The following is a 45,922-nucleotide window of genomic DNA, read 5'->3' as shown; positions in this document are numbered from 1 at the left end:
GCAAGAGCCACCCCGGGGTTGGGCAGGGGGGCGCGGTGTTTGCGTTGGGGGGGGAACACGGCCCCGCCGGGGGGCGGCCCCGCCCCGGGGGGGGCCCCCCCCCGCGGACGCTAGGACGGCCCTGCGGCGGGACCGGCCGCGTCGTCCACAGCCGGCCGCCCGTCCACAGGCCGCCGCGGGCCTCCGCCCGGCCGGGCGGGCGGAGGCTCGCGGGGTGGTCTCAGGACGCGGACGTGGTCAGCGTGCCGGCCGGCTCCCCGGCGGTGCCGCCGACGACGACCGAGCGGCGCTTGGAGACCACGACGGCGGCGATGACCACCAGCGCCGCGGCGCCGGCGATGAGCAGCCGCACCGTGGTGTTGGCGCCCTCCCCCACGTGCAGGCTGACGACCGCCGGCGCGATGAGCAGCGCCACCAGGTTCATCACCTTGATCAGCGGGTTGATCGCCGGCCCCGCGGTGTCCTTGAACGGGTCGCCCACGGTGTCCCCGATGACGGTGGCCGCGTGCGCCTCGCTGCCCTTCCCGCCGTACGCGCCGTCCTCGACCATCTTCTTGGCGTTGTCCCAGGCCCCGCCGGAGTTGGCGAGGAAGACCGCCATGAGCGTGCCCGCGGCGATCGCGCCGACCAGGTAGGCGGCCAGCGGGCCGAAGCCGAGGCCGAACCCGACCGCGACCGGCGCCAGCACGGCCAGCAGCCCGGGGGTGGCCAGCTCGCGCAGCGAGTCCTTGGTGCAGATGTCGACGACGGCGGAGTAGTCCGGCCGCTCGGAGAAGTCCATGATCCCGGGGCGGGTGCGGAACTGCTCGCGGACCTCGAACACCACCCGACCGGCGGCCCGGGACACCGCGTTGATCGCCAGCCCGGAGAACAGGAACACCACCGCCGCGCCGATGACCGCGCCGACGACGTTGTCCGGCTCGACGAGGCTGAACGCCTGCCCCAGGTCGGCGCCGTCGAGCGCGGCGCGGACCTGCTCGTTGTAGGAGCCGAACAGCGCGGTGGCGGCCAGCACGGCGGTCGCGATCGCGATGCCCTTGGTGATCGCCTTGGTGGTGTTGCCGACGGCGTCGAGGTCGGTGAGGACGCGCGCGCCGTCCTCGTCGATGTCGCCGGACATCTCGGCGATGCCCTGCGCGTTGTCGCTGACCGGGCCGAAGGTGTCCATCGACACGATCACGCCGGCGGTGGTGAGCAGCCCGCACCCGGCCAGGGCGACGGCGTACAGCGCCGCGCCGCCGCCGATGAGGAAGGCGCCGTAGACGGCGGCGCCGATGAGCAGGGCGGCGTAGACGGCCGACTCCAGGCCCAGGGAGATGCCGGAGAGCACCACGGTCGCGGGGCCGGTGAGCGAGCTGCGGCCGACGTCGCGGACGGGCTTGCGGCTGGTCTCGGTGAAGTAGCCGGTGAGCTGCTGGATGGCGGCGGCGAGCACGATCCCGACCAGGACGGACACGAAGCCGAGCACCTGCGGGTTGACCACCGAGTCGGGGACGTCGGCGACGCTCGGCAGCACGGTGAAGGCCGCGGCGGCGACGAGGACGAGGGAGACGACCGCGGAGGTGAAGAAGCCGCGGTTGATCGGGGCCAGGCCGCTGGCGTCGCCCTTGCCCGGGTTGCTGGCGAGGATGCCGACGACGGAGGCGAGCACGCCGATCGCGGCGACGACGAGCGGGAAGACCATGCCGACCGCCCCGAAGAAGACCTGCCCGAGGATCAGCGCGGCCACGAGGGTCACCGCGTAGGACTCGAAGAGGTCGGCAGCCATGCCGGCGCAGTCGCCGACGTTGTCGCCCACGTTGTCCGCGATGGTGGCGGCATTGCGCGGGTCGTCCTCGGGGATGCCGGCCTCGACCTTGCCGACGAGGTCGGCGCCGACGTCGGCGGCCTTGGTGAAGATGCCGCCGCCGACGCGCATGAACATCGCCAGCAGCGCGCCGCCGAAGCCGAAGCCCTCGAGGACGACGGGGGCGGTCTCGTCGAACAGCAGCAGCGCCAGCGACGCGCCGAACAGGCCCAGGCCGACGGTGATCATCCCGCAGACCCCGCCGGTGCGGTACGCGATGCGGAAGGCGGGCCGGTAGCCGCCGGTGCGGGCGGCGGCCGCGACCCGGACGTTGCCGCGCGTGGCCAGCGTCATGCCGATGAAGCCGACCGTCGCGGAGAACAGCGCGCCGACGAGGAAGAACACCGCGCGGCCGACGCGGGTGCCCCAGCCGCCGTCGTGGACCGGCAGGACGAGCAGGAGCAGGAAGACGATCACGGCGAAGACGCCGAGCGTGCGGAACTGCCGCCGCAGGTAGGCCCCGGCGCCCTCCTGCACGGCCCGGGCGATGTCCCGCATGCGGGTGGTGCCCTGCTCGGCTGCCAGGACGGCGCGCACGAGGGACCACGCGAACACCAGTGCAGCCAGCGAGACGACGAGGGCTGCCGTCACGAGGACGACGTCCCCGCCGGAGAGATCATTGTCCGGCATCGGTACCTCCCAGCGGTCGGCTGCCGACGGGCGGCTGGCGTCCCCGGTCGGCGGAGAGCACGTCGGCGGGCGGGACCGCCCGGAGACGAGGCGCGAGTGTAAGCGGAATCACACTCCGCGGTCTGCCCCCTCCCCGGAACCGATGTGGGGGCAGCGCGTGACCGCAGGTGGGCGGAGGGTCGCTCCTCTCCCCGGGACGAGGGGCGGCTTGCCCCCGGGTGTGACAGTGGAGGGGTGACCACGCTCCACCCGGTCCGGTCGGTTGCTCCCCCACCCGGCCGCGGAGGGTCCTCGGGGGGCGAGGCGCCGGGCACCGCCGGAGAGGGCACCGCCATGGAGGGCGCGCCGGTCCACGGTTCGGCCGCCGCGCACGGGTCCACCGCCCCCGGGAGCGCCGGGGCCCCGGACGCCGTGCCGCCGGGCGCCGAGCTGCTCGGGGACCTGCTGGCCGGCACCCCGGAGGAGGAGTCCCCGGTCACCCACGTGCACCGGCTGGCAGTGCGGGAGAGCCGGACCCTTCCCTGGCCGGAGTGGGTCGAGCCGGGCCTGCGGGAGCGGCTGCAGCAGCAGGGCGTCCGCGAGCCGTGGCGGCACCAGGTGGAGGCCGCCCAGCTCGCCCACGACGGCACCTCGGTGGTCGTGGCCACCGGCACCGCGTCGGGCAAGTCGCTGGCCTACCAGCTGCCCGCGCTGACCCGCCTGGCCGAGGACCCGCGCGCCTGCGTCCTCTACCTCGCGCCGACCAAGGCGCTGGCCCGCGACCAGCTGGCCTCGGTCGCCGCGCTGGCCGACCCGTCGGTGCGGCCGGCCGCCTACGACGGTGACACCCCCGCCGAGGAGCGCGACTGGGTGCGCCGGCACTCGCGGTGGATCGTCACCAACCCGGACATGCTGCACCGCGGCGTGCTGCCGGCCCACCAGCGCTGGTCCTCGACGCTGCGCCGGCTGGCCTACGTCGTCATCGACGAGTGCCACGCCTACCGCGGGGTCTTCGGCTCGCACGTCGGGCACGTGCTGCGCCGGCTGCGCCGCATCTGCCGCCGCTACGGCGCCGACCCGGTGTTCGTGCTGGCCTCGGCGACCGTGGCCGAGCCGGCCGCGGCGGCCAGCCGGCTGGTCGGGGCGCCGGTCGTGGCCGTGACCGACGACGGCTCCCCGCGCCCGGGCGCGACCTTCGCGCTGTGGGAACCCCCGCTCACCGAGCAGACCGGCGAGCACGGGGCGCCGCTGCGCCGGTCGGCGGCCGCGGACACCGCCGGGCTGCTGGCCGACCTGGTCGAGCGCGGCGCGCGGACGCTGGCGTTCGTCCGGTCCCGGCGCAGCGCCGAGTCGGTGGCCGAGCAGGCCCGCCGGCTGCTGGCCGACCGGGGCCGCAGCGACCTGGTGCGGCGGGTGGACTCCTACCGCGGCGGCTACCTGCCCGAGGAGCGGCGGGAGCTGGAGCGGGCGCTGTCGGCGGGCGAGCTGCTCGGTGTGGCCACCACCAACGCCCTCGAGCTGGGCATCGACATCGCCGGTCTCGACGCCGTGGTGCTCGCCGGCTACCCCGGCACGCTGGCCTCCCTCTGGCAGCAGGCCGGCCGCGCCGGGCGGGCGCAGCGCGAGTCGCTGGTCGTGTTCGTCGCCCGCGACGACCCGCTGGACCACTACCTGGCCCACCACCCCCGCGCGGTCTTCGGCCGGCCGGTCGAGGCCACCGTCACCGACCCCGCCAACCCCTACGTGCTGGGGCCGCAGCTGTGCTCCGCGGCGGCCGAGCTGCCGCTGACCCCCGAGGACCTGCCCGACTTCGGCGGCCCGGTGGCCGAGGCGCGGCTGGAGGAGCTCGTCGCCGCCGGGGACCTGCGGCGGCGCCCGGCCGGCTGGTACTGGGCCGGGCGGGGGCGCCCCGAGGTCGACATCCGGGGCAGCGGCGGCGAGCCGGTGGCGATCATCGAGGGCGACACCGGCCGGCTGCTGGGCACCGTGGACGGCGGGGCGGCGCACTCCACCGTGCACACCGGCGCGCTGTACGTGCACCGCGGCGAGACCTTCGTCGTCGACGAGTTCGACCCCGAGGACGCCTGCGCCGTCGTGCACCCCGAGAGCCCGGAGTGGACCACCGTGGCCCGCGACGTCACCGACCTGTCCGTCGTGGACGTCGAGCGCACCCGCCGGCTGGGCACGGTCACCGCGCACACCGGCGTCGTCGACGTGACCAACCAGGTCGTGGCCTACCAGCGCCGGCGGGCCGGCACCGGTGAGGTGCTCGCCGAGTTCCCGCTGGACCTGCCGCCGCGCCAGCTGCGCACCCGGGCGGTGTGGCTGACCCTCGACGCCGACGCGGTCGCCCGTGCCGAGGTCGACGACCTGGCGCTGCCCGGGTCGCTGCACGCGGCCGAGCACGCGGCGATCGGCATCCTGCCGCTGCTGGCCACCTGCGACCGCTGGGACCTCGGCGGGCTGTCCACCGCACTGCACCCGGACACCGGGACCGCGACGGTGTTCGTCTACGACGGGCACCCCGGCGGCGCGGGCTTCGCCGAGCGCGGCTTCGCGGCGCTGCGGCGCTGGCTGCGGGCCACCCGTGCCACGGTCGCCAGCTGCGAGTGCGACAGCGGCTGCCCCTCCTGCGTGCAGTCGCCCAAGTGCGGCAACGGCAACGACCCGCTGGACAAGGCCGGCGCGGTGCGCGTGCTCGACGTCGTGCTCGACGAGCTGGCCGCGGCCGAGGCCACCGCGGACGCCGACGACGTCGAGGAGTCCGACGTCGAGGGCACCGCGCACGTGATGCCGACCGGCCCGGTCCGGGGGCTGCTGCGGCGGCCGGGCACCGGGCGGTCCGCTCCCCGGCCCGAGCCCGCCCTCGAGCCCGGCGCCGAGGAGCCCGCGGAGCCCGCCGCGGACGCCGGCGCCGGCCACGTCGAGGACGGCCTGGTCTTCTGAGCCCGCAGGCGGCGCCGGCCCGGCGCGGGCGACCGCCTCGGCGCGGCGGGCGCCCAGCGGCCCGAGCGGGACGGTGACCGCCACCCGGACGTCGACGACCGCACCGTCCCCGACCGTGCAGGCGGCCAGGTCCGCACCGTTGTCCCGCGCCACCTCGGTGGCGGCCACGCACGGGGCGGGGTCCCCGGTGACCGCCCGCGCCGCGGCGGCGAGCGCGGCGAGGTCGGCCGCGGACCCGGCGCGGTGGCGGGCCACCGCCGCCGCCCCGACGAGGACCGCGGCCAGCCCGACGAGTGCGAGCACGCCGGCCAGGGCCACCGTCCACACCGTCGCCGAGCCCCGCTCGCGCCCGCTCACCCGCCGGCCACCCCGGGCTCCAGCCGGGCGACCGCGCTCGCCCCGACCCCGACGGCCGGGCCGACGCCCAGCGGCGCCACCGACGCGCCGACGGTGACCCGGACCTCCTCCCCCGCGACGACCACCGCGGTCACCGCCCCGTCCGGCGCCACCCGGGCGGCGAGCGCGCGGACCTGCGCCGCGTCCTCCCCGCGGGCGGCGGCCCGGGCGCCCTCCCGCGCGGCGTCCACGCAGCGCAGGTGCGCGCCGACCACCACGACGGCGGAGACGACGGCCGCCAGCACGAGCACCAGCACGGGCAGCACGACGGCGGTCTCGGCGGTGACCATCCCGGCCTCCCGCCGGCCCGGGGGGACCGCGCGGCGGCGCACGGTCAGGAGAGGGCGCCGAGCGCGGACTCGACCAGGTCGCCGAGCGCGCTGACGACCGAGCCCCCGGTCACCACGCGGTAGAGGACCGCGGCGAAGGCGCAGGCCGCGACCGTGCCGACGGCGTACTCGGCGGTGCTCATGCCCACCTCGGCGGTCGCGCGGACCCGGGCCCAGCGGGCGGCGAGCCCGCGCCGGCGGGGTCCCGCGGGAGTCGGCTCGGCCGGGTCCTCGGCGGGCGGGTGGTCGGTGGTCACGGCTCCTCCTCGGGTCGGGTGGCCCCGATGGCGGGGCGCGTCCCGACCCTCGCCGCGGCGGGCGTCCCCGCCGGCGCCCGCCCGCAGGCTGTGGACGGCGGGCCGCCTGTGGACGGCGGACAGCGGGGTGTCGGTGCTTCCGCTTCAGGTGGTCCCGGCAGATGCCGAATCACGAGGAGGTGGCGCGCACGCGCCACCGGCAGGCCGGGAGGAGGACCCGTGGCACACGGCACCGACCGCCCCGAGGGCCGCCCCCTCGTCCTGGCCGGCTACGTCGTCGCCCTCGCCGCCGCCGCGGCCGCGTTCGGGCTGGACCCGACCCTCGGCGTGGTCGCCGGCGCGCTCAACGTGGTGTTCGGCGTCTACTTCTGCCGGCACCTGGCCTTCGCCGTCGCGGCCGCCCGCTGGGCCGAGCGCGACCTGCTCGCCGCCGACGTCGGCCTGGACACCTACACCCCGCCGGTCGCGGTGCTCGTCGGCTGCAAGAACGAGGAGCTCGTCGTCGACGGGATGGTGTCCGCGCTTCTCGCCCTGGACTACCCGGCCGACCGGCTCACCCTGGTCGTCGTCGACGACGGTTCCGACGACGCGACCGGCGCGAAGCTCGACGCCTGGGCGGCGCGGGAGCCGCGGCTGCGCGTGCTGCACCGCCCGCCCGGCGCCGGCGGCGGCAAGTCCGGCGCGCTCAACGAGGCCCTCGACCTCGTCGACGCCGAGGTCGTGCTGGTCTTCGACGCCGACCACGAGCCCGAGCCCACGGCGCTGCGCCGGCTGGTCCGGCACTTCCGCGACCCGGTGGTCGGCGCGGTCATGGGCCGCTGCGTGATCCGCAACGGCAAGGACTCGTCCATGGCCGGCGTCGTCTTCGTCGACTACCTCTCCGGCTACCTGGTCAACGAGTACGGCCGCCAGGCGCTGTTCGAGCTGCCCGCCTACGGCGGCGCCAACTGCGCGGTCCGGATGAGCACGCTCCGGGCGCTGGGCGGCTGGAACCCGGAGACCGTCACCGAGGACACCGACCTGACGCTGCGCATCCTCATGGCCGGCCAGCGGGTGCGCTACGACGTCTCGGCCATCGACTTCGAGGAGGCGGTGGTCAGCGCCCAGCGGTTCTGGAAGCAGCGCTACCGCTGGGCCCGCGGCCACCAGAAGTGCCTGCGCGACTACTGGCGGCCGCTCATGCGAACGCCGCACCTCTCCCCGCTGGAGAAGGTCGAGACGTCGCTGTTCCTCGCCGTCTACCACGTTCCGATGCTGTCCGGCCTGGGCCTGCTGCTCACCGTCCTGCGCGCGTTCGGGATCGGGGACCTGCCGGTCGTCGGGCTGCTGCCGCTGTCGATGCTGCTGTTCATCGGCCCGCTCGCCGAGCTGTGCGTCGGACTGCTGGTCGGCCGGGTCGAGCGGCGGTCGGCCTGGCGGCTGCTGGGCTTCCTCCCGGCGTTCGCGCTGTCGATCTGGATCACCTCCCGCGCCTACGTCGACGGGATGCTCGGGCGGCCCTACAGCTGGGTGAAGACCAGCCGGTCGGGCGCCACCTCGACCGTGCTGCCGGCAGCCGTCCCGGCGCCCGCCGTGGAGGAGAGCGCCGCCGAGCCCGCCGGCCGGCCGCGGTCGTTCGCCGTTCCCGCCGGGGAGGAGCGGTGAGCGCCGCCGGTCTCACGGCCCCGTCCGTCCGCCGCAGGGCGTGGCGCGGGACGAACCGCCGGCTGGTTCCGGTGCTGGCCGACCTCGCGCTCGCCGCCGCGATCTGCGTGCTGGGCTTCCGCTACCTGTCCGGCCCGCTGCAGGTGGTCGAGGCGGCCGGGGTGGCGACGGTGCTCGGCTGGATCGCGCCAGGCCAGGCGTCGGGGGTGCTGCCGCGGCACGTGCTGCTCTTCCCCGACGACGGCGGGATCATCGACGCGGTCGTGACGGCGTCGTGCTCGTCGGTGCTGTCGGTGCTGGGGCTCACCGCGCTGACCGCCGTCGTGCTGCGCAGCCGCAGGCTGCACGCCGTCGGAGGCCTGCTGGTCGCCGTCGCGGCGCTGCTGCTGCTCAACCACGGCCGGCTGCTGCTGTCCGCAGGCGCGGGCCTGCTGTGGGGCGAGGGCGCGCTGGTCCTGTTCCACGACTGGGTCGGCACGGTGTGGAACCTCGTCGCCACCCTCGGCGGCTTCCTGCTCATGGTGTGGATCACCCTGCCGACCCTCGAGCGGGCCGAGCAGGACGTGTCGGGCCGGCACACCGCCCGCCGTCCCGACAGCTGGGCGCGTCCCGGCCTCGGCTACCGCGACCCGGGTGGTGACGAGCGGCGCGCCCGGAAGCGGCGCACCACGGTCACCGGACTGCTGCACCGCCACGTCTACCCGCGCCGGCTGTCGGCCTGGCTGGCCGCCCGCCGGGAGTCCGGGCGCGTGGACTACCGGCTCGGCCACCTCCCTCCGGACCGCCGGGCCGAGCGCGTCCGCGAGCTGGCCGCCGACGGCCTGGGCGCGCACGGCGCCTCGCTCGTGGCCGTGGCCACCTACGAGACCGACCTGGCCGTCCTGGACCGCCTCGCCGAGTGCGTCGCCGGGCGGCAGTGGGAGCCGGTCACCGACAACCGGGTGGTCGCGCTGCGGTTGTGGGCGCGGGGCTGGCTGCTCGCCCGGCCGGCCGTCGACGACGGGCTGGCGGCCCGGCCGGTCCACGCGCCGCAGCCGACGGTCCCGGTCGTGCGGATCGCGGTGCCGCCCGCCGGTCACCCGGCCGCGTCGCCGCCCGCCGTCCCGCCGCCGGGGTCCGGTCCCGCCGCCCCGCACCCCGCCAGCTTCGCCCGCCCGCACGACTCGGAGACGCCCCGGTGACCTCGACCCTGCACCCCGCGCCCACGCCCCCGTCCGGCGGCCGGCACGCCGGCCCGGACGCGCCCCGCCCCGCCGTCCTCGTCACCGGCGCGGGCGGCCCGGCCGGCGTCGCGGTCGTCCGCCGCCTGGTCGCACTCGGGCACCGGGTGGTCGGAGTGGACGCCGACGGGACGGCCGCCGGCGCGGCGCTGGCCACCGTCGGCGCGGTCGTCCCGCGGGCGGACCACCTGCGCTTCGTCGACGCCCTCGTGTCCCTCGCGAGGACGCACGGCGTGGACGCGCTGATCGGCACTGTCGCCGAGGAGCTGCCCGCCCTCATCGCCGGTGCGGAGCAGCTGGCCGCGGCCGGGGTGGCGACCTGGCTGCCGTCGGCGGACAGCGTGGAGCTGTGCTGCGACAAGGCCGCGTTCGCCCGCACGCTGCGCGACGCCGGGGTCCCCCACCCCGCGACCACCGACACCGCCGCCGGGCTGGTGCGGGTCCCGGGCCCGTGGGTGGTCAAGCCGCGCGCCGGGCGCGGCAGCCGCGGCGTGCGCCTGCTCGACGCCCGCTCCGCGGTGGCCGAGGCCCTGTCCGAGGACGCCTCGCTGATCGCGCAGACGCGGCTCGAGGGACGCGAGTTCACCGCCGACGCCCTCGTCGGCCGCGACGGCGGGCTGCTCACCGTGGTGCCGCGCTGGCGCGACGACACCCGGGCGGGCATCTCGGTCAAGGGCACCACCTTCGACTCCCCCGCCGTGACCGACGTGGTCGCCGCCGCGCTGGAGGCGGTGCGGCTGACCGGCCCGGCGAACGTGCAGGGCTTCATCGCCGACGACGGCCGGGCCGCCGTGGTCGAGATCAACCCGCGCTTCTCGGGCGGTCTGCCGCTGACGCTCGCCGCCGGGGCCGACGTCGTGAGCGCCCACCTCACCGGCATCCGCGACCCGCAGGCCCGCCTGCCGCACCTGTGGTTCACCCCGGGCGTGCGGATGAGCCGCTACTTCGCCGAGACCTACACCGCCGAGGACGGCGCCCCGGTGACCGACCCGTGCGCCGTGCGGGCGGTGTCCGCGTGAGCCGCCGCCGGCACGTGCTCGTGCCCTTCGGCACCCGCCCCGAGGTGGTCAAGCTCGCTCCGGTGGTGGCGGCCCTGACCGCCGCGGGCCACCGGGTCGACGTCGTCGACACCGGCCAGCACACCGACCCCGCGCTCTCCACCCGGCTGCAGGAGACCCTCGGCCTCGCGCCGACCTGCCGGTTCGCGCTGCCCACCGACGACCCCGCCGCCCGGTACGGCGCACTGCACGCCGACGCGGCCCGCGCGGTGGCCCGGTTCCGGCCCGACGTCGTCCTGGCGCTGGGCGACACGAACACCGTGCCCGCCTACGCGCTGGCCGCCCGCGGTGCCGGCGTGCCGTTCGCGCACCTCGAGGCCGGGCTGCGCAGCCTGAACCCGCGCAGCGTCGAGGAGGTCAACCGGCGGGTGGCTGCGGCGGTGGCCGCCCTGCACCTGGCCCCGACCCGGCGGGCCGCGGCGTTCCTCGCGGCCGAGGGCGTGCCCGCGGAGCGGGTGTTCGTGGTCGGCAACCCGGTCGTGGACACGCTCGTCGCCCGCGGTGTCCGCCCGGTGCCGGTGGCGCAGCGGTCCGGCGTGCTGGTGACCGCGCACCGGCCCACCAACGTCGACGACCCGGTGCGGCTCAAGCGGCTGGTCGGGGTCGTCCGCGCGCTGGCCGATCAGGTCGGGCCGGTGACCTTCCCGGTGCACCCGCGGACCGCGGCCCGCCTGGCGGCCGCCGGCCTGGACGCCGAGCTCGACCACCCGGCCATCACCCGCAGCGGCCCGGTCGACTACGACACGCTGCTGGCCGCGCTGGCCTCGGCCCGGCTGGCGGTCACCGACTCCGGCGGCGTCCAGGAGGAGGCCGCCTACCTCGGCGTCCCGGTGGTCGTGCTGCGCGGCTCGACGCCGCGGTGGGAGGGCGTCGAGGCCGGCACCACCACGCTGGCTGGCCTGGCCGACGACTCCGCCGCCGACGCCGTCCTGGCCGCGGCCGCCGCGCACACCAGCCCGGCGGGCCAGGCCCGCGCCGCCGGCCTGCCCTGCCCCTACGGCGACGGCACGACCGGGCCGCAGGTGGCCGCCGTCCTCGCCGACGAGGCCACCGACGCGCTGCTGGCGCTGGACGAGCCCGACTTCACCGACGGCCGGCTGCCGTGGTGAGCACCGCGCCGGGCTGGGACGGCCCGCCGCCGCTGGCCGTCGTCGTCGACCTCGACGACACCCTCTACCCGCAGGCCGCCTACCTGGCCGCGGCGGCGGTGGACGTCGGGGCCGCCGCCGGCGCCGCCGGGCTGGACGGCGATGCCGTGCACGCCGCGCTCGTCGCGGAGCTGACGGCCGGGTCCGACACCGGCGGGACGATCGACCGCGCGCTGCTCGCCGCCGGGGTGCCCGCCGGCGACCTGGCCCGGCACGTGCCACCGCTGGTCGGCGCGTTCACCGCCTGCGCGCCGGCGCGGCTCGACCCCTACCCCGGGGCCCGGGAGGCCCTCGCGGCGCTGTCCGGTGCCGTGCCGGTCGGCTGCCTCACCGACGGCAACCCGGCCATCCAGGCGGCCAAGCTCGCCGCGACCGGGCTCGGGCCGCTGCTGACCGAGGTGCTGGTCACCGACACCCTCGGCGGCCGGGCCGCGCGCAAGCCCGCCCCGCAGGGGCTGCTCGTGCTCGCCGCGCGCCTCGGCGTCCCCGCCGACCGGGTCCTGGTGATCGGCGACCGCCCCGGCAAGGACGTCGCCGTCGCCGCGGCCGTGGGCGCACGGGCGATCCGCGTCCGGCAGGGCGAGTACGCGTCGGCGCCGGACGTCCCCGCCCCGTGGGCGGGGACCGGCACCTTCCCCGAGGCCGCGGAGTTCGCCCTGGCGGTGGTCGCCCGGGTCGTCGCGGTCTGAGTCCGGCCGGTCCCTCCTCGCGATGAGCCGGCCCGCGGCCGCCTGCACGCGGCACCCCGGCCGCCCGATGGCCCTCCGCTGGGGCCGAGTGCGCCCCGGTCCGGAAGGGGGCCACATGGCAGGCAGGACGCGGCGGCGCGGGGCGCCGCTCGGAGCGCGGCTGGCGGTGATCACCTGTGTCACGCCGGTGCAGAACGGCTACTGGAACGCGGTCCTCGGCTACACCAACACGACCTCGACGACGGCGACGGTGCAGCGGGGCCCGTACAACGACATGAGCCCCGACCGGTTCGACGGCGCGCAGCCCACGCAGTTCACCCCGGGTGCGCACCCCGGCGCGTTCTCCGTGCCGGTGCCCGCCTCCGTGGGCACCGTGCGGTGGCAGGTCCTCGGCATGACCGCCACGGCCGGCCGGGACTCCAGCACCCGGTGCCCCGCGTCGACGCCGCTGCCGGCCGACGGCAACGGCATGGGCATCGTCCTCACCCTCGCCGCCGCCGACGCGGTGGGCGGCGCCTCGGTGGTCGTCTCCCGGCGGCGCCGCGACCGCGGGACGCCCGCACCCGCCGCGGGCTGACGGGTTGCGCACGACCGGATCTCCCCCCGAGGGGGGAGGTCCGGTCGCCGCGCTGGAGGCCACCGCCGGCGGCGCCGATGCACAGGTGTCGGGCGGGGAGGCCGCCCCTGACGAGCAGAGGACGGCGGCCGTGGACGGCACGACGACGAGGGGCCCGGGGCGCAGCGTCCTGGCCATCGGCGCCCACCCCGACGACATCGAGCTCGGCTGCGGCGGCGCGCTGATGGCGCACGTGACGGCCGGGGACACGGTGACCATGCTCGTGATGACCGGGGGCGAGAACGGCCCCGGCGACGACGACCAGGTCGCCGGCCGGCGCGCCGAGCAGCAGCGCGCGGCCGAGCTGGTCGGCGCGCGGCTGGCCTGGGGCGGGCTGCGCGACTGTGAGGTCGTGGCCGACGCGGGCACGATCCGCCGCATCGAGCAGGTGCTGCAGGAGACCGCCGCCGACCTCGTCTACGTGCACGCCCCCGACGACAGCCACCAGGACCACCGCGCCATCGCCGCCGCCACACTGGGTGCCGCCCGGCGCCTGCCGCGGGTCCTGCACTACCAGAGCCCCTCGACGCTGGCCTTCGCGCCGACCGTGTACGTCGACGTCACCGCGCACCTGGCCGGCAAGCTCGACGCCCTCGCCGCGCACGCCTCCCAGGTGGAGCGCTCGGCGATGGTCGAGCCGGACGCCGTCGTGGCCTCCGCCCGCCACTGGGGCGCCCAGGCCCGCATCGGCTACGCCGAGGCCTTCCAGCCCACGCGGATGGTGCTCGACCTCGCCCCGGCCGCACCGGCGGTCCCCGCGTCGGTCCCCGCCGCCTGGGCGCTGGTGCCGGCGCACACCTCAGCGATGGCCGCCGGCCGCCGCTGACGGCCCTCCTCCGGGGGCTCACCCGAACACCTGGCCCGCGATGCCGATGACCATCGGCGCGATGCCCAGGCACACGAACGCCGGCAGGAAGCACAGCCCGAGCGGCGCGAGCACCCACACCCCGGCCCGGCGCACGCCCGCCTCGGCCCGACTGCGCGCCGCCGCCCGCGCCTCCGCCGCCAGCACGCGCAGGGCCGGCACCGCCGCCGCGCCCGACTCCCCCGCGCGGACCAGGACCCGGCCCAGCCCGGCCAGCTCCGGCGGCGCGTCGTGCCACGCCGTCCGCGGCGCGGCCCCGAGGCGCAGCCGGCCGCCGACGTCGGCCAGCGCGGGACCCAGCGGCCCCGGCACCACGGCCGCCACCGCGCCGAGCGCGGCGCCGACCGGCAGGCCGGCGCCCAGGCAGACACCCAGCAGGTCGCAGGCCACCGGCAGGTCGGCGGTCACCGGCGCGGGCGCCGACCCGCGGGCCGGCGCCCGCCGCAGCCACCGGTCGGCGAGGACCGCCCCGACCGCGCCCAGCGCCACCCCGGCGGCACCGCCGACGAGCAGGGCCGTGGCGGCACCGGCCAGGACGGGGAGCGCCGGCCGCCGGACCGGACCGGGGGCCGACCCCGCCGGTCGCTCCGGGGCGGCGGGCGCGCCGAGGGCCCGCAGCCGGGCCGTGCGGCGCACCGCCGGCGTCGGCCACGCGGCCAGCGCGCCGGCGACCGCCAGCAGCGCCAGCGCCTGGGCTCCCGCGGCGCTCACCGCAGCGCCCGCCGGACCAGCCGCGCCGACCAGGCCAGCCCTGCCGCCTCCAGCCCCACCCCGGCGACGAGCAGTGCCTGCCCGGGCACCGTCGTGGTGAGCACCGCCCACGGGTCCGCGCCGATGCCGCTGCCCATGGCGAGCGCCAGCAGCGGCAGCCCGGCCAGCAGCGCGGCGCTGGCCCGCGGTCCGGCGGTCACCGAGCGCAGCTCCTCCCGCTGACGCCGGCGGGCCCGCAGGTCGTCCTCGACCGCCCCGGCGACGGCGGCCAGCGAGCACCCCGTCCGGGCGCTGAGCTCGACCGCCGCCGCGAGCCGCCCGTGCGCCCGGCCGAGCTCCGACGCCGCCTCCGCCGGCACGGCCCCCGGCGCGCGGAGGGCGCGGGCGAGCGCCCGGGCGGCGTCCGCGTCGGGGACCACCGCCACCGCCGCCGCGGTCGCCGCGTCGAGCGGCCGGCCGCTGCGCAGCTCCGCGGCGAGGGCGGCCAGGGCGTCGGCGAGGACGTCGAGGTCCTGCTCGTCCCGGCGCAGCGCGCGCTGCCGGACGCCCGCCCGGGCGGCCCCGGCGGCGGCCGCACCGGCCAGGACGGCCACCAGCGGGGGGCCGGCCAGCGCCCCGGCGGCGGCGCCCGCGGCAGCGGCGAGGACCGGCCAGGACCGCGGCGCCGCGGCCAGCGGTCCCCGCACCGGGCGGCCCGCCCCGGTGAGCCGGTGCAGCCGCGCCCGCCGCCGGGCCGCCCCGCCGGGCCACAGCAGCAGCGCCAGTGCGCCCGCCGCCAGCGCCGCGGTCACGCCGTCCCGCCGTCGAGGAGGGCGGCCAGCCGGTCCGCACCCGGGCACGGGCCGCCGTCGGCCCGCCAGCCGGCGTCGACGGTCACGAGGTCGCCGTCGCGGCGCACCACCCCGACCTCGGCCACCCGGCGGCCCGCCGGGGTGCGCCGCAGGTGCACCACCACCGCGAGTGCAGCGGCGGCCTGGCTGTGCACCGCCCGCCGGTCCAGGCCGGCCGCCACGCCCAGCGCCTCGAGCCGGGCGGGCACCTCCCCGGGCCGGTTGGCGTGCAGGGTGCCGCAGCCGCCGTCGTGCCCGGTGTTGAGCGCGGCCAGCAGGTCGGTGACCTCCGCGCCGCGGACCTCGCCGACCACCAGCCGGTCGGGCCGCATGCGCAGCGCCTGGCGCACGAGGTCGCGCAGGGTCACCTGCCCGGCGCCCTCCACGTTCGGCGGGCGCGTGAGCAGCCGGACGACGTGCGGGTGCGCCGGGGTGAGCTCGGGGGCGTCCTCGCAGAGCAGCACGCGCTCGTCCGGCGGCACCTCGCCGAGCAGCGCCGACAGCAGCGTGGTCTTGCCCGAGCCGGTGCCGCCGGTGACGAGGAAGGCCAGCCGCCGCCGGACCACCGCCCGCAACAGCGCCTCCGACGGCCCGGGCAGCGTGCCGCGCGCGGCGAGGTCGGTGAGACCGAGGGAGCACCGCCGGAGCACCCGCAGCGACAGGCAGGTGCCCGCGGCCGAGACCGGCGGCAGCACGGCGTGCAGCCGGGTGCCGTCGGGCAGGCCCGCGTCGACCCACGGCGCGGCGTCGTCGAGGCGGCGCCCGGCGCTGGCGGCCAGCCGGACCGCGAGCCGGCGGACGGCGTCCTCGTCGGGGAACCGCACGTCCGCGGGCTCCAGGCCGCTCCCCCGGTCCACCCACACCTCGGCGGGCCCGTTGACCAGCACGTCGGTGACGCCGGGCGCCCGCAGCAGCGGCTCCAGCGGCCCGGCGCCGGCCAGCTCGGCGACCGCGTCGCGCACCGCGGCGAGGACGTCGGTCTCGCCGAGCAGGCCGGCCTCCTCCCGCACCAGCGCCGCCACCGCGGCCCGGCTCGGCGGCCCCGGCTCCAGCGCCAGCCGGGCCCGCACCCGCTCCACCAGCGGCAGGCCGCTCACGCCGCCCGCCCCGGCCGGGACAGCTCCTCGAGCAGCCGGCGGACCAGTGCACCCAGCGGGCTGCGCGGCGCCACCGACGGCGGCTCGCCGCGCTCGCCCCGGGGCAGCGCGCCGCGGTCGTGCCCCAGCTCGGCGAGCACCGGCCGCCCGGCCACGGCGACCACCTCCGCGGCGGACAGGCCGCCCGGGACGGTGCGGACCACCAGCCGGGCGGCCGACCAGGGCGCCCCGGCCACCAGCGCCCGGGCGGCCGAGGCGGCGCGCAGCCGCGCGGGCACGACCAGCAGCGCCAGGTCGGCCTCGGCCAGCACCGCCTCCGCCGCCGGGTCGGGCGCGGCCGCGCGCGGCAGGTCCACCACCACCGGGAGCCCCCGGTCCCGCGCGGCGTCGACCACGGCGGTGAGCGCCTCGGCCGGCACCGGCGCCGGGTCGTCGCGGGCCGCGGCGAGGACGTGCACCCCCGCGGCCGCGGGCAGCGCAGCGAGCAGCGCGTCCCCGGCCACCCGGCCGCGCACCCCGGTCAGCTCAGGCCAGCGCAGCCCCTCGGCGTCCTCGGCGCCGAGCAGCAGGTCCAGCCCGCCGCCCCACGGGTCGGCGTCGACCAGCAGGACGCCCCCGCCCCGGCCGGCGGCGGCCACGGCGAGCGCGGTGGCCAGCGTGCTGGCGCCCGCCCCGCCGCAGCTGCCGCCGACGACGGTCAGCCAGCCGCGCGCCACCGGCGACCGCCCCGCCTCCCCCGCCCGGGCGGCCAGCCACGCCTCGTCGTCGGGCAGCACGGCGACGCGCTCGGCGCCGCGCTCCACCGCGGCCGCCCAGGCCGGCGCCGGCAGGGCGTCGGGCGCGACGACGACCACGCCCGGGCGGCGGGGCAGGGCGCGCACCGCCGGGCTGTCGAGGACGTCGGCGCCGAGCAGCACCAGCGCGGCGTCGCGGTGGGCGCGGCGCAACGCCGTCCCGCCGGTGGCCACCTCGGGCTCGGTGCCGGCGGCGGCGAGGACCCGCAGGACCTCGTCGAGGAGGTCCTCGTCGGCGCAGACGACCAGCGGGCGGGACGGCGGGGGGACCGGAGGCGGGGGCACGCGCCGGAGCCCATCGTGGACAGCCGGTGCGCGCGTGCCGGAGCGGGCAACTGTGGACGACCCGAGAGGGTGTGGACGGAGTTGCGAGACCCGTCACACCCAGGGCGTCCGCTTACAGTCGTGAACCGTGACGCACGCCGCGGCGTTCTTCGACCTGGACAAGACGGTCATCGCCAAGTCCAGCACCCTGGCCTTCGGCCGCCCCTTCTTCGCGGGCGGGCTGATCAACCGCCGCGCCGTGCTCAAGGGCGCCTACGCGCAGTTCGTCTTCTCCCTCTCCGGCGCCGACGCCCAGCAGATGGAGCGGATGCGGGCGCAGATCACCGACATGGCGACCGGCTGGGACGTCGCGACGGTGCACGAGATCGTCCGCGAGACGCTGCACGAGGTCGTGGACCCGCTGGTCTACGCCGAGACGGCCGACCTCATCGAGTCCCACCGGGCGGCGGGCCGGGAGATCGTCATCGTCTCCAGCAGCGGCGCGGAGATGGTGGAGCCGATCGGCGAGATGCTCGGCGCCGACCGGGTGGTGGCCACCCGGATGGTGACCGTCGACGGCCGCTACACCGGCGAGATCGAGTTCTACGCGTACGGGGAGAACAAGGCCGAGGCGATGCGGCAGGTGGCCGCCGAGAACGGCTACGACCTGGCCGACTGCCACGCCTACAGCGACTCGGTCACCGACCTGCCGATGCTCGCCGCGGTCGGGCACCCGACGGCGGTCAACCCCGACCGGGCGCTGCGCAGGGTGGCCGCCGAGCGCGGCTGGCCGGTGCTGGAGTTCACCCGGCCGGTGTCGATGCGCTCGCGGTTCGCGGTCCCGCCGGCCCCGGTGGTCACCGGCGCCGCGATGGGCGTGGGCGCGGCGGTCGCCGGGCTGGCCTGGTACGCGCGGCGGCGGGCGCTGCGCGCCGTGCCCGCCGTGGCGGCCGCGGCGACGGCGGCGACGGCGGCGGTCCCGGCCGCCGGCCGGTGGCGGCGCCGGGGCGCCTGAGCGCCCCGCGCCCGCGTCCCGTCCGCTCAGACGCCCAGCCGCCCGCGGAGCCCGTCCACCCGCTCCCGGACGCCGTCCGCCAGCGTGCGCACTGCCGACACCGGCGCGAACGCCCGCGCCGCCGCGGTGAGCGCCGCCTGCTCGTCGGGCCGCAGGTCGACGTCGCCGGCCGCGGCGTTGGCCTCCACCTGCTCCATGCTCGAGGCGCCGGGGATGACCACCACCTGCGGCAGCGAGACCAGCCAGGCCAGCGCGATCGTCCCGGGCCGGACCCCGTGCGCGTCGGCGACCTCGCGCAGGACGTCGAGCAGCGGCTCCGCGCGCCGCAGGTTCTCCGTGCCGAACAGCGGGTTGGCCGCGCGCACCCCGCCGGGCCGGTTCTCCACGCCGTACCGGCCGCCGAGCAGGCCCTGCGCCAGCGGGCTGTAGGCGATGACGACCCGCCCCTCGCGCTCGGCGAAGGGCACCACGTCCTCGAGCGCCCCGGGCCGGGCGAGGGAGAACTGCACCTGGTTGGTGAGGACCGGCCGGCCCAGCGCCGCGTCGGCCGCCCGCCAGCGGGCCAACGAGTAGTTGGAGACGCCGGCGGCGCCGATGCGGTCCTCGTCGAGCAGCTGCCGCAGGCCCGGCATGATCACGCTGTCGGGGACGACCGGGTTGGGCTGGTGCACCTGGTACAGCGGGATCCGCGTCAGGCCCAGCCGCCGGGCGCTGCCCTCGAACCGGGACCGGACCACCGGCGGGAACGGCGCCACGGGGAAGACCTTCGAGGCGACGACGACCTCGCCGCGCTCCTCCCCCAGCGCCTCGCCGAGGATGCGCTCGCTGTGGCCGAAGCCGTAGACCTCCGCGGTGTCGAACAGCGTGACGCCGAGCTCGCGCGCCCGGCGGACGATGTCGCGGGCCGCGCCCTCGGCGTAGCCCTCGCCGTAGCCCCACTCGCGGGACCCGAACTGCCAGGTGCCCAGCCCGATCCTGCTGACCCGGCCGAGCCCGTCGACGTCGAGGTGGCGCATCCCCCCACTCTGCGCCGCGTCCGCACCGGGCGCAGGGCGGGCCGGTCAGCCGCGCAGGATCGCCTCGGCGATGGCCAGCCCCTCGCGGGCGCCGAGCTCGGTGGCGCGGCAGCAGTGCACCAGCCAGGCGGCGACGCCGTCGGGACCGCCCCCGGCGTAGCCGGCCAGCCGCTCACGGTAGGCGTCGGCGCCGAGCTCGACGAAGCCGACCTCCGGCACCGACACCGCCTTGGGGTCCAGGCCGCGGCCGATGGTGGTGAGCCGGGCCGCCGCCCGGGCGACCACGCCGTCGGCGGTGCCGAACGGCGCCAGGGCCGCGAGCTCGCCGTGCACCAGCCCGGCCACCAGCACCGCGGGCACGGTCGAGGTGCCGGTCACCACCTGGAACAGGCCGGACAGCCGCGGGCCGGCGTGCGGGCCGGGGCGGCCGAGGCCGGCCCGGTCGGTGAGGTCGGCGGCGGCCAGCACGTGCAGCCGGGCGAGCACCTGGCCGGGGGCCTTCGCCCACGTGTCGACCAGCGAGCCGAGCCCCACCGACACCCGCAGCGAGCCCTGCACGACCGGGTCGTCGACCGAGCCTGCGCGCAGGTCGGCCAGCGGGACGTCGACGCCGTCCAGGGCCGCCGACGCGCGGGCCCCGCGCAGCGCCGACTCGGTGCTGACCTCGGCCGACCGGTTGCGCATGAGCCGGTGGGCCAGCAGCCGGTCGATGCCGGCGCGGGCGGCGTCGGCGGCGTCCCGGACCCCGGGGAGGTCGAGCAGCGGGGCCAGCGGGTCGGGGCCGGTCGGCGCGGCGGCGGGCCGGCCGGCGCCGGGACGGACGGGGATGGTCACGTCCCGACGGTACGAGCACCGGCCCCGGGCCCCGCGCCCGCCTGCCCTACGCTCGGCGACCACCATGGCCCGCCCGCTCACCCTCCTCCTCGTCCGGCACGGGCAGAGCACCTGGAACGCCGCCGGGCGCATGCAGGGCCAGACGGCGCACGTCCCGCTCACCGAGCAGGGGCACGACCAGGCCCGGGCCGCCGCCCGCGAGCTCGCGGCGCTCGGGCCGGGCGCGATGCTGTCCAGCGACCTGCTGCGGGCGGTGCAGACCGCCGAGCACTGCGCCGCCGCGACGGGGCTGGCGTTCACCACCACGCCGGCGCTGCGCGAGCAGGGCTACGGCGTGCTCGAGGGGCGGCCGTCGCGGGAGCTGTGGGACGTCGTCGACTGGACCGACCCGCACTGGGCGGCCGAGGGCGGCGAGAGCCTGGCCGGCCTGCACGCCCGGGTCGCGGCCCTCCTCGACCGGCTGCGGGCGGACCCGCCGGCCGACGTCGTCGCGCTGGTCACCCACGGCGACACCATCCGCGCCGCGCAGGCGGTGGCCGCCGGGCTGGGCCCCGCGGAGATGCCGGCGGTGACGCCGCACAACGGCACGGTCACCCGGCTGGAGCTCGCGGCGGCGGTCGCCTGATGGCGCGGGTGCTGGTGCTGGGCGGGTCGCGGTCGGGGAAGTCGGCGCACGCCGAGGCGCTGGTGGCCGACCGGCCGGACGTCGTCTACCTGGCCACCTCCGCGCCGGCGCCGGACGACGCCGAGTGGACCCGCCGGGTCGCCGCGCACCGCGCCCGCCGGCCCGCCGGCTGGACGACGCTGGAGACGACGGCGCCCAGCGACCTGCTGCGCGGCGGGACGGTGCTGGTCGACAGCGTGACCACGTGGGTCGCGGCGCTCATGGACGAGACCGGCGTGTGGACCGACGAGCCCGGCGCCCTCGACCGGCTGGCCGGGCGGGTGGACGCGCTGGTCAACGCCTGGGCGATGACCCCGGCGCACGTGGTGGCGGTCAGCGACGAGGTGGGCCTGGGCGTGGTGCCGGAGTCCCGCGCGGGCCGGCTGTTCCGCGACACCCTCGGTGAGGTCAACCAGCGGCTGGCCGGCACCGCCGACGAGGTGTGGTTCGTCGTCGCCGGGCTGCCGCAGCGGCTGCGGTGACGCACCGGCCGAGATGGGCCGGCCCGCTGGAGTCGGTCGGGCTGCTCACCGTGGTCCGGGTGCCCGCCGCCGGGACGACGTCCACCCGCGGGGTGCTGCCGTGGGCTCCGCTGGTCGGGCTGGGGCTGGGCGGCGCCGCGGCCGGGGCCGGCGTGCTGGGCGCGCACCTGGTGTCCCCGCTGACCGGGGCGGTGGCGGCGCTGGCCGTGCTCGCCTGGCTGACCCGGGCGCTGCACCTGGACGGGCTGGCCGACACCGCCGACGGCCTCGGTCCGCTGCGCGGCCGGGAGCGGGCGCTGCAGGTGATGCACCAGGGCGACGTCGGCCCGTTCGGCGTGGTGACGCTGGTCCTCGTGCTGCTGCTGCAGGCGGCGGCGGGCGCGGCGCTGCTGGCGGCCGACGGCGGCTGGCTCGCGCTGTGGACGGCGGTGGTCGTGGCCCGGCTGGCGATGGCCCGCACCGGGCTGCCCGGCACGCAGACCGCCGAGGGCTCGTCGCTCGGGCGGGCGGTGGCCGGGACCGTGTCGGCGCCCTGGCTCGCGGGCTGGGGGCTGCTGGTGGTCGGCGGTGCGGCCGCGGCGGGGTGGGCGGCCGGCGGCCCCGGCACCGGGGTGGCGCTGGCGGCGGCCGCGGGAGCCGGCCTGCTCGCGGCCGAGCTCGTCCGCGCCCGCGCGACGGCCCGCCTCGGCGGCGTCACCGGGGACGTCATGGGGGCGATGGGCGAGGCGGCGGCGACCGCCGTGCTGCTGGTCGCCGCCGCCCCGCTGACCTAGGAGGTCCGCCCGCGGCTCAGCGGCGGCCGGTCAGCGAGCCGAGCAGGCGGCTCAGCCCGCCGGAGGCGGCGGTCGTCGGCTTGCCGCGGCCGAAGCGCCGGGTCGGCGTCGGGGTCGCCATCTTGGAGCGACCCATGCCCCGGCCGGACGACACGCGGCGGCCGGTGGCGGCGCGACCGGCCGTCCCGCGCCCGGTGGTCCGGCCGGCGGCGGCGCGGCCCCCGGCGGCTCCGCGACGAGCCGTGGTCTCAGCAGTGCCCAGGAGTCGGTTCAGGATGCCCATGGAGATCGACTACCCGGCCACACGGGGGGCCGAACCGTTTCCGGATCGGTACCGCGCGTCGTCACGAGTCGTGATCACCCCTGCTCAGGCCTGCGCCCCCGACTGCGCCGGCGTCTCGCCGCCCTCGAGGTCGCCCTCGGTGTCGAGGTAGGCCTGCCGCAGCCCGGCCAGCAGGTCCGGGTCCGGCTCGGCCCACATCCCCCGGTCGACCGCCTCCAGCAGCCGCTCGGCGATGCCGTGCAGCGCCCACGGGTTGGACCGCTCCATGAACTCGCGGTTCTCCGGGTCGAGCACGTAGGTCTCGGTGAGCTTCTCGTACATCCAGTCGGCCACCACGCCGGTCGTGGCGTCGTAGCCGAACAGGTAGTCGACGGTCGCGGCCAGCTCGAAGGCGCCCTTGTAGCCGTGCCGGCGCATCGCCGAGAGCCACTTCGGGTTGACCACCCGGGCGCGGAACACCCGCGAGGTCTCCTCGGTCAGCGAGCGGGTGCGCACCTGCTCGGGCCGGGTCGAGTCGCCGATGTAGGCGTGCGGCGCGGAGCCGGTCAGCGCCCGGACCGTCGCCACCATCCCGCCGTGGTACTGGAAGTAGTCGTCGGAGTCGGCGATGTCGTGCTCGCGGGTGTCGACGTTCTTCGCCGCCACCGCGATCCGCCGGTACGCCGCCTCCATGTCCGGCCGGGCCTGCACGCCGTCGAGGTCGCGGCCGTAGGCGTAGCCGCCCCACACCGCGTACACCTCGGCCAGGTCGGCGTCGCCGCGCCAGTCGCGGGAGTCGATGAGCGACAGCAGCCCCGCCCCGTAGGCGCCGGGCTTGGAGCCGAACACCCGCGTGGTGGCCCGCCGCCGGTCCCCGTGCTCCGTGACGTCGGCGTCCACGTGGGCGCGCACGAAGTTCTGCCCGGGGGTCTCGTCGAGAGCGGCGACCAGCGTCACCGCGTCGTCGAGCATGGTCACCACGTGCGGGAAGGCGTCCCGGAAGAAGCCCGAGATGCGCACGGTGACGTCGATCCGCGGACGGCCCAGCTCCTCCAGCGGCACCGCCTCCAGCGACGTGACCCGTCGCGAGGCGTCGTCCCACACCGGGCGGACGCCGAGCAGCGCGAGCACCTCGGCGACGTCGTCGCCGGAGGTGCGCATCGCCGAGGTCCCCCACACCGACAGCCCGACCGAGCGCGGCCACTCCCCCGTGTCGGCGCGGTAGCGCTCCAGCAGCGAGTCGGCCATCGCCTGGCCGGTCTCCCACGCCAGCCGCGAGGGCACCGCGCGCGGGTCGACCGAGTAGAAGTTCCGCCCGGTCGGCAGCACGTTGACCAGCCCGCGCAGCGGCGAGCCCGACGGTCCGGCCGGCACGTACCCGCCGTCGAGGGCGTGCAGCGTGGCGTCGAGCTCGTCGGTGGTCCGCTCCAGCCGCGGCACCACCTCCTCGACGGCGAACCGCAGCACGTCCGCGACGGCGGAGTCCTCCCGCCCCAGCACCTCGCGCACGACCGGCCCGACGGCGCCGATCGTCCAGCCGGCGTCCTCCATGCCCGAGACCAGCGCGTGCGCCTGCGACTCGACGAGATCGGTGGCCGCGCGCCCGGCGGTGCCGTCCTCGGTCAGCCCCAGCGCCTCGCGCAGCCCGGGCAGCGCGACCGCACCGCCCCAGATCTGCCGCGCCCGCAGCATCGCCAGCACCAGGTCCACCCGGTCCTGGCCCGAGGGCGGGACGCCGAGCACGTGCAGGCCGTCGCGGATCTGCGAGTCCTTGATCTCGCAGAGCCAGCCGTCGACGTGGAGGATCATCTCGTCGAAGTGGTCGTCCTCCGGCCGCTCGGCGAGCCCGAGGTCGTGGTCGAGCTTCGCGGCCTGCAGCAGCGTCCAGATCTGCGCCCGGACGGCGGGCAGCTTCGCCGGGTCCATCGCGGCCACGTTGGCGTGCTCGTCGAGCAGCTGCTCGAGCCGGGCGATGTCGCCGTAGGAGTCCGCGCGCGCCATCGGCGGCACCATGTGGTCGACCAGCGTGGCGTGCGCGCGGCGCTTGGCCTGCGAGCCCTCCCCCGGGTCGTTGACGAGGAACGGGTAGACCAGCGGCAGGTCGCCGATCGCGGCGTCGGGCCCGCACGAGGCCGACAGCCCCACCGTCTTGCCCGGCAGCCACTCCAGGTTGCCGTGCTTGCCGACGTGCACCAGCGCGTGCGCGCCGAACACCGACCGCAGCCACCAGTAGGCGGCCAGGTAGTGGTGCGAGGGCGGCAGGTCGGGGTCGTGGTAGATCGCGATGGGGTTCTCGCCGAAGCCGCGCGGCGGCTGCACCATCACGACGACGTTGCCCGCGCGCAGCGCCGCGAAGACGATGGCGGGGCCGTCGGGTCCGGAGTCGTCGACGAACAGCGAGCCCGGCGCCTCGCCCCAGTGCGACACCATCGCCTCGCGCAGGTCGGCGGGCAGCGTGTCGAAGAACCGCCGGTACTCCGCGGCCGGGATGCGCACCGGGTTGCCCGACAGCTGCTCCTCGGTCAGCCAGTCGGCGTCCTGCCCGCCGGCGGCGATCAGCGCGTGGAACAGCGCGTCGCCGTCGAGGTCGGCCACGCCGGGCAGCGCGTCGGGCCCGTCGAACGGGCCGATGTCGTAGCCCTGCCCCTGCATGGCGGCCAGCAGCCGCACCACCGACGCCGGGGTGTCCAGGCCGACCGCGTTGCCGATCCGCGCGTGCTTGGTGGGGTAGGCCGACAGCATCAGCACGATCCGGCGCTCGGCGGGCGGGGTGTGCCGCAGCCGGGCGTGCGCCACCGCGGTGCCGGCCACCCGCGCCGCGCGCTCGGGGTCGGCGACGTAGGAGGTCAGGCCGTCCTCGTCGGTCTCCTTGAAGGAGAACGGCACGCTGATCAGCCGGCCGTCGAACTCGGGGATGGCCACCTGGTTGCCGACGTCGAGCGGCGAGAGGCCGTCGTCGTCGGCCAGCCACTCCGCGCGCGAGCGGGTCAGGCACAGGCCCTGGACGAGCGGCACGTCGAGTGCGGCGAGCTGCCCGACGTCCCAGGCGCCGTCGTCGCCACCGGCGGACGCCGTCGCCGGCCGGGAGCCGCCCGCGGCAAGCACCGTCACGACGAGCGCGTCGGCGGTGCGCAGCACGTCGAGCAGGTCGGCGGGGACGCTGCGCAGCGAGCTCACGAACACCGGGAGCGCCTGCCCGCCGGCGTCCTCGACCGCGGAGCACAGGGCGTCCACGAACGCCGTGTTCCCGGCCAGGTGGTGCGCCCGGTAGTAGAGGACGGCGATCCGCGGGCCGCTCCCCCGGCCCGCCCGCTCCACGACGCCCCAGTCCGGCGCCACCGATGGCGGCTCGAAGCCCTCGCCGGTGAGCAGCACGGTGTCGGACAGGAAGCGGTGCAGCTGCACGAGGTTGTCCGGCCCGCCCTGGGCCAGGTAGCCGTGCGCCTCGGTGGCCACGCCCATCGGGACGGTGGACAGCTCCATCAGCTCGGCGTCGGGCACCTGCTCCCCGCCGAGGACGACGACCGGCGCCGGCCCGGCCAGCAGCGGCGCGAGCATCTCCTCGTACTGCCGCCGCACGCCGAGGATCCGGACGACGACGAGCTGCGCGCCCTCGGTCAGCGCCGCGATGCCGCCGGCGCCGAGGCGGACCGGGTTGCCCAGCCGCCAGTCGGCGCCGCTGGCGCGGGCGGAGAGCAGGTCGGTGTCACTGGTGGAGAGCAGGGCGAACACGCAGCGTCCTCACTCGGGGTCCGCGCCCCGGGCCGTCGGGCACGGCAGCCGGAGTGTCTGGCTCCCCCGGTCGCCCGGGGTCACAGTGGCGGGACCGCGCCGGGCTCGCACCGGCTTCCTGCGCGCACTGCCGTGATGGGGAGACGGTACCGCCCGGGCCGGCCCGCCCCGGCCGCGTGGCCGGGGCGGAGCGGGACCTCAGCCGAGGACCGGCACAGTGGTGGACGGGTCGCCGTCCGCGGCGGCGGCCAGGGACGGCACCACCTCGTCCAGCAGGTAGGGCAGCGAGAGCGGGCTGCCGAAGCCGAGCGCGGCGGACACGTCACCGGAGTAGCCGCCGAGCAGGACCGTGCGGCCCTGGGTCACCACGTCGAGGGCGGAGAACAGCGCGTCCCCGTCGGCGGCGGCCTGGTCGTAGCCGTTCACCGCCAGCACGTCCGCCTCCAGCAGGTCCAGCCGCTCCTGGCTGACGTCGGTGCTGGTCTCCGGGACGGTGAAGCCGAGATCGGTGAAGAACTGGGTGCGCAGGTCGTCAGCGCCGAGCAGGTAGTGGCCCGAGCCGACGCCCGTGAGGTCCACGGCGAGCGAGCTGCCGGCGAAGTCCGGGTTCTCCTCGATCGCCTGCTGGAACCGGCCCTCGACGTCGTCGACGAGCTGCTGCGCCTCGTCCTCGCGGCCGAGCGCCCGACCGATGAGGAGGGTCTGCTCCTGCCACGGGGTGGCGCCGTCGGCGTACTCGTCGGTCTGCGCGAGCGTCGGTGCGATGCCCGACAGCTGCTCGTAGTCCGCCTCGTCCATGAAGGAGTACACGCCGACGATCAGGTCGGGCTCGAGCGCGGCGACGGCCTCGAGGTCGATCTCCTCGCCGCCCACGGTCGGGATCTCCTCGTCCGGCAGCTGCTCCTGCGCCCAGGGACGGGTCACGGCGTCGTAGTCGCCCAGGAGCTCGCGCTCGCCGACCGGGGTGACGCCCAGGGCCAGCACGAAGTCCTGGTCGTTGAAGCCGACGGTGACCACGCGCTGCGGCTCGGCGGGGATCTCGGTGGTGCCGAACCTGTTCTCGATGGTGACCGGCCAGGCGCCGTCGCTGCCGTCGGCGGCCGAGGCCGCGGGCTCGTCGTCGGCGCTCCCGCCGCAGGCGGCGAGCCCGGTGACGAGGAGGGCGGCGGCCGCGGTCAGCGTCACACGCCGCACGCGGTTCCGGAGGGGGTGGTGCGGCACGGTCGGCTCCTGACCTCGGCGATCAACTAGTGGTCAGGTTAGCCTGCCCTTACCCGATCCCCGGAGCCCGGTTCCCGTCCGGTCGCGTCCGGTGCCGGTCGGGGTGCTGCTGGTCGCCGGTCGTCCGATCGAGGGCGTCGAGCACCGCCGTGCGCAGCCGGAGGTACTGCGCGCGGTTGTAGCCGGGCAGCCCGGGCGGGCGGACGACGACCCGCGGCTCCCCCACGACCTCGTGCGGGGCGAACTGCTCGCGGGTGAGGTCGACCTCGCGGCCGCCGGGCAGCCGGTTCCACCAGTGCACGCCCTGCCGGGAGCCGTCGGTCCGGCGCACCTCGGCCAGCAGCAGCTCGCCGCCGAGCAGGTCGTGCACGGTGAGCGCGGTGGCGCCGCACTGGCCGCGCGCGGGGTTGCCCGGCGTCCAGTCGGCGAGGTCGCTGTCGTCGCAGGTCTCCCGGCACCAGGCCGCGCGCACGGCGGCGGTCACCTCGTCGAGCGTGGGCACGGGCGGCACCCTGCCAGGGGGAACCGACACCGTCAGCGCAGCAGCAGCCGCTCGACCGCGCCGGGCAGCCAGTCGGCGTAGCGCTCCGGCGGCCAGCCGCAGCCGCGGACCAGCCGGGACTGCGTCTGCGGGGAGAACACCGACCAGACGACGTCGACAGCGGCCTCGACGTCGAGGTCGGCGCGCAGGTCGCCGGCGAACGCCCGGACCAGCGCGGTCGTGTCGGTGCGCCGCCGCCGCTCGTAGTCGGCGTACGCCGCCCCGACCTCCGGGTCGACCGCGGCCGCGGCGGCGAAGACGTCCTGCATGGGCAGCGTGGCGGCGGTCGTCTCCAGCGCCAGCCGGTGCAGCGCCGCCAGCCGGCCGGCCCGGTCGGGCGCGGCGAGCAGCTCGGCGAAGGGGCCCAGCTCCCGGACGGTGCGCTCGTCGGAGCCGACGAGCGCCGGGTCGACGCACGCGAGCAGCACCGCCGCCTTCCCGCCCTGCGCGAACACGGTCGGCACCGAGACCCCGGCGGCCGCCGCGACGTCGCGCATCGTCGTCGCCGCGTAGCCGCGCTCCACGAAGCAGCGGGTCGCGGCCTCCAGCACCTGCACCCGGGTGCGCTGCGCCTGCTCGGCGCGCAGCGCGGAGCGGTAGACCCCGCCGGATCGCGCTGGTGCGCCTCGCACCGGCCGGCTGGCCCTCAGGCGGCCAGCGGCCGGCCGAACTGGGTGCGGTACAGCTCGGCGTAGCGGCCGCCGAGGGCGAGCAGGTCCTCGTGCCGGCCGCGCTCGACGACCCGGCCGCCCTCCAGCACGAGGATGCAGTCGGCCGCGCGCACGGTGGACAGCCGGTGCGCGATGACGATCGCCGTCCGCCCCTCGAGCGCCCCGTCGAGGGCCGCCTGCACTGCGGCCTCCGACGTGGCGTCGAGGTGGGCGGTCGCCTCGTCCAGCAGCACCACGCGCGGGCGGGCCAGCAGCAGCCGGGCGATGGTCAGCCGCTGCCGCTCGCCGCCGGAGAAGCGGTAGCCGCGCTCGCCGACCACGGTGTCCAGGCCGTCGGGCAGCGCGCGGACCAGGTCGGCCAGCCGGGCGCGGGCGAGGGCGTCCCACAGGTCGTCGTCGGTGGCGTCCGGCGCGGCGAGCAGCAGGTTGTCCCGCAGCGACTCGTGGAACAGGTGCCCGTCCTGGGTCACCACGCCGACCGTGCGCCGGATCGAGGCAGCGGTCAGGTCGCGGACGTCGACGCCGCCCAGCCGGACGGCGCCGGCGTCGACGTCGTACAGGCGCGGCACCAGGGAGGCGATCGTCGACTTGCCCGCGCCCGAGGACCCGACCAGCGCGACCACCTGGCCCGGCCGCACGGTGAACGACACGTCGTGCAGCACGTCGACGCCGCCGCGGCCGTCGAGCCGGGCGACGTCCTCCAGCGAGGCCAGCGACACCCGGTCGGCCGCCGGGTAGGCGAAGGTGACGCCGTCCAGCTCCACCTCCACCGGCCCGTCGGGGACGTCGACGGCGCCGGCGTGCTCGCGGACCAGCGGCACCAGGTCGAGCACCTCGAAGACCCGCTCGAAGCTGACCAGCGCCGAGGAGACGTCGACCCGGGCGCTCGCCAGAGCGGTCAGCGGCGCGTAGAGCCGGGTGAGCAGCAGCGCCAGCGCCACCACCGCGCCCGGGTCGAGCGCGCCGGCCAGCGCGTACGCCCCGCCCAGGCCGTAGACCAGGGCGAGCGCCAGCGCCGAGACCAGCGTGAGCGCGCTGATGAACGCCCACTGCACCATCGCCGTCCGCACCCCGACGTCGCGGACCGCCCGCGCCCGGCCGGCGAACCGGGCCGACTCGCGGCCGGGGTCGCCGAGCAGCTTGACCAGCGTCGCGCCCGGGGCGGAGAACCGCTCGGTCGTCTGGCCGGTCATCGCCGCGTTGGCGACGGCGGCGGTGCGGCTCAGCGCGGCCAGGCGGCGGCCGATCCGCCGGGCGGGGAGCAGGAACACCGGCAGGAGGAGCAGCGCCAGCACGGTCACCTGCCAGGACAGGGTCAGCATCGCCACGAGCGCGAGGACCAGCGTGACGGTGTTGCTGACGATCCCCGACAGGGTGTCGCTGAAGGCCCGCTGGGCGCCGAGGACGTCGTTGTCCAGGCGGGACACGAGCGCGCCGGTGCGGGTGCGCGTGAAGAAGGCGACCGGCATCCGCTGCACGTGGTCGAACACGGCGGTGCGCAGGTCGAGGATCAGCCCCTCGCCGAGGCTCGCCGACAGGTACCGGCCGACCAGCCCGAGCGCGGTGGCGAGGACGGCGAGCACGGCGATGGTGACCGCGAGGCCGACGACGACGGAGGTGGCGGCGCCGTCGACGATCGCGTCGACGACCCGGCCGGCCAGCAGCGGCGAGGCCACCGTGAGCACCGCCTCGACGATGCCGACGGCGACGTAGCCGGTGATGCGCGCCCGGTGCGGGCGGGCGAAGGCGAGCACCCGGCGCAGGGTCGCGCGGGTGACGGCGCGGCGGTCGGGGCGGGCGTGCGTCGCGCGGGACAGCGCCGACCACGCCGTCATCTCCATGCTCACGCGGCGGACGCTAGGACCTCCAGTCGACTCGAGGTCAAGCGTCCGCCGGCGGTCGAGCAGGAACGGTCAGGCGGCGCCGAGGGCGTCGGCGACGCGGTGGTGGGCGACGGCCTCGTCGCGGCGGCTCTGCCGCTCCAGCGTGCGGGCCAGCGCGCGGCGGGCCCACCCGTTGGCCGGCGCGAGGTCGACCAGCCGGCGCAGCGCCGACTCCGCGCGCTGCAGCTGGGCCGAGCCGAAGTAGCTGCGGGCGAGCAGCTCGAGGGCGGCCTCGTTGCCCGGCTCGGCCTCGACGAGCGGCTCGAGCAGGCGGGCGGCCTCGATGGGCTGCCCCATGGAGAGGAAGAGGTCGGCGCGGAGGAACTCCGAGTGCAGGTCGGGAGAGAACGGCTGGGTCACGCCGGCGGAACGACGGCGCGGCGCCCGCTCTTCCCGAGATCACGACACGCCCGGCGTGCGCGGAGGACGAGAAGGTCCGGAACGAACTGCATCCGGACACGACCGGATCGGGAACAACCGGTGTCAGCACCACCGACCCGAGGAGCACGACCATGGCCCTGTCGCTGCACCGCCACCGGACGGCCGACCGCGCACGGACCGGCACCGCCGCCCCCGCCCCGTCCGCTGACACCCCCGCCGGGACCGCCCCCGCCGCGCCCGGCAACCGCGTCTACGCCGTCCAGCGCACCGGCGCGTTCGTCGTCGCCGGGATCATCGCCGTCTTCGGCGTCCTGGGCCTGGCCAACGGCCTGGCCTTCTTCTCCACCGAGGGCCAGCGCATCCTCGGCATGTCGTCCAACGGCCTGCTGTCGGTGATCTCGCTGGTCACGGCGGTCGTGCTGGTCGTCGCCGCCTTCCGCAGCCCCCGCACCGCGTCGACGGTCATGATCGTCATCGGCGTGCTGTTCCTGGTGTCGGCGCTGGCCAACCTCGCGGTGCTCAACACCGGGCTGAACCTCCTGGCGTTCCGGCTGAGCAACGTCGGCTTCTCCGTCGCCGCGGGCCTGGTGCTGCTGCTGCTCGGCGCCTACGGCCGGGTCAGCGGCAACCTGCCGCCGGACAGCCCGTACGCCCGCGAGCGGGACGAGGTGCCGCCGGTCCCGGCCGACGAGTACCCGTCGACGCCGGCCGAGTTCGCCGCCGAGCGGGCGATGCGCGACGCCGAGGTCGCCGTCGTCCAGCACGTGGCCTCCTTCGACCAGCGCCGCCGGGTCGCCGCCATGGCGCAGGTGACCAGCCGCAAGGAGCGCCGCGAGGTGTGGATGTCCTTCGACCGGGCCCGCCGCGACGCCTGACCCCGGCACGATGCGGGGGTGACCGTCCGCCTGGCGCACTGGCCCACCCCGCTCGACCCGGCACCGCGGCTCGCCGCCGCCCTCGGCCTGCGGCCCGGGGACCTGGCGGTGAAGCGGGACGACCTGACCGACCTCGGCGGCGGCAACAAGGTGCGCAAGCTCGAGCACCTCGTCGCCGAGGCGACCGGGGACGGCGCGACCGTCCTGGTCACCAGCGGCGGCGTGCAGAGCAACCACGCGCGGATGACCGCCGCGGCCGCCGCGCGGCTGGGGCTGGGTGCCGTGCTGGTGCTGCACGGCACGCCGTCGGCGCAGCGGCCCGGGAACCTGGCGCTGGAGGGCGCGCTCGGGGCCCGCGTGGTCGTGGTCGCCGGCCCGGACGACGTCGACGCCCGGGTGGCCGAGGTGGCCGCCGAGCTGCGGGCGGCCGGCGAGGTGCCCGCGGTGCTGCCGCTGGGCGGCTCGTCGCCCACCGGCGCGCGGGGCTACCTGGCCTGCGCGGACGAGCTGCGGGAGCAGGCGCCCGGCGCCCGGCACGTCGTCGTCGCGGTCGGCTCCGGCGGCACGATGGCCGGCCTGGTGGCCGGGCTCGGCGCCGAGCGGGTGCTCGGCGTCGACACCGGGGCGGTGCCCGACCCGGCGGAGCGGGTGGCGGCGCTGGTGACGGCGCTCGGCGGCTCGGCGGCAGGGCTGCGGCTGCGCCGCGACCAGGTGGGCGACGGCTACGGCGCGCGCACCGACGCCGCCGTCGCGGCGCTGCGGACGGCGGCCGGCACCGAGGGGCTGCTGCTCGACCCCGTCTACACGGCCAAGGCGCTGGCCGGGCTGGCCGCCGCGGTGGCCGACGGCTCGGTCCGGCCCGGCGAGCGGACGGTGTTCGTGCACACCGGCGGGCTGCCCGGCCTGTTCGGGCACCCGGTGGCCGCCGAGCTCGCCGCCGGGGTGGTGGGGGCGTCGTAGCCTCGCGGGCGCGATGACGACGCCCCGACCTCGCGCCGACGCCTGCCCCGGCGCGCTGCAGACGCACTCCGCCGCCGACGGCGAGCTCGCCCGCGTGCGGGTGCCCGGCGGCCTGCTCGGCGCCGCCCAGCTGCGGGTGCTCGCCGCCGCCGCGCGCGACCTCGGCGACGGCGCCCTCGAGATGACCAGCCGGGGCAACCTGCAGCTGCGCGGGCTGGCCGCCGGCGCCGCGCGGGAGCTGGGCGACCGGCTCGCCGGCGGGGGCCTGCTGCCCAGCGAGACGCACGAGCGGGTGCGCAACGTGCTGGCCAGCGCGCTGACCGGCCGCGCCGGCGGGCTGCTCGACGCCCGGCCGTGGGTGGCCGCGCTCGACGCCGGCCTGTGCGCCGACCCCGCCCTCGCCGCGCTGCCGGGCCGCTACCTGGCGACGCTGGACGACGGCCGCGGCGACGTGTCCGGGCTCGGCGGCGACGTCGGCCTGCTGGCGCTGTCGCCGTCCTCGGTGGCGCTGCTGCTCGGCGGGGCGGACAGCGGGCTGCGCGCGGACGCCGACGGCGCCGTCGGCCTGCTGCTCGCCGCCACCCGCGCCTTCCTCGCCGAGCGCGCCGCGCAGGGCGGCACCGCCTGGCGGCTGGCCGAGCTCGACGACGGCCCGGCCCGCGTGGCCGCGCGGCTGGGCGGCACCCCGGTCGCGCCGGTCGCCGTCCCCGCCGCACCGGAGACGGGCCCGGTCGGCGCGGAGACGCAGGCCGACGGGCGGACCGCGCTGGTCGGCATCGTCCCCCTCGGCCGGCTCTCCGCCGACCAGGCCGACCTGCTCGCGTCGCTGACCGACGGGGTGCAGCTGACCCCGTGGCGCAGCGTCGTCGTGCCCGACCTGGCCGAGGACCGCGTGGACGACGCCGCGGTCGACCTGTACCGCACCGGCGTGGTGTTCGACGCCGAGAGCCCGTGGGCGCAGGTCACCGCGTGCGCCGGCCGGCCCGGCTGCGCGAAGTCGCGGGCCGACGTCCGGGCCGACGCCGCGGCGGCGGTCGCGTCCGGCACCGTCCCGGAGGGCGTCCGCCTGCACTGGGCCGGCTGCGAGCGCCGCTGCGGCCGCCCGCGCGGGGAGGTCCTCGACGTCGTCGCGACCCTCGACGGCTACCGCGTGGGCTAGTCGTCGTCCGGGTCCGGGTACCGGGCCCCGGCCGGGACCTCCGTGCCCTCGGGGACGGACACCGCGCGGCCGACCAGCGTGACGTCGCCGTCGCCGCCGATGGTGGCGCCGCGGCCGACGTCGACGCGGTCGTCGACCACCGCGCGGGTCACGGTCGCGCCGGAGCGCACCCGCACCCCCGGCAGCAGGACCGAGTCGACGACGGTCGCCCCGGCCTCGACCACCACGCCGGGCGAGAGCACCGACCCGCGGACGTTCCCGGACACCCGGGTGCCGCCCGACAGCAGGCTGTTCTCGATCTGGCCGTCGTCGAGGACCCGGGCGGCGCTGTGCCGGCCGCCGCGGGTGTGGATCGGCCAGCCGGGGGCGTCGAGGTCGATCGGCGGCTCGTCCGACAGGAACTCCTGGTGCGCCTCCCAGTACGCGGGGACCGTGCCGACGTCCCGCCAGTAGCCCTTCAGCGGGTGGGCCCGGGCGCCGCCGTCGCGGGTCTGCGCCGGGAGCAGGTGGGTGCCGAGGTCCTCGAGCCCCTCCTCGCCGACCTCCGACCGCAGCTGCTCCAGCCGGTCCAGCGTGGGCCCCGGGTCGAAGACGAACACCTCGTTGGTGGCGGTGGTCGTGGCCGGCTCGTCGGGCTTGTAGGCGTAGCCGGTCACCCGGTCGCCGTCGACCTCGACGATGCCGTAGCGCGCGGCGTCGTCGGCGGCGACCTCGGTGGTCACCATCGTCACCTCGGCGCCCGACTGCAGGTGCGCCTCGGCGACCTCGCGGTAGTCGAGCTCGTAGACGGCGTCCGCGCTGACCACGACCAGCGCCTCCAGGCCGAACTGGCGGATCAGCTCGGCCTGCCGCCACAGCGAGTTCGCCGTCCCGGTGTTCCAGCCGCCGCGCTCGGTGCCCTGGAACGGCGGCAGCGTCATCAGCCCGCCGGTCGTGCGGTCGAGGTCCCACGGCCGGCCGTTGGCCAGGTGGTCGGCCAGCGACGCCGGGTGCTGCTGGATCGACACCCACACGTCGGGGATGCCCGAGTGCTGGCAGTTGCTCAGCGGGAAGTCGATCAGCCGGTACACCCCGGCGAACGGGACGGCGGGCTTGGCGCGGTGCTCGGTGAGCAGCTGCAGGCGCCCACCGGCGCCACCGGCGAGGACGAGGACGAGCAGGCGGGGAAGGGCCATGCCCTCGGCTACCCGCTCCGTGCGCGACGTAGCCTCCTGCCCGATGTACGAGTACGAGAAGGACGGCGCCGAGATCTACCGGCAGTCGTTCGCGACGATCCGCGCCGAGGCGGACCTCGCCGGCCTGCCCGAGGACCTCGCGCGGGTGGTCGTCCGGATGATCCACGCCTGTGGTCAGGTGGACCTGGTCGCCGACGTCGCCGCGAGCCCCGACGTCGTCCGGCTCGCCCGCGAGGCCCTCGACGCCGGCGCGCCCGTCCTGTGCGACGCGCAGATGGTCGCCTCCGGCGTCACGCGCCGCCGGCTGCCGAAGGACAACGACGTCGTCTGCACCCTGGGCGACCCGCGCGTCCCGGCGCTGGCCGCCGCGCTCGGCACCACCCGCACCGCCGCCGCGCTGGAGCTGTGGCGCGACCGGCTCGACGGCGCCGTCGTGGCCGTCGGCAACGCGCCCACCGCGCTGTTCCACCTGCTCGAGATCGTCGCCGCGGGCGGGCCCCGCCCGGCCGCCGTCCTCGGCATCCCGGTCGGCTTCATCGGCGCGGCCGAGTCCAAGGAGGCGCTGGCGGCCTCCGACCTGCCGTTCCTCGTGGTCCGCGGCCGGCGGGGCGGCAGCGCCATGGCCGCGGCCGCGGTCAACGCGATCGCGAGCGACGTCGAGTGACCGCGGGGATGTCGGAGATGGCCATTCCTGCCGCCGGGAGCGCCCGGTGAGCGGCCGCCTCTACGGCGTCGGGCTGGGCCCCGGCGACCCCGAGCTCGTCACCGTCAAGGCCGCCCGCCTGATCGCCGCCGCCGACGTCGTCGCCTTCCACGCCGCGCAGCACGGCCGCTCGGTCGCGCGCGCGCTGGCCGCCCCGTACCTGCGGGAGGGGCAGGTCGAGGAGCTGCTGGTCTACCCGGTGACCACCGAGGGCACCGACCACCCCGGCGGCTACCAGGGCGCGATCGACGAGTTCTACGAGGCCGCCGCCGCCCGGCTGGCCGCGCACCTCGACGCCGGCCGCGACGTCGTCGTGCTCGCGGAGGGCGACCCGTTCTTCTACGGGTCCTACATGCACATGCACAAGCGGCTCGCGCACCGGTACCCGACCGAGGTGGTGCCCGGCGTGACCAGCGTCAGCGGCGCCGCCGCCGTCGTCGGCCGGCCGCTGGTGGAGCGGGACGAGGTGCTCACCGTGCTGCCCGGCACGCTGCCCGCCGACGAGCTCGCCGAGTGGCTGGCCACCACCGACTCGGCCGCGGTGGTGAAGCTCGGCCGGACGTTCCCGCAGGTCCGCGAGGCGTTCGAGGCCGCCGGCGTGCTGGACCGCGCGCTCTACGTCGAGCGGGCCACCACCGACCGCCAGCGCACGATGCCGCTGGCCGACGTCGACCCCGCGACCGTGCCCTACTTCTCCCTGGCGCTGCTGCCCTCGCCGCTCACCGGCCCGGGGAACGCGCCGGGTCGCCCGGACGACGCGTCGCGCACCGGCGAGGTGGTCGTCGTCGGCCTCGGCCCCGGCGCCCGCGGCTGGACGACGCCCGAGGTGGCCGACGCGCTCGCCGCCGCCGACGACCTGGTCGGCTACGGCCCCTACCTGGACCGGGTGCCGGCCAACCCGCGGCAGACCCGCCACCCCAGCGACAACCGGGTGGAGGCCGAGCGGGCCGCGCACGCGCTGGAGCTGGCCCGGTCCGGACGGCGGGTCGCGGTCGTCTCCAGCGGCGACCCGGGCGTGTTCGCGATGGCCGCCGCGGTGCTCGAGGTGGCCGCCCGCCCCGAGCACGCCGGCGTCCCCGTGCGGGTGCTGCCCGGGCTGACCGCCGCGCAGGCGGTGGCGTCCCGGGTCGGCGCGCCGCTGGGCCACGACTTCGCCGTCATCAGCCTCTCCGACGTGCTCAAGCCGCTCGACGTCGTCCTCGACCGGCTGCGCTCCGCGGCGGCCGCCGACCTGGTGCTGGCGCTGTACAACCCGCGGTCGAGGGCCCGCCCGCACCAGCTGGCCAAGGCGCTCGACGCGCTGCGCGAGGTGCGCGAGCCGGAGACGGTGGTCGTCGTCGGCCGGGACGTCGGCGGGCCCGAGGAGGAGGTCCGGGTGACGACGCTGCGCGACCTGGACCCGGAGACGGTGGACATGCGCTGCCTGCTGCTGGTCGGGTCCTCGCAGACGCGGGTGACGCCGGCCGGGCAGGTCTACACGCCGCGCCGCTACCCGTCCTGACGGGAATGCCGGCCGGATCGGTGGCCTTGGCAACTGTCGTGCCCCGCCTCCCCCGCCCGGTCGCGTTCTGGTCGGTGGCCGGACTCCTCGTGCTGGTGCTGGCCGCCTCCGGTGTGCCGTCCCCGCTGTACCGCGTGTACCAGGAGCAGTTCGGCTTCGGCGCCGGCGTCCTGACGCTGGTGTTCGGCATCTACGCCTTCGCGCTGCTCGCCGCGCTGCTGGTGGTCGGCAGCCTGTCCGACCACGTGGGCCGGCGGCCGGTGCTCGCTGCCGGTCTGCTGCTGCAGGCGTTCGCGATGGCGGTCTTCCTCGCCGCCGACGGCGTGGGCTGGCTGCTGGCCGCGCGCACGCTGCAGGGGCTGTCGACCGGCGCGCTGACCGGGTCGCTCGGCGCGGCGCTGCTGGACCTGCAGCGCCCCTCGGGGCGCCCGCTGGGTGCGCTGCTGAACAGCGTCTCGCCGGGCCTCGGGCTGTCGCTGGGCGCGGTGGGCGCGGGCCTGGCGATCGAGGGGGTCGCGGAGCCGACGCCGTGGGTGTTCGGCGTGCTGACCGTGGCCTTCGTGCTGGGCGCGGGGCTGGCCCTGCTGCTGCCCGAGACCTCCCCGCGGGTGCCCGGGGCGCTGGCCTCGCTGCGCCCGCGGGTGGAGGTGCCGCGGCCGCAGCGGCGCGCGTTCGCCGTCGGGGTGCCCTGCCTGGTCGCGCTCTGGGCGATGGGCGGGCTGGTGCTGTCGCTCGGGCCGTCGCTGACCGCCGGGGTGTTCGGCGTGGCGGACCACCTCGTCGGCAGCCTGCTCATCCTCTGCATGCAGGGCGCGGCCGCCGTCGGCGGCGTGCTGGCCCGGGACGTGCCGCCGCGCCGGGCGATGGGCGGCGGCTGCGTCGTGTTCGCGGTCGCCGTCGCCGGCCTGCTGGTCGCGCTGGTCACCGGGACGCTGTGGCTGTTCTTCGTGGCCTCCGGGCTGGCCGGCCTGGGCTTCGGCGCGGCCTTCCTCGGCACCGTGGCCACCGTGACGTCGGGTGTCGCGCCCGGCCACCGCGCGGGGCTGCTGTCGAGCGTCTTCGTCGTCGGCTACCTGGCCTTCAGCATCCCGGCGATCGCCGCGGGCGTCGCCTCGGGCGCGGTCGGGCTGCGGCTGACCGCGGAGGTCTACGGCGCCGTGGTGATCCTGCTGGCCCTGGGCGCGGCGGCCGGCCTGCGCCTGTCGACCCGGCGCGCGCCCGCTCCCCTGCCCGCCGACGAGCCGTCGGAGCCGCTGGCCGCCTGAGGTCCGGCTGCCCGGCGACGGTGGGCGCCCACGCGGGGTCCTGACGCAGCGAACCCCGCGCAGGCGCACAACGTCGGGCCCGGCGTCAGCGGCCCGGGTAGGGGTTCCCCTCGAGCACGCGTGCCAGGTGGGCGGCGTTCTCGGCCAGCGTCCTCGTCGTCGACGCGACCGCCTCGGGGGTCTCCTCGAGGTCCTGGTAGTCCCGGCCGCCCATCGCCTCGTCGTTCCAGTAGACGGCGCCCTGGGCGGGGATGGTGAAGCCGATGTCGTCGAGGCCCTGGAACAGGTCCGCGGTGATCTCGTGGGCGCCGTCCTCGTTGCCGACCACGCACACCACCGCGACCTTGCCGGTCACCCGCGGCCGCCCGGAGCCGTCGGTCTCGGACAGCTCGCCGTCGAGCCGCTCCAGCACCCGCTGGGCGACGCTGCTCATGTGCCCGACCCAGGTCGGCGTCGAGACCACCAGGACGTCGGCCGCCATCAGCTGCTCGCGGATCGCCGGCCACGCGTCGCCCTCGCCCATGTCCATCTCCACGCCCGGCTTCACGTCGTGGTCGACGACGCGGACCACCTCGGAGGTGGAGCCGTGCTCCCCGAGCGCGTCGAGGACCTGGCGGGCCATGAGCTCGGACGACGACGGCGCGAGCGAGGGCTCGAGGCTGCAGACGAGGGCGAGGGCACGGGGGGACACGGTCTCGGTCATGCCGTGACCTGCCCCCACGGGGCCAGGTGCCACACATCAGGATCGTGCGCGACCGATCGCGGCGCAGAACCGGTCGTGGTCGGCGCGCGCCGCCGCCAGCGGCGCCAGCACCTCCTCGTCGGCCACCTCGGCCACCCGCGCGGTGAGCCGGCGCCGCGCCGTCCGCGCCCGGCGTCTCGCCCCCGCGGCCACCAGCGGCCGGCACAGCAGCGCCAGCAGCAGCCCGGCGAGCAGCCCGCCGGCCAGCAGCAGGGTGGGCAGCGGGATGCCCTGCACCCGCGGCAGCGGCAGGACGTCGTCGAGCTGCAGCAGCCCCAGCCCCGCCAGCGCGAGCAGCCACAGCGCGCCGACCAGCGCGGTGAGCGCCAGCAGCCACTGCAGGCCCCCGGCCGCGCGCTGCCACAGCGGCGTCCGGTCGGGGCCGAGGTCGGTGCCGGCGACGGCGCGGTCGAGCCGGTCGGGCAACCGCTCCTCCGTGTCCTCCGACGTCCGGCGCAGCTCGTCGCGCCAGGCCGGCGGCAGCCCGCGGCCGGCGTCGTCGCGGGCCCGGCGCAGCGCGGCGTCCATCCCGGCCCGCTGCACCGCGCCGGCCTGCGGCAGCGAGGTGCGTGACCGCTCGTCGCCCAGGTTGAGCCGGCCCAGCGGGTCGGCCCGCAGCTTCGACGTCCACCGCAGCACCGGCCAGCCGGTGTGCGCCACGCCGCTGCGGTGCGCCGAGCGCTCGACCGCGGCGACGACCGCCGGCACCCCCGCGGCGTCGGCGAGCGCGCCGGCGAGCTCCTCCCGCGCCGCCCGGTCCGGCCCGCGGTCGCGGCCGGCGTCGGGCGCGCAGTGGGCGGCCAGGGCCGAGGCGGCGCCCCGCGCGTCGGCGGTCAGCCGGTCGGTGGCGGCCTTGCGGGCGCCCACCCGGCGGCCGAGCTCGGCCCGCAGCTGCGGCAGGCCCAGACCGCTGGAGGCCGCGGTGGGCAGCACCGGCACCCCGGTCAGGCCCTCCTCGTCGAGCAGCCGGCGCAGGTCGGCCAGGCACGCGACGGCCGCCGCCTCGTCGAGCCGGTCCACCTGGTTGAGCACCACCAGCAGCACGCCCGAGTGCCCGGCCAGCGGCGCGAGGTAGCGGGTGTGGACGGCGTCGTCGGCGTACTTCTGCGGGTCCAGCACCCACACCAGGACGTCGACCAGCTGCACCAGCCGGTCGACCTCCAGCCGGTTCTCCAGCCGCACGCTGTCGTGGTCGGGCAGGTCCAGCAGCACCAGGCCGTCGAGCGCGGGGTCGGGGTCGGCCACCCGGTGCCGCCGCGGCACCTCCAGCCAGTCCAGCAGCCGGTCCGCGCCGTGCGCTCCGGTGGAGGGGCCGCCCCAGACGCTGGCGTGCGCGACGCCGGTGGTCGGCCGCCGCACGCCGGGCGTGCTCACCTCGGCCCCGGACAGCGCGTTGAACAGCGTGGACTTGCCGCTGCCGGTGGCCCCGGCCAGCGCGACGACGGTCGCGTCGCCCAGCGCCTCGCGCGCCCCGGCCTTGGCCAGCAGCGACCGCGCCGCGCCCACCTCGGGCACCTCCAGCCGCCCGTCGGCGACCTCGACCGCCTCCCGCAGCGCGGCCAGCCGGTCGGCCAGCGACGGCGCGCGGCCCCTCACGCGCCGGCCCCCCGGGCCGCGGCCAGCGTGGCGACCGCGGAGCGCAGCTCCTTCGCCGCGCCGGGGGCGTCCGCGGCGACGGCGAGCAGCTCGTCGAAGCGGTCCTGCTCGGCGGCCAGCAGCCGGTCGGCGCGGTCGTCGAGGTCGGCGCGGGCCCGGGCGGCGAGCGAGCGCACCGCGGCGTCGCCGAACACCGCCTCGAGCACCCGCTGCCCGAGCGCCGTCGTCCCGCCGGCGACGGCGAGCTCCGCACCCGACAGGCCCGCCGTGGAGGCGAAGACGGCGACCATCACCACCGCGCCGGCCCCGTTGACGCCCCACGAGAGCAGCCGCGCCTGCGAGCGCTTGCCCGCGCCCTCCTCGCGCACCAGGTCGAGGACGTGGCCCTGCCAGTCGCGCACCTCGTCGGCGGCCGCGGGCGCGAAGTCCGGCGACACCGCGCCGAGCTCCTCCTCGCGCCCGGCGACCAGCGCCGGCCCGCCGGGCAGCGCGCGCCACGCGGTCACCGTGCGGTCGGCGGCGCGGCCGGCCTCGGCCCGCAGCAGCGTCTCCACCCCCGACTCCAGCGCGCCGTTCAGCGAGTCCGTCGACGTCGGGCGGCCGGTGAGCGCGGCGCCCAGCCGGTCGCGCAGCCGGCCCACGCGGTTCTGCAGCGAGCGCATCCACTCGCCGGTGCCCACGAAGTCCTGCCAGCGGGCCAGCACCTCGCCGCGCAGCAGGCTGCCGTTGCCCACGCCCTCGGCGACCGCGTCCCGGGCCCCGTCGTAGGCGGCGTCGGCGGCGTTCCCGAGGGCGGCCGCCGCCGCGGCCTGCTCCTCCACGCCGTCGGCGACCGCGGCCACCCGGCCGTCCAGGCTCTCCAGCGCCCCGGCGAGCGTCTGCCGCACGACGGCGGCGCGCTGCTCCTGGTCGGCGGCCAGCCCGCGCAGCCAGTCGCGCAGCGGCGCCACCTGCTCCTCGGGCAGGAAGCCGTCGCGCAGCGGCCGCTCCTCCACCACGAACAGCCGCGCCGTCCCCAGCCCGCCGCGCTGCAGCATCCCGGCGAGGTCGGCGGCGACCTCGTCGACCGCCTCGGGCGGCACCCGGTCCAGCACGACCGCCAGCGCGGTGCCCCGCTCCTGCGCCGTGCGCAGCAGGTCCCACGGGACGGCGTCGGCGTAGCGGGCCGCCGTCGTCACGAAGACCCACAGGTCCGCCGCCGACAGCAGCTGCCCGGCGAGGTCGCGGTTGGTCTCGACCACCGAGTCGACGTCGGGGGCGTCGATGAGCGCGAGCCCCGCCGGCAGCGCCTCGCTGGGGACCAGGCGCAGCCCGCCGGTGACGTCGCCCTCGCCGGTCGTGCGCGGCAGGCCGGGGAGCACGCGGTCGCCGGAGAACGCCGGCACGTCGGCCGGCGAGCAGACGAGCACGGGGGCGCGGGTGGTCGGCCGGAGCACGCCGGGGGTGGTCACCCGCGCGCCGAGCACGCTGTTGACCAGCGTGGACTTGCCCGCGCCGGTCGACCCGCCGACGACGGCGAGCAGGGGGGCGTCGAGGTCGCGCAGGCGGGGCAGCAGGTAGTCGTCGACCTGGTCGACCACCGCCCGGGCGGTCCGCGCGGTCGCGTCCCGCGCGGGGGTGGCCAGGCCGAGCGGCGCCGTGGCGACGGCGTCGCGCAGCTCCTGCAGCGCGTCGGTCAGCGGGACGGTCACGTCCGGTGACTAGCCAGGACGGCGGTCCGCTACCCCTCCAGCGCCGCGAGTGCGGCCGGCACCTCCCCCGGCGTCGCGACGACGGCGGCCGCGCCCGCCCCCGCCAGCTCGCCCGGACCGCCCGGTCCCCAGCCCGCGCCCACGCACGCCAGCCCGTGCGCCGCCGCGCCCAGCACGTCCTGCGCGCGGTCGCCGACGAGCACGGCCGGCCGCCGCCCGGGGTGCGCGGCGAGCGCGGCGGCCACCACCTGGTCCTTGTGCCGCACCGCGCCGTCGAGGGTGGCGCCGTGCACGCTGGTGAACGCCGCGCGCAGGCCGGTCGCCTCGAGCACCCGGACGGCGAACACCTCGGGCTTGCTGGTCGCCACCGCCAGGGTCGCCCCGCCGTCGCGGAGGGTGGCCAGCAGCTCCGGGATCCCGTCGTACACGGCGACGTCGAGCAGCGCGCCGGCCGCGTAGTGCGCCCGGTAGGCGGCCACCGCGCGGTCGACGTCGGGCGGCGCGACCCCGAGCACCGTGGCGAAGCCGTCCTGCAGCGGCGGGCCGACCATGTCGCGCAGTTGCGCCGGCGTCGGCTCGGGCAGGCCGAGCGCGGCCGCGGCCACCCGCACCGAGGCAGCGATGCCCGGCGTCGAGTCGACCAGCGTGCCGTCGAGGTCGAAGAGGACCAACGGGGGCTCGTTGGGCACGGTCCTGCGCCTCCGGTCGGTCGGGATCCCCGGTCGGGGGCGTGGTACCCGGCGCCCCTTGTCCGCAGCCTCCCCCGGGGGAACGCTGGGCGCATGAACGGGTCCGAGGAGCGGACCGCCGAAGAGCGCACGCCCGACGAGCCGGCGCGCGCTCCGCACGGCCGCCCCACCGAGCAGGCCTCACTGCGTCTCCAGCAGGACGTCCGGCGGCTCCAGGAGCGGCTGGGACGGGGCGCCGAGGCGATGGCCACGACCGAGCACGCCGTCGCCGCCACCCACCTCGCCCTCGCCGAGCGGGCCCTGCGCAGGGGCCGCGTCGAGGACGCGCAGGGGTACCTGCGCGAGGCCGCGGCGGCACTGCGGGCCGTCGAGCACGAGCGGGACCGGGCCGCCCGGTGGCCGGTCGCCGGGGACGCGGCGCACGCCGAGCAGGCACGGCAGGCCGCCGACCGGGCGCGGGAGGACGCGGCCGGTCGGCGCGACCAGGCGGCCCGCCGGTGGGAGGACGCGGCGCTGTCCCGCGAGGAGGCCGCGCGGCAGCGCGACGAGGTGGCCGCCGAGCGTGACCAGCGGGCCGCGGAGCGGACCGCCGCCGCGCAGCACCGGGAGACGGCCGCCGGCGTGCGCCGGGCCGAGCAGGAGCGTTGGCGCGAACGGGCGACCGCCTCGGCCGGCGAGGTGCCGTCCGAGCGGCAGGAGCACCAGCGGGCCATCGACGTCCAGGTCGCCGAGAGCTACCGCGCCCAGACCGAGGAGGACCGGGCGCGGGCCGAGGACGACCGGGCGGCCGATGCCGCCGACCGCCGGGCGGCGGAGCGGGACCGCCGGGCGGCGGCCCGGGACCGGGAGGACGCCCGTGCCGACCGCGAGCAGGCCGCCCGTGACCGCGCCGCGGCGAGGGCCGACCGGGACCGGCACCCCGGCCCCGGCCCCGCGGGACGCTGACGCGCCGGGTCAGCGGGTGACGGCGTCCAGGAAGGTGTGCACCCGCTCCCGCAGCTCGGCGACCCGCTCCTCGCCCACCTCGTCCGGGTCCCGGTCGCGCAGCCACGGCGGGATCTCGGTGCGGGCCCGGGCGGCGCAGCCGAGGTCGGCGCACACGTAGGTGCCGACCGTGTCGCCGTTGCGGCCGGCCTCGCCGGCGCGGCGCGCGGTGAACAGCGAGACGGCGTCGCCGGAGTGGGTGGACTGGCACAGCAGGCACATGACGGTCCGGCGCGCGGACATCCGCGACTCCGCGGCGCGCAGCGCGATGCCGACGGGCTCCCCCTCCCGCTGGACGACGAGGTAGCCGCGCAGCGGCGCCTTCGGGTCGCGCCAGCCGAGCACCTCCAGCTCGTCCCACGGCAGGTCGGCGAGGTCGCGCGGGAGGGTGGCGGCCTTGGCCTCGCCCTTCGAGCAGTTGACGAAGGAGCGCCGCACCTGCTGCTCGGTCATCGGTTCCACGAGGGGCCATCCTCCGTTCCGGCACCGTCGCGTCTCAACGCGTTTAGCCACTGCACCGCCTCCTCGACGGTGGTCACGACGTCGACCCCCGGGGGCAGCGGCGGGCGGCGGACCAGCACGACCGGCAGCCCGAGCCGCCGGGCGGCGACCAGCTTGGCCTCGGTCATGTGCCCGCCGGAGTCCTTGGTCACGACGACGTCGACGCCGTGCTCCCGCAGCAGCGCGACCTCCTCGTCGACCGTGAACGGGCCGCGGGCCAGCAGCAGCACCGCCCCCGCGGGCAGCGGCTCGTCCGGCGGGTCGACCGAGCGCACCAGCACCCGCCCGGGCAGCGCCGCGAACGCGCCGACGCCCTGGCGGCCGGTGGTGAGGAAGACAGTGCCGGCGTCCCGGACCGCCGCGGCCGCGCCGGCCAGGGAGTCCACGTACGTCCACCGGTCCCCCGGGCCGGGCGTCCAGCCCGGCCGCTGCAGCCGCAGCAGCGGGGTGCCGTGCCGCCGCGCCGCGGCCGCCGCGTTCGCGGTGATCCGGGCGGCGAACGGGTGGGTCGCGTCGACGACGGCCCGCGGCCGGTGGGTGGCCAGCCAGTCGGCCAGCCCGTCGGCGCCGCCGAAGCCGCCGACCCGCACGCCGCCCTCGGGCAGCACCGGGTCGGCCACCCGCCCGGCGAGGCTGGACAGGACGTCGACCCCGCGTTCGACGAGCGCCGCGGCCAGCCGCCGCGCCTCCCCGGTGCCGCCGAGCACGAGCACCTGCCCGGTCACGCCACGCCGCCGGGGATCATGGGCCGGTGAGCAGGGACGGCGCCTCCGGGCTGCGGCACGGCTGGACCACCGGCGCGTGCGCGACGGCGGCCACCACCGCGGCCTACACCGCGCTGCTCACGGGCGAGTTCCCGGACCCGGTGACCATCGACCTGCCGAACGACCGGCACCCGGCCTTCGCGCTGGCCCGCGAGTCGCTGGAGCCCGGCGCGGCCACCGTCGGGATCGTCAAGGACGCCGGCGACGACCCCGACGTCACCCACGGCGCCCTGGTCAGCGCGCGGGTGACGCACGGCGAGCCGGGCAGCGGGGTGGTCTTCCGGGCCGGCGAGGGCGTGGGCACGGTGACCAAGCCCGGGCTGCCGCTGGCCGTCGGCGAGCCGGCGATCAACCCGATGCCGCGGCGGTTCATGCGGGAGCACGTCGCGGCGGTGGCGGCGCGGCACGGCGGCAGCGGCGACGTCGTCGTCGAGGTGTCCATCGAGAACGGCGCGGAGCTGGCCCGGAGGACGTGGAACCCGCGGCTGGGCATCCTCGGCGGGCTGTCGGTGCTCGGCACGAC

42 protein-coding genes, 1 pseudogene and 1 riboswitch (1 of these 44 cut by a window edge) are annotated in these 45,922 nt (G+C 77.9%); of the genes and pseudogenes, 20 read left to right on the top strand and 23 right to left on the bottom strand.

Translation table 11 applies throughout. The features are described from left to right. Positions 1-220 precede the first annotated feature (220 nt). Entirely contained in the window at positions 221-2,476 is a 2,256-nt protein-coding gene (locus tag ACI8AA_RS11940; protein ID WP_457044626.1) for a sodium-translocating pyrophosphatase, read from the bottom strand. 333 nt (positions 2,477-2,809) lie between these two features. Here ACI8AA_RS11940 and ACI8AA_RS11935 point away from each other — a divergent pair, with 333 nt between their 5' ends. Next, entirely contained in the window at positions 2,810-5,401 is a 2,592-nt protein-coding gene (locus ACI8AA_RS11935) for a DEAD/DEAH box helicase (protein ID WP_457044625.1), read from the top strand. 27 nt (positions 5,402-5,428) lie between these two features. Here the strand turns inward: ACI8AA_RS11935 and ACI8AA_RS11930 are convergent. From ACI8AA_RS11930 to ACI8AA_RS11920, 3 genes and pseudogenes are all read right to left on the bottom strand, one after another. Then, a pseudogene (locus ACI8AA_RS11930) lies at positions 5,429-5,758 on the bottom strand (Rv3654c family TadE-like protein); the annotation flags it as partial. After that, positions 5,755-6,087: a TadE family type IV pilus minor pilin gene (locus ACI8AA_RS11925; protein WP_456929815.1), complete on the bottom strand. Its 333-nt coding sequence runs from the start codon at positions 6,085-6,087 to the stop codon at positions 5,755-5,757. The gene ACI8AA_RS11925 and the pseudogene ACI8AA_RS11930, both read right to left, overlap by 4 nt. Positions 6,088-6,131: 44 nt before the next feature. Continuing rightward, complete coding sequence (locus tag ACI8AA_RS11920; protein WP_457044624.1) at positions 6,132-6,383, bottom strand: DUF4244 domain-containing protein; 252 nt, start codon at positions 6,381-6,383, stop codon at positions 6,132-6,134. 219 nt (positions 6,384-6,602) lie between these two features. On the opposite strand from ACI8AA_RS11920, the gene ACI8AA_RS11915 reads away from it, so the two are divergent. From ACI8AA_RS11915 to ACI8AA_RS11885, 7 genes are all read left to right on the top strand, one after another. Further along, positions 6,603-8,027, top strand: coding sequence for a glycosyltransferase (locus tag ACI8AA_RS11915; protein ID WP_457044623.1), 1,425 nt, complete (start codon positions 6,603-6,605; stop codon positions 8,025-8,027). Continuing rightward, positions 8,024-9,208 (top strand): hypothetical protein, encoded by a 1,185-nt coding sequence (locus tag ACI8AA_RS11910; protein WP_457044622.1) that lies wholly within the window; start codon positions 8,024-8,026, stop codon positions 9,206-9,208. Before ACI8AA_RS11915 ends, ACI8AA_RS11910 begins: the two co-directional genes overlap by 4 nt. Continuing rightward, positions 9,205-10,266 carry an ATP-grasp domain-containing protein gene (locus ACI8AA_RS11905; protein ID WP_457044621.1) on the top strand — a complete coding sequence of 354 codons (1,062 nt, stop codon included), beginning with the start codon at positions 9,205-9,207 and terminating at the stop codon, positions 10,264-10,266. Before ACI8AA_RS11910 ends, ACI8AA_RS11905 begins: the two co-directional genes overlap by 4 nt. After that, positions 10,263-11,414 carry a non-hydrolyzing UDP-N-acetylglucosamine 2-epimerase gene (gene wecB / locus ACI8AA_RS11900; RefSeq protein ID WP_457044620.1) on the top strand — a complete coding sequence of 384 codons (1,152 nt, stop codon included), beginning with the start codon at positions 10,263-10,265 and terminating at the stop codon, positions 11,412-11,414. The genes ACI8AA_RS11905 and wecB overlap by 4 nt, the downstream gene beginning before the upstream one ends. Beyond that, positions 11,411-12,142 carry an HAD family hydrolase gene (locus tag ACI8AA_RS11895; RefSeq protein ID WP_457044619.1) on the top strand — a complete coding sequence of 244 codons (732 nt, stop codon included), beginning with the start codon at positions 11,411-11,413 and terminating at the stop codon, positions 12,140-12,142. Before wecB ends, ACI8AA_RS11895 begins: the two co-directional genes overlap by 4 nt. Before the next feature lie 115 nt (positions 12,143-12,257). Beyond that, a complete protein-coding gene (locus ACI8AA_RS11890) occupies positions 12,258-12,719 on the top strand; it encodes a hypothetical protein (protein WP_457044618.1) in 462 nt (153 codons plus the stop codon). Between the two features lie 130 nt (positions 12,720-12,849). Beyond that, positions 12,850-13,584 (top strand): PIG-L deacetylase family protein, encoded by a 735-nt coding sequence (locus tag ACI8AA_RS11885; RefSeq protein WP_457044617.1) that lies wholly within the window; start codon positions 12,850-12,852, stop codon positions 13,582-13,584. 18 nt (positions 13,585-13,602) lie between these two features. Here ACI8AA_RS11885 and ACI8AA_RS11880 read toward each other — a convergent pair whose 3' ends face one another. The 4 genes from ACI8AA_RS11880 to ssd are packed head-to-tail and all read right to left on the bottom strand — an operon-like array spanning position 13,603 to position 17,340. Beyond that, positions 13,603-14,334: a type II secretion system F family protein gene (locus ACI8AA_RS11880; RefSeq protein WP_457044616.1), complete on the bottom strand. Its 732-nt coding sequence runs from the start codon at positions 14,332-14,334 to the stop codon at positions 13,603-13,605. Beyond that, positions 14,331-15,125 (bottom strand): type II secretion system F family protein, encoded by a 795-nt coding sequence (locus tag ACI8AA_RS11875; RefSeq protein ID WP_457044615.1) that lies wholly within the window; start codon positions 15,123-15,125, stop codon positions 14,331-14,333. Before ACI8AA_RS11875 ends, ACI8AA_RS11880 begins: the two co-directional genes overlap by 4 nt. Further along, on the bottom strand, positions 15,122-16,261 hold the full coding sequence (locus ACI8AA_RS11870) for a TadA family conjugal transfer-associated ATPase (RefSeq protein ID WP_457044614.1): 1,140 nt from the start codon (positions 16,259-16,261) through the stop codon (positions 15,122-15,124). The genes ACI8AA_RS11875 and ACI8AA_RS11870 overlap by 4 nt, the downstream gene beginning before the upstream one ends. After that, complete coding sequence (ssd, locus tag ACI8AA_RS11865) at positions 16,258-17,340, bottom strand: septum site-determining protein Ssd (RefSeq protein ID WP_457044613.1); 1,083 nt, start codon at positions 17,338-17,340, stop codon at positions 16,258-16,260. The genes ACI8AA_RS11870 and ssd overlap by 4 nt, the downstream gene beginning before the upstream one ends. Positions 17,341-17,467: 127 nt before the next feature. On the opposite strand from ssd, the gene ACI8AA_RS11860 reads away from it, so the two are divergent. Next, on the top strand, positions 17,468-18,334 hold the full coding sequence (locus tag ACI8AA_RS11860; protein ID WP_457044612.1) for an HAD family hydrolase: 867 nt from the start codon (positions 17,468-17,470) through the stop codon (positions 18,332-18,334). Positions 18,335-18,360: 26 nt separating this feature from the next. On the opposite strand, the gene ACI8AA_RS11855 is transcribed toward ACI8AA_RS11860, so the two are convergent. Both ACI8AA_RS11855 and ACI8AA_RS11850 read right to left on the bottom strand, forming a co-directional pair. Beyond that, complete coding sequence (locus tag ACI8AA_RS11855; RefSeq protein ID WP_457044611.1) at positions 18,361-19,350, bottom strand: aldo/keto reductase; 990 nt, start codon at positions 19,348-19,350, stop codon at positions 18,361-18,363. Positions 19,351-19,395: 45 nt separating this feature from the next. Then, positions 19,396-20,184: an oxidoreductase gene (locus tag ACI8AA_RS11850; protein ID WP_457044610.1), complete on the bottom strand. Its 789-nt coding sequence runs from the start codon at positions 20,182-20,184 to the stop codon at positions 19,396-19,398. 64 nt (positions 20,185-20,248) lie between these two features. Between ACI8AA_RS11850 and ACI8AA_RS11845 the strand changes: the two genes are divergently transcribed. From ACI8AA_RS11845 to ACI8AA_RS11835, 3 genes are read left to right on the top strand one after another with little or no spacing between them, the layout of a single operon-like run. Then, positions 20,249-20,809 carry a histidine phosphatase family protein gene (locus tag ACI8AA_RS11845; RefSeq protein WP_457044609.1) on the top strand — a complete coding sequence of 187 codons (561 nt, stop codon included), beginning with the start codon at positions 20,249-20,251 and terminating at the stop codon, positions 20,807-20,809. After that, positions 20,809-21,330, top strand: a complete 522-nt coding sequence (gene cobU / locus ACI8AA_RS11840) for a bifunctional adenosylcobinamide kinase/adenosylcobinamide-phosphate guanylyltransferase (RefSeq protein WP_457044608.1) — start codon at positions 20,809-20,811, stop codon at positions 21,328-21,330. The genes ACI8AA_RS11845 and cobU overlap by 1 nt, the downstream gene beginning before the upstream one ends. Further along, positions 21,327-22,103, top strand: a complete 777-nt coding sequence (locus ACI8AA_RS11835; RefSeq protein ID WP_457044607.1) for an adenosylcobinamide-GDP ribazoletransferase — start codon at positions 21,327-21,329, stop codon at positions 22,101-22,103. Before cobU ends, ACI8AA_RS11835 begins: the two co-directional genes overlap by 4 nt. Positions 22,104-22,470: 367 nt before the next feature. Here the strand turns inward: ACI8AA_RS11835 and cobN are convergent, their stop codons facing one another. The 6 genes from cobN to ACI8AA_RS11805 all read right to left on the bottom strand — a co-directional run bounded on the left by cobN (position 22,471) and on the right by ACI8AA_RS11805 (position 30,773). Beyond that, on the bottom strand, positions 22,471-26,097 hold the full coding sequence (cobN, locus tag ACI8AA_RS11830) for a cobaltochelatase subunit CobN (RefSeq protein WP_457044606.1): 3,627 nt from the start codon (positions 26,095-26,097) through the stop codon (positions 22,471-22,473). A 52-nt stretch (positions 26,098-26,149) separates the two neighbouring features. Next, positions 26,150-26,217: riboswitch (cobalamin riboswitch) on the bottom strand. Between the two features lie 78 nt (positions 26,218-26,295). Then, positions 26,296-27,282 carry an ABC transporter substrate-binding protein gene (locus tag ACI8AA_RS11825; protein ID WP_457044605.1) on the bottom strand — a complete coding sequence of 329 codons (987 nt, stop codon included), beginning with the start codon at positions 27,280-27,282 and terminating at the stop codon, positions 26,296-26,298. Between the two features lie 85 nt (positions 27,283-27,367). Continuing rightward, on the bottom strand, positions 27,368-27,820 hold the full coding sequence (locus ACI8AA_RS11820; RefSeq protein WP_457044604.1) for a YunG family protein: 453 nt from the start codon (positions 27,818-27,820) through the stop codon (positions 27,368-27,370). Positions 27,821-27,852: 32 nt separating this feature from the next. After that, positions 27,853-28,491, bottom strand: coding sequence for a TetR/AcrR family transcriptional regulator (locus ACI8AA_RS11815; RefSeq protein WP_457044603.1), 639 nt, complete (start codon positions 28,489-28,491; stop codon positions 27,853-27,855). Between the two features lie 14 nt (positions 28,492-28,505). Continuing rightward, positions 28,506-30,371 (bottom strand): ABC transporter ATP-binding protein, encoded by a 1,866-nt coding sequence (locus ACI8AA_RS11810; protein WP_457044628.1) that lies wholly within the window; start codon positions 30,369-30,371, stop codon positions 28,506-28,508. A 72-nt stretch (positions 30,372-30,443) separates the two neighbouring features. Next, positions 30,444-30,773, bottom strand: coding sequence for a tetratricopeptide repeat protein (locus tag ACI8AA_RS11805; protein ID WP_457044602.1), 330 nt, complete (start codon positions 30,771-30,773; stop codon positions 30,444-30,446). Between the two features lie 152 nt (positions 30,774-30,925). On the opposite strand from ACI8AA_RS11805, the gene ACI8AA_RS11800 reads away from it, so the two are divergent. Genes ACI8AA_RS11800 through ACI8AA_RS11790 form a run of 3 tightly spaced genes read left to right on the top strand, consistent with a single transcriptional unit; the run spans position 30,926 to position 33,788 of the window. Further along, the gene (locus ACI8AA_RS11800) at positions 30,926-31,669 is read left to right on the top strand and encodes a DUF4383 domain-containing protein (RefSeq protein WP_457044601.1); all 744 of its coding nucleotides are present in this window, start codon (positions 30,926-30,928) and stop codon (positions 31,667-31,669) included. Positions 31,670-31,687: 18 nt separating this feature from the next. Next, positions 31,688-32,629: a pyridoxal-phosphate dependent enzyme gene (locus tag ACI8AA_RS11795; RefSeq protein ID WP_457044600.1), complete on the top strand. Its 942-nt coding sequence runs from the start codon at positions 31,688-31,690 to the stop codon at positions 32,627-32,629. A gap of 13 nt (positions 32,630-32,642) precedes the next feature. Further along, the gene (locus ACI8AA_RS11790; protein WP_457044599.1) at positions 32,643-33,788 is read left to right on the top strand and encodes a precorrin-3B synthase; all 1,146 of its coding nucleotides are present in this window, start codon (positions 32,643-32,645) and stop codon (positions 33,786-33,788) included. On the opposite strand, the gene ACI8AA_RS11785 is transcribed toward ACI8AA_RS11790, so the two are convergent. Further along, positions 33,785-34,963, bottom strand: a complete 1,179-nt coding sequence (locus ACI8AA_RS11785) for a glucose-1-phosphate adenylyltransferase family protein (RefSeq protein ID WP_457044598.1) — start codon at positions 34,961-34,963, stop codon at positions 33,785-33,787. The two genes, ACI8AA_RS11790 and ACI8AA_RS11785, sit on opposite strands and share 4 nt — an antisense overlap. Positions 34,964-35,006: 43 nt before the next feature. Here ACI8AA_RS11785 and ACI8AA_RS11780 point away from each other — a divergent pair, with 43 nt between their 5' ends. The 3 genes from ACI8AA_RS11780 to ACI8AA_RS11770 are packed head-to-tail and all read left to right on the top strand — an operon-like array spanning position 35,007 to position 38,432. Further along, entirely contained in the window at positions 35,007-35,627 is a 621-nt protein-coding gene (locus ACI8AA_RS11780; protein ID WP_457044597.1) for a precorrin-8X methylmutase, read from the top strand. Between the two features lie 46 nt (positions 35,628-35,673). Then, positions 35,674-37,167: a precorrin-2 C(20)-methyltransferase gene (locus tag ACI8AA_RS11775; RefSeq protein WP_457044596.1), complete on the top strand. Its 1,494-nt coding sequence runs from the start codon at positions 35,674-35,676 to the stop codon at positions 37,165-37,167. Positions 37,168-37,205: 38 nt separating this feature from the next. Beyond that, complete coding sequence (locus ACI8AA_RS11770) at positions 37,206-38,432, top strand: MFS transporter (protein WP_457044595.1); 1,227 nt, start codon at positions 37,206-37,208, stop codon at positions 38,430-38,432. 85 nt (positions 38,433-38,517) lie between these two features. Here ACI8AA_RS11770 and ACI8AA_RS11765 read toward each other — a convergent pair whose 3' ends face one another. Genes ACI8AA_RS11765 through ACI8AA_RS11750 form a run of 4 tightly spaced genes read right to left on the bottom strand, consistent with a single transcriptional unit; the run spans position 38,518 to position 43,150 of the window. Further along, positions 38,518-39,135, bottom strand: a complete 618-nt coding sequence (locus ACI8AA_RS11765) for a flavodoxin family protein (protein ID WP_457044594.1) — start codon at positions 39,133-39,135, stop codon at positions 38,518-38,520. A 36-nt stretch (positions 39,136-39,171) separates the two neighbouring features. Continuing rightward, entirely contained in the window at positions 39,172-40,770 is a 1,599-nt protein-coding gene (locus tag ACI8AA_RS11760; RefSeq protein ID WP_457044593.1) for a GTPase, read from the bottom strand. Then, on the bottom strand, positions 40,767-42,461 hold the full coding sequence (locus ACI8AA_RS11755; protein ID WP_457044592.1) for an ABC transporter: 1,695 nt from the start codon (positions 42,459-42,461) through the stop codon (positions 40,767-40,769). The genes ACI8AA_RS11760 and ACI8AA_RS11755 overlap by 4 nt, the downstream gene beginning before the upstream one ends. Before the next feature lie 29 nt (positions 42,462-42,490). Continuing rightward, a complete protein-coding gene (locus ACI8AA_RS11750) occupies positions 42,491-43,150 on the bottom strand; it encodes an HAD hydrolase-like protein (RefSeq protein ID WP_457044591.1) in 660 nt (219 codons plus the stop codon). 93 nt (positions 43,151-43,243) lie between these two features. Here ACI8AA_RS11750 and ACI8AA_RS11745 point away from each other — a divergent pair, with 93 nt between their 5' ends. Next, positions 43,244-44,095 (top strand): hypothetical protein, encoded by an 852-nt coding sequence (locus tag ACI8AA_RS11745; protein ID WP_457044590.1) that lies wholly within the window; start codon positions 43,244-43,246, stop codon positions 44,093-44,095. 9 nt (positions 44,096-44,104) lie between these two features. Here ACI8AA_RS11745 and ACI8AA_RS11740 read toward each other — a convergent pair whose 3' ends face one another. Further along, on the bottom strand, positions 44,105-44,587 hold the full coding sequence (locus ACI8AA_RS11740) for an FBP domain-containing protein (RefSeq protein ID WP_457044627.1): 483 nt from the start codon (positions 44,585-44,587) through the stop codon (positions 44,105-44,107). Further along, positions 44,584-45,360, bottom strand: coding sequence for a cobalt-precorrin-6A reductase (locus ACI8AA_RS11735; protein ID WP_457044589.1), 777 nt, complete (start codon positions 45,358-45,360; stop codon positions 44,584-44,586). The genes ACI8AA_RS11740 and ACI8AA_RS11735 overlap by 4 nt, the downstream gene beginning before the upstream one ends. Positions 45,361-45,386: 26 nt before the next feature. On the opposite strand from ACI8AA_RS11735, the gene ACI8AA_RS11730 reads away from it, so the two are divergent. Then, positions 45,387-45,922: the 5' portion of a cobalt-precorrin-5B (C(1))-methyltransferase gene (locus tag ACI8AA_RS11730; protein WP_457044588.1), read on the top strand. 547 nt of this gene lie beyond the right edge of the window; 536 of the gene's 1,083 nt are visible here — the first part of the coding sequence; the start codon lies at positions 45,387-45,389; its stop codon lies beyond the right edge, outside the window.

The organism is Geodermatophilus sp. SYSU D01180 (genome assembly GCF_054050415.1).
Note: the sequence above shows the minus strand (reverse complement) of the source record. Positions and strands in the feature narration are given on the sequence as shown.

Bases quoted from the DNA above. Each gene is read 5' to 3' on its own strand.
- ACI8AA_RS11940 (WP_457044626.1), bottom strand. From the start codon at position 2,476: ATGCCGGACAATGATCTCTCCGGCGGGGACGTCGTCCTCGTGACGGCA.
- ACI8AA_RS11935 (WP_457044625.1), top strand. From the start codon at position 2,810: ATGGAGGGCGCGCCGGTCCACGGTTCGGCCGCCGCGCACGGGTCCACC.
- ACI8AA_RS11925 (WP_456929815.1), bottom strand. From the start codon at position 6,087: ATGGTCACCGCCGAGACCGCCGTCGTGCTGCCCGTGCTGGTGCTCGTG.
- ACI8AA_RS11890 (WP_457044618.1), top strand. From the start codon at position 12,258: ATGGCAGGCAGGACGCGGCGGCGCGGGGCGCCGCTCGGAGCGCGGCTG.
- ACI8AA_RS11855 (WP_457044611.1), bottom strand. From the start codon at position 19,350: ATGCGCCACCTCGACGTCGACGGGCTCGGCCGGGTCAGCAGGATCGGG.
- ACI8AA_RS11845 (WP_457044609.1), top strand. From the start codon at position 20,249: ATGGCCCGCCCGCTCACCCTCCTCCTCGTCCGGCACGGGCAGAGCACC.
- cobU (WP_457044608.1), top strand. From the start codon at position 20,809: ATGGCGCGGGTGCTGGTGCTGGGCGGGTCGCGGTCGGGGAAGTCGGCG.
- ACI8AA_RS11810 (WP_457044628.1), bottom strand. From the start codon at position 30,371: ATGGAGATGACGGCGTGGTCGGCGCTGTCCCGCGCGACGCACGCCCGC.
- ACI8AA_RS11800 (WP_457044601.1), top strand. From the start codon at position 30,926: ATGGCCCTGTCGCTGCACCGCCACCGGACGGCCGACCGCGCACGGACC.
- ACI8AA_RS11790 (WP_457044599.1), top strand. From the start codon at position 32,643: ATGACGACGCCCCGACCTCGCGCCGACGCCTGCCCCGGCGCGCTGCAG.
- ACI8AA_RS11785 (WP_457044598.1), bottom strand. From the start codon at position 34,963: ATGGCCCTTCCCCGCCTGCTCGTCCTCGTCCTCGCCGGTGGCGCCGGT.
- ACI8AA_RS11780 (WP_457044597.1), top strand. From the start codon at position 35,007: ATGTACGAGTACGAGAAGGACGGCGCCGAGATCTACCGGCAGTCGTTC.
- ACI8AA_RS11765 (WP_457044594.1), bottom strand. From the start codon at position 39,135: ATGACCGAGACCGTGTCCCCCCGTGCCCTCGCCCTCGTCTGCAGCCTC.
- ACI8AA_RS11745 (WP_457044590.1), top strand. From the start codon at position 43,244: ATGAACGGGTCCGAGGAGCGGACCGCCGAAGAGCGCACGCCCGACGAG.
- ACI8AA_RS11740 (WP_457044627.1), bottom strand. From the start codon at position 44,587: ATGACCGAGCAGCAGGTGCGGCGCTCCTTCGTCAACTGCTCGAAGGGC.